This is a genomic window from Amycolatopsis sp. 505, assembly GCF_031625235.1.
Classification (GTDB): Bacteria; Actinomycetota; Actinomycetes; order Mycobacteriales; family Pseudonocardiaceae; genus Amycolatopsis.
This window is the reverse complement of record NZ_JACKQP010000010.1, coordinates 227,342-285,012: the sequence shown is the minus strand read 5'-3', so window position 1 is coordinate 285,012 and position 57,671 is coordinate 227,342. Positions and strand designations below refer to the sequence as shown.

The 57,671-nt window shown below is 72.1% G+C and carries 49 protein-coding genes and 1 pseudogene (2 of these 50 running past the window's edge); 20 read left to right on the top strand and 30 right to left on the bottom strand.

Annotated elements, in window-relative coordinates; genetic code table 11:
- The 4 genes from H5965_RS34695 to H5965_RS34680 all read left to right on the top strand — a co-directional run.
- On the top strand, window positions 1–1,229 hold the 3' portion of the coding sequence (locus H5965_RS34695) for a PTS transporter subunit EIIC (RefSeq protein ID WP_310974997.1). 4 nt of this gene lie to the left of the window's left edge; only the last 1,229 of its 1,233 coding nucleotides appear in the window; its start codon lies off the left edge, out of view; the stop codon is at window positions 1,227–1,229.
- 35 nt (window positions 1,230–1,264) lie between these two features.
- Entirely contained in the window at window positions 1,265–1,531 is a 267-nt protein-coding gene (locus tag H5965_RS34690) for an HPr family phosphocarrier protein (RefSeq protein WP_285994310.1), read from the top strand.
- Between the two features lie 72 nt (window positions 1,532–1,603).
- Entirely contained in the window at window positions 1,604–2,419 is an 816-nt protein-coding gene (locus tag H5965_RS34685; protein ID WP_310974996.1) for a serine hydrolase domain-containing protein, read from the top strand.
- Window positions 2,416–3,888, top strand: coding sequence for an alpha/beta hydrolase (locus H5965_RS34680; protein ID WP_310974995.1), 1,473 nt, complete (start codon window positions 2,416–2,418; stop codon window positions 3,886–3,888). The genes H5965_RS34685 and H5965_RS34680 overlap by 4 nt, the downstream gene beginning before the upstream one ends.
- Before the next feature lie 157 nt (window positions 3,889–4,045).
- On the opposite strand, the gene H5965_RS34675 is transcribed toward H5965_RS34680, so the two are convergent.
- Both H5965_RS34675 and H5965_RS34670 read right to left on the bottom strand, forming a co-directional pair.
- Complete coding sequence (locus tag H5965_RS34675; protein ID WP_310974994.1) at window positions 4,046–4,978, bottom strand: D-2-hydroxyacid dehydrogenase family protein; 933 nt, start codon at window positions 4,976–4,978, stop codon at window positions 4,046–4,048.
- A gap of 25 nt (window positions 4,979–5,003) precedes the next feature.
- Window positions 5,004–5,543 (bottom strand): helix-turn-helix domain-containing protein, encoded by a 540-nt coding sequence (locus H5965_RS34670; protein ID WP_310974993.1) that lies wholly within the window; start codon window positions 5,541–5,543, stop codon window positions 5,004–5,006.
- 60 nt (window positions 5,544–5,603) lie between these two features.
- Between H5965_RS34670 and H5965_RS34665 the strand changes: the two genes are divergently transcribed.
- Window positions 5,604–6,857: a serine aminopeptidase domain-containing protein gene (locus H5965_RS34665; RefSeq protein ID WP_310974992.1), complete on the top strand. Its 1,254-nt coding sequence runs from the start codon at window positions 5,604–5,606 to the stop codon at window positions 6,855–6,857.
- On the opposite strand, the pseudogene H5965_RS34660 reads toward H5965_RS34665, so the two are convergent.
- Window positions 6,854–7,487 (bottom strand): annotated as a pseudogene (locus H5965_RS34660) (endonuclease/exonuclease/phosphatase family protein). The gene H5965_RS34665 and the pseudogene H5965_RS34660 overlap by 4 nt on opposite strands.
- A gap of 109 nt (window positions 7,488–7,596) precedes the next feature.
- Here H5965_RS34660 and H5965_RS34655 point away from each other — a divergent pair.
- The 3 genes from H5965_RS34655 (at window position 7,597) to H5965_RS34645 (ending at window position 11,527) form a co-directional block, all read left to right on the top strand.
- Window positions 7,597–8,010 carry a hypothetical protein gene (locus H5965_RS34655; RefSeq protein ID WP_310974991.1) on the top strand — a complete coding sequence of 138 codons (414 nt, stop codon included), beginning with the start codon at window positions 7,597–7,599 and terminating at the stop codon, window positions 8,008–8,010.
- A gap of 25 nt (window positions 8,011–8,035) precedes the next feature.
- Window positions 8,036–8,695 carry a TetR family transcriptional regulator gene (locus H5965_RS34650; RefSeq protein WP_310974990.1) on the top strand — a complete coding sequence of 220 codons (660 nt, stop codon included), beginning with the start codon at window positions 8,036–8,038 and terminating at the stop codon, window positions 8,693–8,695.
- Window positions 8,696–8,806: 111 nt separating this feature from the next.
- Window positions 8,807–11,527: an NACHT domain-containing protein gene (locus H5965_RS34645; RefSeq protein WP_310974989.1), complete on the top strand. Its 2,721-nt coding sequence runs from the start codon at window positions 8,807–8,809 to the stop codon at window positions 11,525–11,527.
- Window positions 11,528–11,545: 18 nt separating this feature from the next.
- Here H5965_RS34645 and H5965_RS34640 read toward each other — a convergent pair whose 3' ends face one another.
- The 7 genes from H5965_RS34640 to H5965_RS34610 form a co-directional block, all read right to left on the bottom strand.
- A complete protein-coding gene (locus H5965_RS34640; protein ID WP_310974988.1) occupies window positions 11,546–12,790 on the bottom strand; it encodes a GrpB family protein in 1,245 nt (414 codons plus the stop codon).
- A 61-nt stretch (window positions 12,791–12,851) separates the two neighbouring features.
- A complete protein-coding gene (locus tag H5965_RS34635; protein ID WP_310975233.1) occupies window positions 12,852–13,679 on the bottom strand; it encodes a shikimate dehydrogenase in 828 nt (275 codons plus the stop codon).
- Window positions 13,680–13,695: 16 nt separating this feature from the next.
- Complete coding sequence (gene mltG, locus H5965_RS34630; RefSeq protein ID WP_310974987.1) at window positions 13,696–16,152, bottom strand: endolytic transglycosylase MltG; 2,457 nt, start codon at window positions 16,150–16,152, stop codon at window positions 13,696–13,698.
- Window positions 16,149–16,610, bottom strand: coding sequence for a Holliday junction resolvase RuvX (gene ruvX, locus H5965_RS34625; protein ID WP_310974986.1), 462 nt, complete (start codon window positions 16,608–16,610; stop codon window positions 16,149–16,151). The genes mltG and ruvX overlap by 4 nt, the downstream gene beginning before the upstream one ends.
- Window positions 16,611–16,641: 31 nt before the next feature.
- On the bottom strand, window positions 16,642–19,302 hold the full coding sequence (gene alaS / locus H5965_RS34620) for an alanine--tRNA ligase (RefSeq protein ID WP_310974985.1): 2,661 nt from the start codon (window positions 19,300–19,302) through the stop codon (window positions 16,642–16,644).
- A 77-nt stretch (window positions 19,303–19,379) separates the two neighbouring features.
- The gene (locus H5965_RS34615; RefSeq protein WP_310974984.1) at window positions 19,380–19,682 is read right to left on the bottom strand and encodes a hypothetical protein; all 303 of its coding nucleotides are present in this window, start codon (window positions 19,680–19,682) and stop codon (window positions 19,380–19,382) included.
- Complete coding sequence (locus tag H5965_RS34610; RefSeq protein ID WP_093951788.1) at window positions 19,679–20,065, bottom strand: DUF948 domain-containing protein; 387 nt, start codon at window positions 20,063–20,065, stop codon at window positions 19,679–19,681. The genes H5965_RS34615 and H5965_RS34610 overlap by 4 nt, the downstream gene beginning before the upstream one ends.
- 129 nt (window positions 20,066–20,194) lie before the next feature.
- Between H5965_RS34610 and H5965_RS34605 the strand changes: the two genes are divergently transcribed.
- Window positions 20,195–21,076: a hypothetical protein gene (locus H5965_RS34605; RefSeq protein ID WP_310974983.1), complete on the top strand. Its 882-nt coding sequence runs from the start codon at window positions 20,195–20,197 to the stop codon at window positions 21,074–21,076.
- On the opposite strand, the gene H5965_RS34600 is transcribed toward H5965_RS34605, so the two are convergent.
- From H5965_RS34600 to H5965_RS34590, 3 genes are all read right to left on the bottom strand, one after another.
- Window positions 21,073–21,918, bottom strand: coding sequence for an NAD(P)-dependent oxidoreductase (locus tag H5965_RS34600; protein ID WP_310974982.1), 846 nt, complete (start codon window positions 21,916–21,918; stop codon window positions 21,073–21,075). The genes H5965_RS34605 and H5965_RS34600 overlap by 4 nt on opposite strands.
- A gap of 37 nt (window positions 21,919–21,955) precedes the next feature.
- Window positions 21,956–22,333, bottom strand: coding sequence for a VOC family protein (locus H5965_RS34595; RefSeq protein ID WP_310974981.1), 378 nt, complete (start codon window positions 22,331–22,333; stop codon window positions 21,956–21,958).
- A gap of 661 nt (window positions 22,334–22,994) precedes the next feature.
- Window positions 22,995–24,371, bottom strand: a complete 1,377-nt coding sequence (locus H5965_RS34590) for a replication-associated recombination protein A (RefSeq protein WP_310974980.1) — start codon at window positions 24,369–24,371, stop codon at window positions 22,995–22,997.
- Window positions 24,372–24,512: 141 nt separating this feature from the next.
- Between H5965_RS34590 and H5965_RS34585 the strand changes: the two genes are divergently transcribed.
- From H5965_RS34585 to H5965_RS34575, 3 genes are all read left to right on the top strand, one after another.
- Window positions 24,513–25,208 carry a TetR/AcrR family transcriptional regulator gene (locus H5965_RS34585; protein WP_310974979.1) on the top strand — a complete coding sequence of 232 codons (696 nt, stop codon included), beginning with the start codon at window positions 24,513–24,515 and terminating at the stop codon, window positions 25,206–25,208.
- Between the two features lie 32 nt (window positions 25,209–25,240).
- Complete coding sequence (locus H5965_RS34580) at window positions 25,241–26,449, top strand: cytochrome P450 (protein ID WP_310974978.1); 1,209 nt, start codon at window positions 25,241–25,243, stop codon at window positions 26,447–26,449.
- A 61-nt stretch (window positions 26,450–26,510) separates the two neighbouring features.
- Window positions 26,511–27,239 (top strand): metallophosphoesterase family protein, encoded by a 729-nt coding sequence (locus tag H5965_RS34575; protein WP_310974977.1) that lies wholly within the window; start codon window positions 26,511–26,513, stop codon window positions 27,237–27,239.
- Here the strand turns inward: H5965_RS34575 and H5965_RS34570 are convergent.
- The 6 genes from H5965_RS34570 to H5965_RS34545 form a co-directional block, all read right to left on the bottom strand.
- Window positions 27,211–28,059, bottom strand: coding sequence for an SGNH/GDSL hydrolase family protein (locus H5965_RS34570; RefSeq protein WP_310974976.1), 849 nt, complete (start codon window positions 28,057–28,059; stop codon window positions 27,211–27,213). The genes H5965_RS34575 and H5965_RS34570 overlap by 29 nt on opposite strands.
- A 513-nt stretch (window positions 28,060–28,572) precedes the next feature.
- On the bottom strand, window positions 28,573–29,754 hold the full coding sequence (locus H5965_RS34565) for a phosphotransferase (protein ID WP_310974975.1): 1,182 nt from the start codon (window positions 29,752–29,754) through the stop codon (window positions 28,573–28,575).
- 79 nt (window positions 29,755–29,833) lie between these two features.
- The gene (locus tag H5965_RS34560) at window positions 29,834–30,781 is read right to left on the bottom strand and encodes a DUF389 domain-containing protein (protein ID WP_310974974.1); all 948 of its coding nucleotides are present in this window, start codon (window positions 30,779–30,781) and stop codon (window positions 29,834–29,836) included.
- Window positions 30,781–32,556, bottom strand: a complete 1,776-nt coding sequence (aspS, locus tag H5965_RS34555; RefSeq protein WP_310974973.1) for an aspartate--tRNA ligase — start codon at window positions 32,554–32,556, stop codon at window positions 30,781–30,783. The genes H5965_RS34560 and aspS overlap by 1 nt, the downstream gene beginning before the upstream one ends.
- Before the next feature lie 95 nt (window positions 32,557–32,651).
- The gene (gene merB / locus H5965_RS34550) at window positions 32,652–33,254 is read right to left on the bottom strand and encodes an organomercurial lyase (RefSeq protein WP_310974972.1); all 603 of its coding nucleotides are present in this window, start codon (window positions 33,252–33,254) and stop codon (window positions 32,652–32,654) included.
- A gap of 146 nt (window positions 33,255–33,400) precedes the next feature.
- Window positions 33,401–35,290, bottom strand: coding sequence for an intein-containing Rv2578c family radical SAM protein (locus H5965_RS34545; RefSeq protein WP_310974971.1), 1,890 nt, complete (start codon window positions 35,288–35,290; stop codon window positions 33,401–33,403).
- Window positions 35,291–35,490: 200 nt separating this feature from the next.
- Here H5965_RS34545 and H5965_RS34540 point away from each other — a divergent pair, with 200 nt between their 5' ends.
- Window positions 35,491–35,814 (top strand): hypothetical protein, encoded by a 324-nt coding sequence (locus H5965_RS34540; protein ID WP_310974970.1) that lies wholly within the window; start codon window positions 35,491–35,493, stop codon window positions 35,812–35,814.
- A 3-nt stretch (window positions 35,815–35,817) separates the two neighbouring features.
- Here the strand turns inward: H5965_RS34540 and sthA are convergent, their stop codons facing one another.
- The gene (sthA, locus tag H5965_RS34535) at window positions 35,818–37,230 is read right to left on the bottom strand and encodes a Si-specific NAD(P)(+) transhydrogenase (protein WP_310974969.1); all 1,413 of its coding nucleotides are present in this window, start codon (window positions 37,228–37,230) and stop codon (window positions 35,818–35,820) included.
- Between the two features lie 297 nt (window positions 37,231–37,527).
- Here sthA and H5965_RS34530 point away from each other — a divergent pair, with 297 nt between their 5' ends.
- Both H5965_RS34530 and H5965_RS34525 read left to right on the top strand, forming a co-directional pair.
- A complete protein-coding gene (locus H5965_RS34530) occupies window positions 37,528–40,512 on the top strand; it encodes an AAA family ATPase (RefSeq protein WP_310974968.1) in 2,985 nt (994 codons plus the stop codon).
- A gap of 81 nt (window positions 40,513–40,593) precedes the next feature.
- Window positions 40,594–41,982 carry an FAD-binding oxidoreductase gene (locus H5965_RS34525; RefSeq protein WP_310974967.1) on the top strand — a complete coding sequence of 463 codons (1,389 nt, stop codon included), beginning with the start codon at window positions 40,594–40,596 and terminating at the stop codon, window positions 41,980–41,982.
- An 87-nt stretch (window positions 41,983–42,069) separates the two neighbouring features.
- Here the strand turns inward: H5965_RS34525 and H5965_RS34520 are convergent, their stop codons facing one another.
- From H5965_RS34520 to H5965_RS34505, 4 genes are read right to left on the bottom strand one after another with little or no spacing between them, the layout of a single operon-like run.
- Window positions 42,070–43,374 (bottom strand): glutamine synthetase, encoded by a 1,305-nt coding sequence (locus H5965_RS34520; protein ID WP_310974966.1) that lies wholly within the window; start codon window positions 43,372–43,374, stop codon window positions 42,070–42,072.
- Window positions 43,371–45,101 carry an IucA/IucC family protein gene (locus H5965_RS34515; protein WP_310974965.1) on the bottom strand — a complete coding sequence of 577 codons (1,731 nt, stop codon included), beginning with the start codon at window positions 45,099–45,101 and terminating at the stop codon, window positions 43,371–43,373. The genes H5965_RS34520 and H5965_RS34515 overlap by 4 nt, the downstream gene beginning before the upstream one ends.
- The gene (locus H5965_RS34510) at window positions 45,098–46,375 is read right to left on the bottom strand and encodes a SidA/IucD/PvdA family monooxygenase (RefSeq protein ID WP_310974964.1); all 1,278 of its coding nucleotides are present in this window, start codon (window positions 46,373–46,375) and stop codon (window positions 45,098–45,100) included. The genes H5965_RS34515 and H5965_RS34510 overlap by 4 nt, the downstream gene beginning before the upstream one ends.
- Window positions 46,372–47,955: an aminotransferase class I/II-fold pyridoxal phosphate-dependent enzyme gene (locus tag H5965_RS34505; RefSeq protein WP_310974963.1), complete on the bottom strand. Its 1,584-nt coding sequence runs from the start codon at window positions 47,953–47,955 to the stop codon at window positions 46,372–46,374. Before H5965_RS34505 ends, H5965_RS34510 begins: the two co-directional genes overlap by 4 nt.
- A 146-nt stretch (window positions 47,956–48,101) precedes the next feature.
- Between H5965_RS34505 and H5965_RS34500 the strand changes: the two genes are divergently transcribed.
- Window positions 48,102–48,509: a CrcB family protein gene (locus H5965_RS34500; RefSeq protein WP_310974962.1), complete on the top strand. Its 408-nt coding sequence runs from the start codon at window positions 48,102–48,104 to the stop codon at window positions 48,507–48,509.
- Window positions 48,506–48,880, top strand: coding sequence for a fluoride efflux transporter CrcB (gene crcB, locus H5965_RS34495; protein WP_310974961.1), 375 nt, complete (start codon window positions 48,506–48,508; stop codon window positions 48,878–48,880). Before H5965_RS34500 ends, crcB begins: the two co-directional genes overlap by 4 nt.
- Window positions 48,881–49,136: 256 nt before the next feature.
- On the opposite strand, the gene H5965_RS34490 is transcribed toward crcB, so the two are convergent.
- The 5 genes from H5965_RS34490 to H5965_RS34470 are packed head-to-tail and all read right to left on the bottom strand — an operon-like array spanning window position 49,137 to window position 53,854.
- The gene (locus tag H5965_RS34490) at window positions 49,137–50,087 is read right to left on the bottom strand and encodes an LLM class F420-dependent oxidoreductase (RefSeq protein WP_310974960.1); all 951 of its coding nucleotides are present in this window, start codon (window positions 50,085–50,087) and stop codon (window positions 49,137–49,139) included.
- The gene (locus H5965_RS34485) at window positions 50,084–52,183 is read right to left on the bottom strand and encodes a prolyl oligopeptidase family serine peptidase (RefSeq protein ID WP_310974959.1); all 2,100 of its coding nucleotides are present in this window, start codon (window positions 52,181–52,183) and stop codon (window positions 50,084–50,086) included. Before H5965_RS34485 ends, H5965_RS34490 begins: the two co-directional genes overlap by 4 nt.
- A complete protein-coding gene (locus tag H5965_RS34480; RefSeq protein WP_310974958.1) occupies window positions 52,180–53,043 on the bottom strand; it encodes a PPK2 family polyphosphate kinase in 864 nt (287 codons plus the stop codon). The genes H5965_RS34485 and H5965_RS34480 overlap by 4 nt, the downstream gene beginning before the upstream one ends.
- A 17-nt stretch (window positions 53,044–53,060) precedes the next feature.
- The gene (locus tag H5965_RS34475) at window positions 53,061–53,528 is read right to left on the bottom strand and encodes an SRPBCC family protein (protein WP_310974957.1); all 468 of its coding nucleotides are present in this window, start codon (window positions 53,526–53,528) and stop codon (window positions 53,061–53,063) included.
- Entirely contained in the window at window positions 53,525–53,854 is a 330-nt protein-coding gene (locus H5965_RS34470) for a metalloregulator ArsR/SmtB family transcription factor (protein WP_310974956.1), read from the bottom strand. The genes H5965_RS34475 and H5965_RS34470 overlap by 4 nt, the downstream gene beginning before the upstream one ends.
- Window positions 53,855–53,998: 144 nt before the next feature.
- On the opposite strand from H5965_RS34470, the gene rocD reads away from it, so the two are divergent.
- The 3 genes from rocD (at window position 53,999) to H5965_RS34455 (ending at window position 57,259) form a co-directional block, all read left to right on the top strand.
- Complete coding sequence (rocD, locus tag H5965_RS34465; RefSeq protein WP_310974955.1) at window positions 53,999–55,231, top strand: ornithine--oxo-acid transaminase; 1,233 nt, start codon at window positions 53,999–54,001, stop codon at window positions 55,229–55,231.
- A 258-nt stretch (window positions 55,232–55,489) separates the two neighbouring features.
- Complete coding sequence (locus tag H5965_RS34460; protein WP_310974954.1) at window positions 55,490–56,848, top strand: DUF2252 domain-containing protein; 1,359 nt, start codon at window positions 55,490–55,492, stop codon at window positions 56,846–56,848.
- Between the two features lie 42 nt (window positions 56,849–56,890).
- Window positions 56,891–57,259 (top strand): hypothetical protein, encoded by a 369-nt coding sequence (locus H5965_RS34455; RefSeq protein ID WP_310974953.1) that lies wholly within the window; start codon window positions 56,891–56,893, stop codon window positions 57,257–57,259.
- 9 nt (window positions 57,260–57,268) lie between these two features.
- Here H5965_RS34455 and H5965_RS34450 read toward each other — a convergent pair whose 3' ends face one another.
- Window positions 57,269–57,671 carry the end of an FAD-dependent oxidoreductase gene (locus tag H5965_RS34450; protein WP_310974952.1) on the bottom strand. The gene runs 476 nt beyond the window's last position, so only the last 403 of its 879 coding nucleotides appear in the window; its start codon lies off the right edge, out of view; the stop codon is at window positions 57,269–57,271.

Below are 57,671 nucleotides of genomic sequence, written 5' to 3'. Positions count from 1 at the left end.
GCACCACCACCGCGGAGGGGGCGAAGAAGGGCGGCGGAGGTCTCGCCGGCCTGCAGCGCTTCGGCCGCAGCCTCATGCTCCCCATCGCCACGCTCCCTGCGGCGGGCATCCTGCTCCGGTTCGGTCAGGACGACCTGCTCGGCAAGGACGGCCTCGGCTGGGACAAGGTAGCCGCCGTCATCGGCTCGGCGGGCAACGCGCTCTTCGACTTCCTGCCCCTGCTCTTCGCGATCGGCATCGCGGTCGGCTTCGCCCGCAAGGGTGACGGTTCGACGGCCGTGGCGGCGGCGGTCGGCTGGGTCGTCTTCAACCGGGTGATCCAGGCCATCGCGCCGGTCAGCAGCCAGGTGGGCTACAAGCCCGCGTGGGACAGCTCGCCGCTGCACTGGCCGTACAGCGTCCTGACCGGCATCGTGTCCGGTATCGTCGCGGCCCTGCTGTGGCAGCGGTACCACCGGATCAAGCTGCCCGCGTGGCTGGCGTTCTTCGGTGGGCGGCGGTTCGTCCCGATCATCACCGCCTTCACCATGATCATCCTGGGTGTCATCTTCGGCATCGTCTTCAAGTGGGTCGACGCGGGCATCCAGAACCTCGGTGAGGCGATCGTCGGCCAGCCGGTCGTCGGTGGCGGCATCTACGGCTTCTTCAACCGCCTGCTCATCCCGGTCGGTCTGCACCAGCTGCTGAACGTCCCGATGTGGTTCATCTTCAACGGTGGCGACCTGACCAACTTCTTCAACCACGTGCAGGGCTCGGGCATCTTCATGACCGGGTTCTTCCCGATCTTCATGTTCGCCCTGCCGGCCGCGGCGCTCGCGATCTGGCAGACCGCCCGCCCCGCGCAGAAGAAGATCGTCGGCGGTGTGATGATCGCGGCCGCGCTGACCTCGTTCATCACCGGTGTCACCGAGCCGATCGAGTTCTCGTTCATGTTCGTGGCGTGGCCGCTGTACATCTTCCACGCGATCATGACCGGCGTTTCGCTGGCGCTGGTGAACGCCCTGGACATCCACCTCGGCTTCTCCTTCTCCGCGGGCGGGATCGACTTCCTGCTCAACTCAAGCCTGGACACCGCGCACAAGGCGTGGCTGCTCATCCCGATCGGGCTGGTCTTCGGGGTGATCTACTACTTCGTGTTCCGGATCGTCATCACGAAGTGGAACCTGCGCACCCCGGGCCGCGAGGACGACTCGATCGAGGCGGACCTCGACCGGACGGCCGCGAAGTAACATCACCACCGATGTAACCGAAAGCGAGGACGAACATGCCGGAGAAACGCGTCGCCGTGGCCAGCAAGGTGGGCCTGCACGCCCGGCCGGCCGCGCTGGTGGCGAAGGCGGCCGCGGCGCAGCCCGTCGCGGTGCAGATCGCCAAGGCCGGCGGAGACCCGGTGGCCGCCGGCAGCGTGCTCAACCTGATGACGCTGGCCGCCGGGTACGGCGACGAGGTCGTCATCAGCGCCGAGGGCGAGGGCGCCGAGGAGGCCGTGGAAGCGGTCGCCCAGCTCGTCGCCACCGATCTCGACGCCTGACGAACACCCGCGAAGGCCCCCGCACCGGTCCCCGACACCGGTGCGGGGGCCTTCGTTTCGTAGGGTGGGCGCATGGAGAGCGTGCGCCTGATCGACGAGTGGCCGGTGGACAACGCCGCGACGGCCGTGGTGACGGCGGACGGGAGCGTCGCCGGCCGCCACGGTGACACCGCGCGCAAGTTCCGGCTCGCCTCGGTTTCCAAGCCGCTGACCGCCTATACCGCGCTGATCGCGGTCGAGGAAGGCGTCGTCGAGCTCGGCACGCCGGCCGGGCCCGAGGGCTCGACCGTGCGGCACCTGCTGGCCCACACCTCCGGGCTCGCCTTCGACGCGCACAAGGCGATGGCCGCCCCGGGCACGCGGCGGCTCTACTCCAACGCCGGGTTCGAGCAGCTCGCCGACGCGCTGGCCGAGCACTCCGGCATCCCCTTCGCGCAGTACCAAGCCGAAGCGCTGTTCACCCCGCTCGGCATGACCTCGACGGCACTCGAAGGCTCGCCCGCCGCCGACGTCGTGTCCACTGTGGACGACCTGGCCGCGTTCGCCGCCGAGCTGCAGGCCCCGAAGCTGCTGGACCCGGCCACCGTCGCCGAGGCGACGGACGTCGTGTTCCCCGGACTTTCCGGCGTGTTGCCCGGTTTCGGGCACCAGAAGCCCAACGACTGGGGCCTCGGCTTCGAAATCCGCGACCACAAGAGCCCGCACTGGACCGGGGCGAACAGCTCGCCGCGGACGTTCGGGCACTTCGGCCAGTCGGGCACGTTCCTCTGGGTCGACCCGGACGCGGGCGCGGCCTGCGTCGCCCTCACCGACCGCGCGTTCGGCCCCTGGGCCGCCGAAGCCTGGCCGCGCTACACCGACGCCGTGCTGGCGGAACTGGGCGCGTGAAGCGGGTCTTCCTCGCGGTCCTTCTGCTGCTCGCCGCCTGCAGCGCGCCCCAGGCCGCGCCCGCACCCGCCCCCTCCGCGGAAGCACCCGAGCCTCCCCCGGTGCTCGGCACGAACGGCGCCGCGGTCCCGGCGCTGCACTGGACGTCCTGCCACGGGCCGTTCCAGTGCGCGGCCGCGGCCGTGCCGCTGAGCTACCGCGAGCCCCGTGGCGCCACGATCTCGCTGTCGGTGGTCCGGCTGCCGGCGGGCGACCCGGGACGGCGGCTCGGCTCGCTGTTCTTCAACTTCGGCGGCCCGGGCACGGACGGCGTCGGCGAGCTGACCCGGTTCGCCGCCCGCTACCCGCCGGAGCTGCGGGCCCGGTTCGACCTGGTGAGCTTCGACCCGCGCGGGATCGGCGGGTCGGCGCCGATCGGCTGTGCGAGTCCGGACCAGCCGGCCGGGTCCCCGATCAGGCAGCCGGACGCGTTCTTCGCCGCGAGCGCGGCCACCGGCAAGGCCTGCGCGGCCTCGGGCGACCTGCTGAGCCACCTCTCCACGGCGAACGTCGCGCGGGACATGGAGCTGCTGCGCCAGGCCATCGGGGACGCCTCGCTGAACTTCTACGGGTACTCCTACGGCACCTACCTGGGCGGCACGTACGCGAACCTGTTCGGGGACAAGGTCCGCGCGATGACCCTCGACGGCACGCTCGACCTCGTCGCGAACGCCACCGGCCGGCCGGGCCAGGCGAAGCAGCCGGTGGACGTGCGGGCCGACGTCGCCGGCGCGCAGCAGCAGGAACTGGACCGGTTCTTCGCGGCGTGCGCGGCGGCCGGGCCGAAGTGCGCCTTCTCCGCGGGCGATCCGAAGCGGAAGTTCGCCGGGATCTTCGCCCACGCCTCCCGCGGCCCGGGCGTCGGCTCCCTGATGAAGACCGTCACCAGCGCGCTCTACCAGTCCGGCCGGTGGAAGCGGCTCGCCCAGACCCTGGCCGCGATGCCGGCGGATCCGGGTCCCGCGGCGCCGGTGCTCGACCCGTACGTGCCGACGCACTCCCCCGGCTTCCTGGCCGTCCAGTGCGTCGACAGCGACAACCCGCAGTCGCCCGCGGACTACGCCGCGCTGGCCACGACGGAAAGCGCGCGGCAGCCGTACTTCGGGCTGAGCGCGGTGTATTCGATGGCCCAGTGCGTCGGCTGGCCGGCCCACGACGAAGACCGGTACACCGGACCGTGGAACCGGCCGCGGAAGAACCCGATCCTGGTGCTGAACAACCGGTTCGACCCGGCGACCCCGCTGCACAACGCGGAGGCGACGGCGGCGGAACTGGGCGACGGCCGCGTGCTCGTCGTCGACGGCTACGGCCACACGTCCCTGGACGCCCCGAGCACGTGCGCCTCGGCGGCCGTCGTGCGCTACCTGACGGAGCTGGCCGCCCCGGCGCCGGGGACGACCTGCGCACCGGACGCGGTTCCCTTTCCCTGAGGGAAATTCGCCGACCGGACGTGATGCCCAACGGCCCGGCCGGGACAGGGTCCAAAGACCCTGCCGCGGACCGGGCGCGGGTGGTGTCATCGAAGGGTGCAGGCCCGCCGCAGGGCCGGTGCGGGGACCTCGGGCCCCGGCGGGCCGCACACCTTCTTCACTCCATGACGCGGATCGGCGCACCCGCTTGGTAGGCCGCGATGTCCTCGACCGCGTCGCCGTAGAAGATCTCGTAGACCTCCCGGGTGACGAAGCCGATGTGCGGGGTCAGGACCGCGTTGTCGAGTGTCCTCAGTGGATGGTCGGCGGGGAACGGCTCGGTGTCGTAGACGTCCAGCGCGGCCGCGCGGATCTCCTTGCGGCGCAACGCGTCCACCAGCGCCGCCTCGTCGACGATCGGGCCGCGCGAGGTGTTCACCAGCAGCGCCGTCGGCTTCATCGCGGCGAATTCGGCCGCCCCGACCAGGCCGCGGGTGCGCTCGCCGAGCACCAGGTGGATGGACAGCACGTCCGACCGCGCGAACAGCTCGTCCTTGGTCACCGCGGTGACGCCGTGCGGGTCCGCCTTCTCCTGGGTCAGGTTCTGGCTCCAGGCGATGGTCTCCATCCCGAAGACCTGCCCGATCTTCGCCGCGCCCGCGCCCAGCCTGCCCAGGCCGAGCAGGCCGAGCGTCTTGCCGTGCAGCATGGTGCCGACGGACGTCTGCCAGCCGCCCTCGCGCATCGAGCGGAACTCCTGCGGCAGGTTCCGCGACGCGGCCAGGATCAGCGCCCAGGTGTGCTCGGCGGTCGGCTCCCCGATGTAGCCGGTGGCGGACACGACGACACCGTTTCGGCGCGCGGCGGCCACGTCGATGGCCGCGTTCCGCTTGCCCGTGCTGACCAGCAGCTTCAGGTCGGGCAGCGCGTCGAGCACCTCGGCCGGGAACCGGGTGCGTTCGCGCATCGCGACCACCGCTTCGAAGCCCTGCAGCTGCTTGACGACGTCGGTCAGGGGTTCGGTGAAGACCGTGATGTCGGCCTTGAGCGAGTCCCAGTCGCCGAAGGTGAGGGCGACGTTCTGGTAGTCGTCGAGAATCGCGATCCGCATGACCTCACCGTAGTAGGTGGGCGCGTCAGCCGGTGGCGGGCGGCTCGCCGGGGAAGAGGATCGGGCTGAGCAGGTACCGCGTGCGGTCGGGGGTGGCCGGGTTGGCCAGCCGCGGGAGGATCGCGGCCCGCAGTTCGGCGACCATGGCGATGAGCTCGTCCTCGCTCAGCCAGATCGCGTGCTGCTGGTAGCCGACGGGGTCGGCGGACGGGTCGGTGCCGTCGCGGTCGAGGTAGGCGTTGAACTCGGCGACCAAGGTCGCGACCGCTACCGCGAACCCGCGCCGGTGGTCCTCGGCTGTCATCGACGCGGCCGTGCCACGGTCGATCGACGCCCGGTCCCGGCGCAGCCGGTAGTGCCGCTCGACCGCGCCGCGGACCCGGCGTTCGCCGGCCACCTCCAGGACGCCGCCGGCGGCGAGCTGGTCGACGTGCCGGTAGAGCATGGCTTTCGAGACGTCCGGCAGGAGGGCGCCGAGCTGGGCGGTGGTGAGCGTCCGCTCGCCACGCAGCGCGTGCACGATCCGCAGCCGCACCGGGTGCCCCAGGAGTTCCAAGGTGTCCACCCCCCAATGTTCTCATGACGTGATACCGTTCGCAAAACACGAGAACGATGGGGGCGGATGATGAGCACGGATCCGGCGGTGGTCGCCCGGACGGTCGTCGACCTGACGGCGGCGGGACGATTTGCGGAGGTCGAGCAGCGGTTCGCGCCGCGGCTGCGGGCGGCGGCGTCGGCCGGGACGCTCCGGGTCGGCTGGGAAACCGAGCTCGCCAAGACCGGGCCGGTCCGGGCGATCGGCACCCCGCTGAGCGAGCCGCCCGCGGCGGGGCTGGTCCGGGTGAGCGTCCCGGTGACCTGCGAGCGCGGGGGCCTCACGGTGGTGATGTCGGTCGACGACGCCGGCCTGCTGCACGGCCTGCGGCTCGCGCCGCCGACCGGCCCGTCCTGGGTGCCTCCGGCCTACGCCGAGGCGGACCGGTTCACCGAGCACGAGGTCACCGTCGGCACCGGCCCGCTCGCGGTGCCGGGCACGCTCACTGTTCCCCGGGGACGTGGCCCGTGGCCGGCGGTGGTGCTGCTCGCCTCGGGACCTGCCGACCGCGACCTGACGACCGGACCCAACAAGCCGTTCAAGGACCTGGCGTGGGGGCTGGCCTCCCGCGGCGTCGCGGTGGCCCGGTTCGACAAGGTGACCCACGTCCACCCGGAGACCGGTTCCGCACCCGGCTTCACGATGGCCGACGAGTACGTGCCCCACGCGCTCGCCGCCGTCCGCCTGCTGCAGGAGCAGGAGGCAGTGGCCCCGGCGCGGGTGTTCGTCCTGGGACTCAGCGGCGGGGGCAAGGCGGTGCCCCGGGTCGCGGCCGCCGAGCCGTCGATCGCCGGCCTGATCAGCCTGGCCGGCGACACGCTGCCGCTGCCCCGGGCGGCCGTCCGGGTCGCCCGCTACCTGGCCGAAGTGGCCCCGGGCCCGGCCACCTCGGCGGCGGCCGAGTCGGTCGCGCGGCAGGCGGCGCTCGTCGAAAGCCCCGAGCTGTCACCCTCGACGCCGGCCGCGGACCTGCTGTTCGGCTGGCCGGCCTCGTACTGGCTGGACCTGCGCGGCTACGACCCGGTGGCGACCGCCGCCGCCCTGGACAGGCCGGTGCTCATCCTGCAGGGCGGCCGCGACTACCAGGTGACCGCGGCCGGCGACCTCGTGCGCTGGCAGGAGGGCCTGGCCGACCGGCCGGACGTCACGATCCGCGTCCACGAGGCCGCCGACCACCTGTTCTTCCGCGGCGAGGGACCCTCCACACCGGCCGGTTACGAGGCACCGCAGCACGTCGACCCGGCCGTGGTCACCGACATCGCGGCCTGGATTTCGGCGCGCTAGCGAACGACCACGTCCACCCGGACCAGGTGGTGGTCGGAGGCGTCGGTCAGCCGCGACAGCGGGTCGGACGGGACCGGCCAGAACACCTCGGCGCACCCGGGCACCAGCCCCTTCGACGGCAGCACGTAGTCGGTCCGCAGGTTGCCCGGCGCGACGTCGTTGAAGTCGCCGGTGTCGAAGAACGGGTCGCTCTTCTGGCCGGTGTTCGCGCCGCCCTGGGCCTGCGCCGCGAGCACCGCGCCCCGGCTGCCCGGGTGGGTCTCGATGACGCGCCGCGCGTGCAGCCCATACTGGCCCTCGAAGGTGCCGGAGCCCTGGGCGTCGTTGCCGCCGCCGACCGTGCCGCTGCGGTCGAGGTCGAAGCCGGTGGGCACGCCCGTGCTGGCCGATCGCCAGGTAGTTCTTCCGGAAGAGGTCGGCCGCGTTGCCGGGGACGTAGTCGAACTCGTTGATCAGCTGGACGTCCGCACGGTTGCGCTGGATCACCTCGGCGACTTCCTGCGCCTGGGCGTTGCCCGGCGTCGAGAGGTCGGCGACGAGCTGCCCGGCGGCCGCGCGGTTCAGCGAAGCGTTGAAGGTGGCGAAGCGGACGTCGGCCCCGAAGCTCGCGGAAGCGGTGCCGGAAATCAGCCGTCCGGGTGAGCAGCAGGTGAACGGGCGACGTGACTCAGCCCTCTTGAACACGTTCAAAAGCAGCGCTACCGTCTCCCTTGAACACGTTCAAAAATGGAGGGAAACCATGGACCCGATAGTCCTCGCCTACGCGCTCTACCTGCTGATCAGCATCCCGCTGACGGTGCTCGTCGCCCGGACGCTGAGCAAGCACGGCCGCACCTTCCTCACCGAGGTCTTCGCCGACAGCCCCGGCCTGGCCCATGCCGTCAACCAGCTGCTGGTCGTCGGCTTCTACCTGATCAGCCTCGGCTTCGTGACGCTCTTCCTGACCAGCAACAGCTTCGTGGTCAGCGCCCGCGACGTGTTCGAGATGCTGTCGGTCAAGATCGGCACCGTCGCGCTCGTCCTCGGCGTCATGCACCTGTTCAACGTCCTGGTGTTCAACGGCATCCGGCGCCGCCACCTGGCCCCGAAGCCCGCGCCGGTACCGCTCCCCTACCCCGGCGTGCCGCAGGTCCCGCCCTTCCCGGCTCCCTGACGGCGGCGGCGCTAACGTGCAGCGCGTGGCCAAGAGCGAGGAAACGCGGTCCCTGATCGTCACGACCGCGATGCGGCTGTTCACCGAGAACGGCTACGACCGCACGACGATGCGCGCGATCGCCGCCGAGGCGGGGGTTTCCGTCGGGAACGCCTACTACTACTTCTCGTCCAAGGAACAGCTGATCCAGGGCTTCTACGACGAGATGGCCACGCAGCACCTGACGGCGGCCAGGGCGCTGCTGACCGGCCGCCCCGGCTTCGCCGACCGGCTCAAGGCCGTGCTGTTGTGCTGGCTCGACATCGCCGAGCCCTACCACCGCTTCGGCACGCAGTTCTTCGTCAACGCGGCCGACCCGGAGTCGCCGCTGAGCCCGTTCAGCGACGACTCCTCGGCCGCCCGGGAAGCGTCGATCGGCCTGATGCGCGAGGTCGTCGACGGCTCCGACGTCAAGCTCGACCCGGAGCTGCGGGACCAGCTGCCGGAGCTGCTCTGGCTGTTCCAGATGGGCGTGGTGCTGTTCTGGGTCCACGACCGCTCGGCCGGCACGAAACGCAGCCGGCTGCTGGTCGAGCGCAGCGTCCCGCTGCTGGCCCGGCTGGCCGCGCTCTCCCGGCTGCGGGTGTTCCGCCCGGTCAGCCGGGAGATCGTCGACCTGATCCACGACCTCGCTAAGCGGGACTGACTGCGCGTAACACTTCGAGGGCCGACAGCGACCTCCACGTGATCCGTCCCAGCACTGCGGGACAGCTCTCACTCAGAGACGGAGACCGAGGTGCCGCCGAGTCTTGCGCAGGTGATCCCCTACGCGTCGGGACTGATCGTCACAGTGGCCGGCCTCGTCTACCAACGACGCAAATACTTGAAGTCCCTCACCCGCGATCTCGGTCTCGAAACCTTCCCGCAGTATGTTCTCCGGGGAGTCGGCTCACGGATCACCCGGCACCTGCGCCCACGGATCGCCGCACGGCTCAGCCTGCGCGACTTCGCCCTGAACCGGCTTGCCGCGAGCCAGAACCGCCTGCCCGTACCCGCCGCGATACCTGTCGAACTCGTCCTGGACGACATGTTCGTTCCGCTGACCGCCACCGCGTCCGATCGAAGCAGGATGTCGGCGACGAAGATCGTGCAGGGCGAATACCGCCGGATCCTGCTCGTGGGAGACCCAGGTTCGGGGAAATCGACGCTCGTGAAGAGGATCTACCGTGACATCTGCCGACGGGCCATCACGGTCGGCGATGTCAGGACTTCGCACATCCCCGTTTTCATCGAGCTGAAGAGCCTCGGTTCGACTGGCAAAACCGCCTCGACGGGCAGTCTGATCACCCTGGTCGAAACGGAGGTCACCTCGGTCAACACCTACGCGAGCAAGGACCTGTTCGACTCGTTCGTGGACGCGGGCCGGATCACGGTCCTCCTCGACGGCTTGGATGAGATCAACACGAGCGAATTCGCCTCCCTATCCGCCGAAATCACGAACCTCTGCGATCACCTCGCCAAGAAACATCTCGCCAACCGCGTGATCGTGACCACCCGGCGTCAGCTTTACGTGAATCTTCCCGCCGACTTCACCGAAGCCTTCGATGCACACTTGACCTTGGAACCCTTCACCGCCGACGACATGTACGAGTTCCTGCGCAAGTGGCCCTACCGCAGCGAGCCGGATCAGAACCTCGCCCGGATCTTCGGCAACCTGTCGGCCCAACCGAACATCCGCAGCATGTGCGAGACACCCTTGATCCTCGCCATGTACGTTGCCACGGACCAGGTCACCGGCGGCGGCGACAGCCTGCCCGAAACGCGGCCGGACTTCTACCGAGCGGTGGTCGACGAACTCCTCGTGCGACGACGAAGCCGGCAGCTCGGCCTGACCACCGGCCTCAACGTCCTGCGCCGGACTCGCCAGCACCTGCTGGGCAAGGTCGCACTCGAGCACCTGCTGGACGGGAACCAGTCCCGGAACGCACTCGACTGGGGCAAGGCCATCTCGATATTCCAGGAGGAAGAGGGCCTCTCGGAGCTGGAGGCCGGAGAACGCATCCGCGAACTTTCCCGCGACACAGGCTTGTTCACCGAAGAGAGACCCGAGGAGACCCTCCGGTTCGGGCACCTGACCTTCTGCGAGTTCCTGGCCGCGGACGCGGTCGATCGCGGAGACGGCCGGACCTGGCGGCGCATCACCCGGGCGATCGAGCAGACCGGCGACGAAGAACGCGGCCACCGGTTCGGCGAACGGCTCGCAGAGGTGATCGTCTTTTCACTCGCTCTCCAGAAGAACGACCGAGTCCGGCAGGAGCGGCTGCTGTGGGCGAGCCGCTCCGGTTCGATCGAACTGGGCCTGCGAGCCGTGATCGACAGCCAGCCCTACGACGACGAAACCGTGATGTCGGAACTCGACCGCATCGCGGACCTTGTCAGCGCCCAGGAGAATCGGGATGACAATTGGTTCCACCTCTTCCGCCTGGTCGCCATCGCCCTCCGGGATCGCGAACTGGCCGAGAGTTCGATAACCGGGCACCGCCCCAGCTATCTCAAGCCTTTCTTCGTGAAGGCAACCGCCGACGCGAAGGTCGGATTCGATCCGCTCTTCCTGTCCTACATGCGGCTCGACCCGGGAGCGGCCGTGGAACTGGCCCGATCCATCGGCATCGAGATGGCCGCAGACCGACCGGATCTCCTGGTCAAGGTGCTCGACGAGCCCGCCGTGCTCGCCCACGCGATCGCCAGGTTCCAGGAGACCAAGGAGGACATGCGGAGGTGGGCACCCATCCTGGCGATCGGCGCCTGCTATCACCCGAGCGTGCGCACGCGGCTGCAGTCGATCAGCCCCAACCTCGCATCAGCGCACGACTGGATTCCGCCCGACAGGGGCCGGAGGACCTGCTGGTACCAGGACTTCGGACTCGAAGACTCCATCCTCGGGGTCGTTCTGGAGGCCGGCTGCAGATGGCCAGGAACGTCAGCCACCTTGAAATTTCTTCAGTCCGTCCGTCCTCGCCGGAATCGCGCGATAGATTTTGCAAAAAAGGCAACGTCACTGACCACGCTTGTCGCACTGATGACAATATCCATCGCTGATTACTTCGCAATAAAAACTGTTTACCCCTCATACGGGCTAACTATTTCGTTGTCCATCCTCCTTGCAACCACAGTCAGCTTTGCCAGTATTTTCAATCTCTTTTGGCGCCGGTTCTTGGTCTTCAAAGTACGACAATTCGGACACCTCTCCGGAAAGAGCCACCTCAGTACACCTCGTCTCTCCTTTTTTTCGACGATCGAGTTGATTTATCGACATCCACATTCGAGCACGTACAGTCTAATCAATCCACCGCCAGCGGAAATGATCCACGGTTCTCGGGTCAATTTATTGCATCATCTCACGAACCCAGCACTCCTGACCCTGAGCCCGAGCAGTCGATTTTTTATTGCCGACATCCTCCTTTCCACACTGGCACGACGCGAGATTGACGCCGATACAATCGAGCTGCCCGACGGCGAAACGCAAATCATCGAGTAAAGCTGATTCACGACCTCGCTAAGAGGGACTGACCGCCCGGAAGTACAGGAACCGCGGCGTGGTCCGCAGGTTTGCCGCCCACCGCGGATCGGCGGCCTCGGCCTCCGGGACCGGCATCGGCTCCACCAGGCGGTCCACCGCGAAGCCCGCGTCGCGGACCGCCTGGAACGTCCAGCTCAGCGGGCGCCGGTGGAAGCGCACGACGTTGCCGGGCGGGAACTCGTCCTCCAGCAGCTCCAGCTCGAAGTAGTTCTCCTTGCCGAACCACCGCCAGTCCTCGCCCGGGTGGTGCACCGAGAACACCAGCACACCCCCGGGCGAGAGCACCCGGCGGAACTCGGCCAGCGCCGGCCCCCAATCCGCCAGGTAGTGCAGCACGAGCGATGCGGTGATGACGTCGATCGAGGCGTCCGGCAGGTCCAGGGGCCGGGTGATGTCCGCGACCTCGAACCGGGCGGTGCCGCCGAACTTCCGGCGCGCGACGGCGATCATGCCCGCGCTGGCGTCGATGCCGAGGACGTCGGCGCCGCGCTCGGCCAGGAGCGCGCTGAGGTGCCCGGCCGCGCAGCCGACGTCCAGCACGCGCCGCCCGGCGACGTCCCCGGCGAGGTCGAGGATCGCCGGCCGGTCGTAGAAGGCGTTGGTGACGGACTTCTCCGCGTGCTCGGCGTAGGCCTCGCTGTGGCCGTCGTACTGCGCGGCCCGCGCGCGGCCGAGGATTTCCTCGACCACCTCCGTCTTGGCGTCGGCGTAGTTCTGGATGTACTTCCACGTCTTCGCCGCGAGTTCGCGCTTCTTCGCCGCGTACAGTTCCAGCTCCTCCGGGTGCGCGCGCAGGCGGTCGCGGAAGAGGCGGTAGCGCGGCGTCTGGCCGTTGCCCGGCGAGTAGACGTGCAGGTTGATGTTCGTGTCCGGACCCTTGAACATCCGGTGCTTCTCCCAGTCGGGCTCCCGGATCGTCAGCCGGTACCCAGCCGCCTCCAGGTCCGGGACGTAGGTGTCTTCGTCGTCGGAGTCCGGCACCTCCAGGAGGATGTCGACGATCGGTTTGGCGCACAGGCCGGGCACCGACGTCGAGCCGACGTGCTCCAGCACCAGCACCCGCTCCCCCAGCACGCCCCGGATCCGCTCGGCTTCACGCTCGAACAGCCGTGGCCATTCCGGGTCGTAGTCGGCGAGGGTGACGGTCGAGTTCAGCTTCGGCGCTTCGCCGACCCACGCGCTCTGGACCTCTTCGTCGCTCAATGCTTCTTGGCCGGTCATTCCGGTTGACCCCCTTCGACAAGGCAGTCCGCCAGATTATCGGCGTGCGCAACCGGTTTTCTCAGTCGATCGGCAGCGGCAGCAGGTTCCCGGTCGCTTCGCGCAGCGCGTCCCGCATCGCCGCCCGCGGGGCCGGGCGGCCGGTGAAGTGCTCGGCCTGGCCGAACGCCTGGTGCAGCAGCATGTCCAACCCGGTCGCGAGCCGTCCCCCGCGCGCCGCGACGGCTTCGGCGAGCGGTGTCGGCCACGGGTGGTAGATGACGTCGAGGACGTGCTCGACCGCGGCGAGGTCGGCGACGTGCGCGGCGACCGCGTCCGGCGGGACGGTGTTCACCAGCACCGCCGCGGACCCGAGTGCCGCGAAGTCCGTGTCGGCCCAGCGCAGGACGTCGACGTCGAGCGCGGCCCGCTTCGCCGCGTCGAGGGTTTCGCCGGCCCGCGCCGGTTCGCGCACGACCAGCCGCACCTGCCGGACGCCGAGGGCGGCGAGCCCGACGACGGCCGCCGCCGCCGTCCCGCCCGCGCCGAGCACGACCGCGGTGTCCGCGGGCGACGGCCGGTAGCCGCCGGCCGCGCGCAGGGCGCCGGTGACGCCCTCGACGTCGGTGCAGTCCGCGAGCCAGCCCGTCGCGGTGCGGACCAGCGTGTTGGCCGCGCCGACGGCGGCCGCGCGCGGCGTCACCTCGTCCGCGTGATCCAGCGCCGTGCGCTTGCCCGGCATGGTGACCGAGAACCCGGCCCACTCCGGGCCGAGGCGCTCGACCAGGCCCGGGAGTTCCTCGGCGCTGGTCTCGATGCGCTCGTAGGTCCAGCCGGTCAGGCCGAGCGCGGCGAACGCGGCGCCGTGCAGCACCGGGGACAACGAGTGCGCCACCGGCTTCCCGAGCACGGCGGCCTTGCGGGGCTCAGATGACACCGCGTTGCCTGGCCAGCTCACGGTTGCGGTTCTGGTCGTCGTTGGTGACACCGAAGCACGAGAGGCCGTTCTTCTCGCACTTCACGAAGTACACCCACTCCCCCTCCGGCGGCTTCACCGCGGCCTTGATGGCGTCCGCGCTGGGCACCGAAATCGGCGTCGGCGGCAGCCCGAGGTTCTTGTACGTGTTGTACGCACCGGCCTTGACGCGGTCGCCTTCGTTGGTCAGCAGCGTCGGCCGGTCGAGCACGTAGTTGACCGTGGAGTCCATCTGCAGCCGCATGGGGATCTTCAGCCGGTTGTAGATGACCCGCGACAGCTTGCCGAAGTCGGCCTTCACGGCCTCGCGTTCGATGATCGAGGCGATGATCAGCGTCTGGTACGGCGTCATGCCCGGGCCGGTCGACTGCGGGCTCAGCTGGGCGTTCTGGATCGCCTCGGCCGAGCTGTGCACCAGCTGCGTGAGGATCTCCTGCGCGCTGGACCCGGGCTTGACGTCGTAGACGCCGGGCGCGATCAGGCCCTCCAGCCGGCGGTCCTTGCGGTCGGCCTTGTTCGCCGGCTCGATCGCCCAGTCCGGCACGCCGAGCTGCTTGAGGTCCGCGGCGTCGACGGCCTTGCGCAGGTCGTCCGCCGAGACGCAGGTGCTCTTGCCGTTGAGCTGCGCGCAGGACGCCTTCGCCATCAGGCTGTACACGCCGGGCGTGACCTTGCCGTCGGGCTGGGTGATGTCGTCGAACTGCGTGTACGGCCGGATTTCCAGCTGGCCGACGCGGGAGGCCGCGTCGGTGATCCGGTCGACCGCGCTGGCCCCGGACATGTGCGACTTCATCACGTAGAAGCCGTGCTGGAGCCGGGCGAGCTTCGGGTTGCCCTCGCCCGCCTTGACGAACGCCTTGGTGCTGGCGACGATCCCCGCCGTGGTGAGCTTCGCGCCGATCGCCGACGTCGTGTCGCCGTCGTCGACCTGGAACACCACGTCGTCGGTGCCCGCGCCGTCGAAGTCGTCGTAGCCGAAGAACCGGTTGAAGCCGTACCAGGCGCCGCCCGCGAGCAGGGCGATCACCGCGATCGCGGCGACCCACCCGAGGGCGCGTTTGCCCTTCTTCTTGCGCGGCTTCTCCGGCTCTTCGTCGTAGTCGTCGTAATCGTCGTCGTACTCTTCGTAGTCCTCGTAGTCGTCGTAGCCGTCTTCGGCGAGTTCTTCCTGCGGCGGTTCGGCCGGGGCCTGCGCCGGGATCACCTCGGTGACCGGCTCATCGCGCCCGGGCGGGACCGGCGGACGGCGGCGCGGCTCGGCGCCGGGCTCGGGCATGCCTGCGGAGCGGTCACCCGGCTGGACGGGCCGCCGGACCGGCGGTTCGGCATCGGGGTCGAGCGCCGCACGGCGCCGCCGGGAGTCGGCGGCCTCGGGCCCACGCCGGCCGGGCGGCGCTTCCATCGGCTCGGCGGCCGGGCCGCGACGGCCCGGGGAGCGCTCGGCCGCATCGGGATCGGTGCGGCGGCGGCGCGAGGGTGCCGGTTCGATGCGCTCGGGCACGGCACGCCGCCGGCCTTCGGCCTCGTCGGGGTCCGGCGCGCCACGCCGCCGGGAGGCTCTGGCCTCGGCGTCGTCCGGGTCGGGGGCCCCGCGTCGCCGCGACGCTCCGGCCTCGTCCGGAGCGCCGCGCCACTGAGGCGCGCTGCTCTCGACGTCCTCGAAATCCGGAGCGCCACGCCGCCGGGACACCCCGGTCTCGTCCGGAGCGCCACGCCACTGAGGCGCGCTGCTCTCGGCGTCGTCGAAATCCGGAGTTCCGCGCCGCCGGGGCACCCCGGCCTCGTCCGGAGCCGGAGCCCCGCGTCGCTGGGGCGGCCGGCTCTCGAAGTCGTCGGGGTCCGGCGCGCCACGCCGCCGGGGCGCCCTGCCCTCGGCGTCTTCCGGGGCTCCGCGTCGCCGGCGGGAGGACCGGCCGGCGCTCTCGTCGGGGTCCGGCGCGATCCGCCGCGGAGCCGGCCTGCCGTCGAGGTCGTCCGGCTCCGGCGCGGCGCGGCGCCGGGGCGGCCTGCCCTCGGCGTCGTCCGGGGCCACGCGACGGCGGCGCGGGGCCGGCTGGTCGATCTCGGAGCCCGAGTCGAGGCCGTGGCGGGCGCGCGCGGCCCGGGCCGGGGCCGCGCGGCGCTCCTGCGGGTCGAACTCCGCGTCGGCCGACGGCAGCGTGCCCGGCGGTTCCAGGCGGCGGCCGGGTTGCGGCGCGCCGCGGCGCGGGTCGTAGCCCGGCGGCTCTTCCCGGCGGGCCCGGCGGGAAGGCTGTGGCAGGTCGTACTCGCCGCTGCGGCGCGGCGGCAGCTCGTGCTGGCCGCTGGGGGTGCGGCGCGGTGCGGGCCGGGACGGCGGCGGGGTGGCCGCGTCCGGCTCGCGCAGTCGCCGGCGCCCGCGTGGGGGCTCAGGTGGCTGCTCGTTCATCGGTCTCCCTCCCGGGCGCGGTGCGCAGCGGCGGCGTCGATCCAGGCCTGCAGGATCTCGACGGCGGCGGCCTGGTCGACCACCGCGCGCTGCTTGCGGCCTTTGACCCCGCGCTGGGAGAGGATGCGGGATGCGGTGACCGTGGTCAGCCGCTCGTCGCCCAGCCGGACCGGCACGGGCGCTATCCGCCCGGCCAGGCGTTCAGAATACGCGATGGCCAGCTCGGCCGCCGGGCCCTGGCGGTTGGCGAGCGTTCTCGGCAGGCCCACGATCACCTCGACCACCTCGTGCTCGGTGACGAGGGCGGCGAGCTGGTCCAGATCACGGTCGTCGGTCGCATCGCGGGAGAGGGTAACCAATGGCGACGCCAGCATCGGGGCCGGATCGCTCAGCGCGACCCCGACCCGGACGGATCCGACATCCACGCCGAGCCGGCGGCCCCGGCCCGGATCGCCCACGCCGGGACGGTCCGGGCCGCGGTTTCCGCGGTTAACCAATGCCGGCAATCGCCGCGCGCAGGGCCGTGACCGCCTCTTCCGCGCCGGCCGGGTTCGTGCCACCGCCCTGGGCCATGTCGGGCTTGCCGCCGCCCCGGCCGCCGATCTTCTCGGCGAACGACGGCACCAGCTTGCCCGCGGCGATGCCCTTGTCCTGGGCCGCCTTGGTCGTCGCGACGACGAAGCTCAGCTTCTCCCCGGCCGGCGAGAACAGCGCCACCACGCCGGGCCGCGTGCCGAGCCGGCCGCGGATGTCCGAGGCCAGCGCGCGCAGGCCGTTGCCGTCGACGTCCGGAACGACCTCGGCCACGACGGTCACGCCGCCGATCTCCTGGGCCTTGTCGACCAGCGCCCCCGCCGAACCCAGCACCTGCTGGGTCTTGAGCTGCGCGATCTCCTTCTCGGCGTTCTTCAGCCGGGTCAGGACGTCGTCGATGCGGCCCGGCAGCTGGTCCGAGGGCACCTTGAAGGTGTTCGCCAGCTGCGAGACCAGCAGCTGCTCCTTGCGGACGTACCTGAGCGCGTCCGTGCCGACGAGCGCCTCGACGCGGTGCACGCCCGAGCCGATGGAGGCGTCGGAGACCAGCTTGACCAGGCCGAGCTGGCCGATCCGCTCGACGTGCGTGCCACCGCAGAGCTCGCGGGAGTAGTCGCCCATGTCGACCACGCGGACGTCGTTGCCGTACTTCTCGCCGAACAGCGCGACCGCGCCCAGCTCGAGGGCCTTGTCCTTGGTCGTGGTGTAGCTCTGCACCTCGACGTTGGTCTGGAGGTAGTCGTTGACCTCCTCCTCGACCTCGGTCAGCACGTCCGACGACACCGAACCCGGCGTGGTGAAGTCGAACCGCATGCGGCCCGGCGAGTTCAGCGAGCCCGCCTGCGCCGCGCGCTTGCCGTACGCGCCGCGGACGGCCGCGTGCACCAGGTGCGTCGCCGAGTGCGAACGCTCGATGGAGAGCCGGCGGTGCGCGTCGACCGAGCCGGTGAGCTTGGTGTCCAGCCCGACCTCGCCGTCGACGACCTCGACGCGGTGCACGTACAGGCCGGGCACGATCTTCTGGACGTCCAGGACCTTCAATTCGACGCCGTCGCCCAGCAGCACGCCGGTGTCGGCGACCTGGCCACCGCTTTCGGCGTAGAACGGCGTCCGGTCGAGGACCAGCTCCGCCTTCTTGCCCGCCGAGACGCTGCGCACCGGCTGCCCGTCTTCGAGCAGCGCGACGACCTTGGCCTCGGCCTGCAGGTCGGTGTAGCCGAGGAACTCGGTCTCGCCGTGCTGCTCCAGGACCTTCCGGTACTCGGAGAGGTCGCCGTGGCCGGTCTTGCGGGCCGCCGCGTCCGCCTTCGCGCGCTTGCGCTGCTCGTCCATGAGCGTGCGGAAGCCCTCTTCGTCGACGGTCAGGCCCTGCTCGGCCGCCATTTCGAGGGTGAGGTCGATCGGGAAGCCGTAGGTGTCGTGCAGCTGGAACGCCTTGTCGCCGGCGAGCACGTCGCCGCCGCCGCGCTTGGTCTCCTCGGCCGCGAGGTCGAAGATGCGCGAACCGCTGGTCAGGGTCGAGAGGAACGCCTCCTCCTCGATCCGGACGACCTCGTTGATCCGGTCGAAGCCGCTGACGAGCTCGGGGTAGGTCGGGCCCATGGTGTCGCGGACGACCGCCGCGAACGCCTGCAGCACCGGCTCGTGCACGCCGAGCAGGCGCGAGGAGCGGATGATCCGGCGCAGCAGGCGGCGCAGCACGTAGCCGCGGCCGTCGTTGCCCGGGGTGACGCCGTCGCCGATCAGCATGACGCCGGTGCGGGCGTGGTCGGCGATGACGCGGAAGCGGACGTCGTCGGCGTGGTTGCTGCCGTAGCGGCGGCCCGAGAACTCCTCCGCGCGGCCGATGACCGGGCGCACGAGGTCGGTCTCGTAGACGTTCTCGACGCCCTGCAGGATCGTCGCGACGCGCTCGACGCCCATGCCGGTGTCGATGTTCTTCTTCGGCAGCTCGCCGATCGGCGGGTGGCCGAGCTTGGGGCTCAGGTCGCCGCGGACGTCCTGCATGAAGACGAGGTTCCAGATCTCGATGTAGCGATCCTCGTCGGCGACCGGGCCGCCCTCGCGGCCGTACGCCGGGCCGCGGTCGTAGTAGATCTCCGAGCACGGGCCACCGGGACCGGGCACGCCCATGTCCCAGTAGTTGTCCTTGCCGTCGCGGGCCTGGATGCGCTCGCCGGGCAGGCCGGTGAGCTTGCGCCACAGGCCGGCCGCTTCGGAGTCGTCGTTGTAAACGGTCGCCCAGATGCGGTCGGGGTCGAGGCCGAAGCCGCCTTCGCTCTGGGGCTTGGTGATCAGCTCCCAGGCCGCCTCGATGGCGCCTTCCTTGAAGTAGTCGCCGAAGGAGAAGTTGCCGGCCATCTGGAAGAAGGTGTTGTGCCGGGTGGTCTTGCCGACCTCGTCGATGTCCGGCGTGCGCACGCACTTCTGCACGGAGGTCGCGCGCGGGTACGGCGGCGGCGCCTCACCGAGGAAGTACGGCTTGAACTGCACCATGCCGGCGTTGACGAACAGCAGGTTCGGGTCGTCGAGGATCAGCGGCGCGCTGGGCACGCGCGTGTGGCCGCGGCCTTCGAAATGGCGCAGGAAACGGTCGGTGATTTCGTGTGTGTCCACGGGTCAGTCCTTGTGGCTGTGGTTCGGAACGGGGTGGGCGGCGTGGCTGCGGCGAAGGGGTTCCGGGCAGGCCCGGATCAGCCCTCCGCCCGGCGAGCTCGCCGGACCGGGCGCCGGGCGGCGGCGTGCCGTCCCTCGGCGCGGGGCGCTGACACGCCCGTCCGTTCCTCGACCATGTCGTGCAGCTCCTGTTCCCGCTCGTTCATGCCCGCACGCACCTCGGCGCCGAACGAACCCACGGCGCCGGCCAGCTCGCGCACGGCGTCCCCCAGGTTCGATGCTAACCCGGCCGGAGTGGCCTGACGAGCGGTTTCGGCGGCCTTGCGGGACAGCGCGACGCCGGCGACCACGCCGACGCCGAGCCAGAACAGCCGCTTCATTTCCCGGCCTTCCTGGCGGCCTTCAGGGCGCTCTTCTTCTTGCGCGCCCTGATCGCCTTGGACAGGCCGTAGGACAGCGCCGCGGTCTTGACCAGCGGGCCGCCGAGGGTCGCGGTGAAGACGGAGGTGAGAGCGGAGACGTTGCCGGTGACCGCCTGCGCGTTCGCGGTGATCCCGTCGACCCGCTCGAGCTGGGTGTTGACGTGCGTGATCGTCTCGTTCGCGCCGATCAGCAGCGGATCGGTGTTGCTGTTGGTGCGCTCGATCGCCTCGGTGGCCGCGTCCAGCGTCTTGCCGAGCTTGATCAGCGGGATCGCCAGCAGGACGACCAGCACCACGAATGCTCCTGCGGCGATCAACGCGGCGATCTGCCCTGCCGACACGGGCCCTCCTCGGTTCAGGGGTCGGGATGCCGACTGAGGTTACCGCCTGGCCGGGTCCCCGACCGTGTCACCCCGCCGGGCCCGGAAAACGCCTCGCCACCGGCCGCGGCCGCGCGGTACACCTGGGCGGTGGACCACGACAGCGGACCCGGCCGGCGGGTCCTCGCCGGGCCGGGCGGAACCGCGGCCGACCTGCTGGCCGGGCTGCCCGGCGCCGACCTGACCACGGTGCAGCTGGAGATCGCGCGCCGGCGTGCGGCCCGGCTGGCCGGGCCCGACGTGCTGCGCCGGCACCGGACCGACCGGTTCACGGGGCCGAGCCCGCTGCCGTTCGGCCGGCTGCGCCGGGTCGAAGACGTCGTGCTCGGCGCCGCTACGGGCTTCGACCTGGTGACCCTCTCGCCGCTCGTCCCGCTCGGCACCCACTCGGCGGTGGCCGGGGTGGCCCAGCACCGGGTGGTGCCGACCGGCCGCGGCACCGAGGTCGCCGCCGACCCCACCACCGGCCTGGCCCTGGAGGCGGCGGTCCGGCGCTCGTCGGAAGACATCGTCCGCCTGGCCACGGTGCAGCGCGTGGTGCGAGCCCAGCAGGTCCCGGCCGGGCTGTTCGCCCACTTCTCGCTGTTCGGCGCCGTGACGGCCGGCCGGGACACCGGCGACCTGGCCTTCGAGCGGCAACACCTGGCCGAGCACGCCCGGCTGCTGGCCGGGGCCTGCCGGGCGCTGGGCGCGTCCGCCGTCGAGCTGGGCGTGACCGTGCTCGACCCCCGGTTTGAGGGGTTGCTCGGCGCGGTACCGGACGTGCCGGTCCGGCCGTTCCCGGAGCGCGAAGGCGGCCGAGGCGGCTACTACGAAGGCCTCTGCTTCAAGGTGTACGCGTCCTTCGGCGGCGAGCTCGCCGAAGTGGGTGACGGCGGCTTCACGCCGTGGACGCAGAAGCTGCTGGGCAACGCGAAGGAACGCCTCCTGACCAGCGCCCTGGGCGTGGATCGGCTGGCAACGCTCCTCTAACGCTCCTTCACCACCGCGCGGTACAGCGCCGCCATGTCGTCGTCGCCGTGGCCGGCCTCGACCGCCGCCTCCAGGTGGGCCAGGACCGCCTTCGCTCCCGCCAGGTCTACCTCGTCCCCGGCGGCTTCCACGACCAGGCGGGCGTCCTTCGCCGCCAGGCCCGCCGGGAACGACGCCGGGTACTCGCCCGCCAGCATCGCGCCGCCCTTCACGTGCGCGTAGCCGACGTCGAGGCCGCCGCCCTTGATGGTCTCCAGGAACAGCTGCGGGTCCAGGCCCAGCGCGCCGGCCAGGCCGAGGCTCTCCGCCGTCGCGTTGGTCAGCGCGAGCACCCACGCGTTCACCACCAGCTTCAGCCGGCTGCCGCGGCCGGCGGGGCCCAGCCACTGCGTCTTGATGGCGACCGCGTCGAACACCGGCGTCGCCTTGGGCCGGGCCTCCTCCGGCCCGGACGCCAGTACCTGCAGCTGGGCCTGCTCCGCCGGCTGCCGGGTGCCGAGCACCGGCGCGTCGACGAACACGACGCCCGCCTTCTCCGCCATCGCGGCGAGCCGGTCGGTCCAGTCGAGGCCGACGGTGCTCATCTGCAGCCACAACGTCCCCGAAGCGGGTGACGCGGCTTCGAACGCTTCGGCCACGGCAGGGCCGTCGGCGAGCATCGTGACGAGGATGTCCGCGCCGTCGGCCGCGGCGGAGGCCGACTCGGCCACCGTGGCGACGTCGGACAGGGGTTCGGCCTTCTCCCGGGTCCGGTTCCAGACGCGGACGTCGAGGCCCGCCTTGGCGATGTTGGCCGCCATCGGGGCGCCCATGATCCCGGTTCCGAGAAACGCGATTGTCATGCCGCCATCGTCCCGGAGCCGGGACGCGGCCGCGCGCTCAGTAGTCGCCGAGCAGGCAGAAGGGGTGGCCCGCCGGGTCGGCGTAGACGCGCCAGCCCCGGCCGCCGAGATCGGGGTCGAGCAGCCGGCCGCCGTGCGCGAGGACGACGTGGTGCGACTCGCGGAAGTCGTCGACCTCGAAGTCGAGGTGGAACTGCTGCGGGAAGGAGGGATCGGGCCAGCTCGGCGGCCGGTGGTCCGGCGCGCGCTGGAAGCCGAGGACCATCCCGTTCACGTGCAGGGTCGACCAGTCCTCGTCCACGCGCCACCGCGGGTCGGGGAGGTCCACGTCGCCACCGAGCAGGGCCTGGTAGAAGCGAGCGAGCACCAGCGGCTCCGGACAGTCCAGGACGATGCACTGCAGCGTCGCGGGCACGGGCACGCCTCCTGCCGTCGTGGGGCCCTCCCCGGTCGGGGCCGCCCGGAGGGGAAGAGTTTACGAACCCCGATGATCTTGCCCACCGCGGCCCACGATCGGGGGAACGACCGGTTCGTTCGTCCGGCAAGACGGGAGGTCGGCGGCCAGACGACAACCAGCACCGGAGGGCGACGGCCGGCGAGCAGGCGAGGCGGCCGGCGGCGGTGAGCGGCCAGGGCGACGGGCGGCGGCCGGCCAAGCAGCGGGCAGGCGGCGGCCGGACTGCGGCAGCGGGAGCGATGGCGGGCAGGCGGCGGGCGGCGGCTCGGCCGGAGCCGGCATCGACTTTCCCGGCACGGCCCGCGGATCGCCCGGCCGGCGACCGGTCGGCACCGCCGGGGAGCCTGCTCACCCCACGGCACTGCCCAGGTGCCTTCGCCGCAACGCGCCCAACGGCGCCCCGGCCGCCGCCGCCCCTCCTCCGCGCGAATCGCCCCCACGGCCCGCAAACTGCCCGACCGCCAACCGAGACCGGCCGGGCACCGCCCCCCACTCCCCGCGAATCGCCCGCACGGCCAGCGAACTGCCCGCACGGCTCGCAATCGCCCGGCCCGGGCGCCGACCCAGCACGGCCCGCGGCGTCGCCCGGCCGCCGACGAGGCGCGGCCGGCGCCGCCGCTCACTCCCCGCGGATCGTCCGCCGGAGCTTGGGCACCCGCTCGGCCAGGGTCCGCTCGGCTCCCCGCTGCGTCGGCTCGTAGTAATCCCGCCCCACCAGCTCGTCCGGGGGATACTGCTGCGCCAGCACGCCCTCCGGCACGTTGTGCGGGTACCGGTACCCCTGCGCGTTCCCCAGCTTCTTCGCCCCCGCGTAGTGCCCGTCCCGCAGATGCGGCGGCACCGTGCCCGCCAAGCCGCCGCGGACGTCCGCCAACGCCGCGTCGATGCCCTTGATCACCGCGTTGGACTTCGGGGCCGTCGCCAGGTGGACCGTCGCCTGGGCGAGGGCCAGCCTGCCCTCCGGCATGCCGATGAACTGCACCGCGTGCGCCGCCGCCACCGCCGACTGCAACGCCGTCGGGTCCGCCATGCCGATGTCTTCGCTCGCGTGCACCACCAGCCGGCGGGCCAAGAACCTCGGGTCCTCCCCCGCCTCGATCATCCGGGCCAGGTAGTGCAGCGCGGCGTCCACATCGGACCCGCGGATCGACTTGATGAACGCGCTGATCACGTCGTAGTGCTGGTCGCCGTCGCGGTCGTAGCGGACCGCCGCTTTGTCCACTGTGGACTCGACGATGGCCAGGTCGATCGTCTTCGCCTCGGTGGCCGACGCCGCGTCCGCCGCCGCCTCCAGGGCCGTGAGCGCGCGGCGGGCGTCCCCGCCCGCGAGCCGGACCAGGTGCGCTCGCGCGTCTTCGGTCAGCGTCAGCTCGCCACCGAGGCCGCGCTCGTCGGACAACGCCCGCTCGATCAGCGAGGCGATGTCCGCGTCGGTCAGCGGGCGCAGCTGCAGCACCAGCGACCGCGACAGCAGCGGCGACACCACCGAGAACGACGGGTTCTCGGTGGTCGCCGCGACCAGCAGGACCGTGCGATCCTCGACCGCGCCGAGCAGTGCGTCCTGCTGGGTCTTGGAGAACCGGTGCACCTCGTCGATGAACAGCACCGTGTTCTCGGCGTTGTACTGCCGGCGCCGCCGCGCCTCCTCGATGACGCCGCGCACCTCCTTCACGCCCGCCGAAAGCGCGGACATCGCGACGAACCGGCGGCCGGTCGCGATCGAGACGAGGTTGGCCAGCGTCGTCTTGCCCGTGCCCGGCGGGCCGTAGAGCAGCACCGACGCCGGCGCGGCGCCCTCCACCAGCCGCCGCAGCGGGGCGCCTTCGCGCAGCAGGTGCTGCTGGCCGACGACCTCGTCGAGCGAGCGCGGCCGCATCCGCACGGCCAGCGGCGAGCTGGCCGGGTCCGCCTGCGGTTCGGCGCCCGCGTTCGACCCCGTGCGCTCCGGCGGAGGCGCAATGTCGGCGTTCACCGTAAAAAGCTCGTCCTGTGCCACACCGATGACGTTAACCGACCCCACCGACAGAACCGCTTGCCCCGGCGTCCACCGGAGCGCTACCGTCGTGATGACTGGTTGACCGAAAGTGCGATTCCGGTCAACAAGTCAAATGCTCAACGAAACCACAGGTGGAGACGCATGAGCCATCCCAACCGCGAGCGTGCCGACCGGATCCTGGACGCGGCGGGCGAGCTGCTGCTGCGCATGGGCTACCGCAAGGTGGCGATCGACGACGTCGCGCGCGCGGTCGGCATCGGCAAGGGCACCGTCTACCTGCACTGGCGGAGCAAGGAGCTGCTGTTCCAGGCGCTGATGATGCGGGAGTCGGCCGACCTGACCGACGAGCTGCTGGCCATGATCAAGGCCGACCCGGCGATGATCCTGCCCCACCGGATGATCCCGGCGTCGTTCCTGATCACCCACCGCCGCCCGCTGGTGATGGCGATGCTGCGCGGCAACGCGGAGATGTTCGGCTCGCTCGGCGACCTCGCCCTGAAGAAGCAGCAGGACGAGGTGAGCGTGCACTTCGAGACCACGATGCTGCGGCACGGCCTGATCCGCGCGGACGTCCCGCACATGAGCTACGCGCTGCACGCGGCGACGCTCGGCTTCTACGTCGGCGACACGCTCTCGGACGAGTTCGAGGGCATCCCCGTCGAAGAGAAGGCGGACGTCCTCGCGCACCTGATCCGCACCGCGTTCGAACCGCCCGGGGAACCCGATCCCGCGGCGGTCGCGGAGGTGGCGGCGGAACTGAGTTCGACGCTCGAGGAGCTCGTCTCGGGCTTCCGAAACGGGATCTACGCACACGATCCCACCAGGGCCTCCGGCTGATTCGTGAGGCCACACCGGGGAAAGGGGCGGAAATGACCAGCACGATGGCCGACACCTGGGGACTCCACGAGGCCCAGTTCTGGCTGCGGGGGAAACAACCGGAGCAGCGGATCGAGTTCGCCGCGGAACTCGGGATGTGGAACGTCTACGGGCACCCGGAGATCGAGGCGATCCTCCGCGACCCGGCGACGTTCTCGTCCGACACCACGCGGCTGGTCCCGAAGGAGCTGATGCCGGACCCCGACTACGACCTGTCGACGGGCAGCATCCTGCAGCTCGACCCGCCGTTGCACAACAAGATGCGCAAGCTCGTCAGCCGCGCGTTCACGCCGAAGGTGGTGGCGGACCTCGAGCCGCGGATCGCCGCGATCACCCACGAACTGCTGGACGCGATCCCGGCCGGCGACCGGCTGGAGCTGGTCGAGCACCTGGCCTACCCGCTGCCGGTGATCGTGATCGCCGAACTGCTGGGCGTCCCGGCCGGCGACCGGACCCTGTTCAAGGGCTGGGTCGACAAGATGTTCGAGTCCGCCAACCAGGTTTCGCTGGTGAAGAAGGACGAAAACCAGGACGCGGCCATCCGGTCGTCCATGGAAGGCCAGAAGGCGCTCGCCGACTACCTCGGCGTGCACGTCGACGAGCGGCGCAAGCAGCCGCGGGAAGACCTGCTGACGAAGCTGGTCGAGGCCGAGCTGGACGGCGAGCGGCTGTCCCGCTCCGACGTCGTCAACTTCGCGAACATCCTGCTGCTGGCCGGCCACATCACCACCACGATGCTGCTCGGCAACGCGGTGCTGTGCCTGGACACGCACCGGGAGTGGGACGAGCGGGTGCGCGCGGACCGCTCGCTCGTGCCGCCGATGATCGAAGAGTCGCTGCGGTACCTCACCCCGTTCGCGGCGGTCGCCCGCGTGACCATGCGGGAGGTCGAGGTCGGCGGCGTCACCGTGCCGGCCGACCAGATGCTGCTCTGCTGGGTGGCGGCGGCCAACCGCGACGAGCGGGTGTTCCGCAACCCGGACACGTTCGACCCGCTGCGCGCGGAGAACCCGCACCTGGCGTTCGGCCGCGGGATCCACTTCTGCATCGGCGCGCCGCTGGCGCGGCTGGAGGGCCGGGTGGCGCTCAACATCCTGTTCGACCACTACCCGGTGCTGCGCACGATCCCGGGTGAGCCGCCGAAGTTCCAGGTCAACCCCAACATGACCGGCGTGCGCGAGCTGCCGCTGTCGACGGTCTAGGCCGGTTGCGCCCTGGGCGAAATCGCTCGCCCGGGGCGCGTGGCTGTCCGATGGTGGACCGATGAACGTGGCGGTGCTGGCGGACATCCACGGGGTCCTCCCGGCGCTGGATGCGGTCCTGGCGGAGCCGGACGTCCAGGCGGCGGAGAAGGTCGTGCTGCTCGGCGACCTGCTCGCCGGGCCGATGCCGGTCGAAACCCTCCAGCGCCTGCAGGAGCTCGGCGACCGCGCGGTGTGGGTCCGCGGCAACGCCGACCGCGAGCTGGCCGAATCGGCGCGCACCGGCGGCACGTTCGTCCCGGACCCGATCTTCCCGTGGGCGGCGAAGCAGCTGCGTCCGGCCGACCTGCCGCTGCTGGACGCGCTGCCGCTGACGGTGACGCTGGACGGCGTGCTGTTCTGCCACGCCACCCCGCGCAAGGACACCGAGATCGTGCTCGTCGACTCGGCTCCGGAGAGGTGGGCGGAGGTCCTGGACGGCGTGACCGCGCCGACGATCGTCTGCGGGCACACGCACATGCCGTACGTGCGGCTCGTGGACCGCCGGCTGGTGGTCAACCCCGGCAGCGTCGGAATGCCGTACGGGGCAAGGGGCGCGCACTGGGCGTTGCTCGGCGACGGCGTCCAGCTGCGGCGGACGGAGTACGACGCCGAGGCGGCGTGCCGCTACCTGGCGGAGCACTGCGCGTACCCGGACATCGAGGAGTGGGCGGACTACTTCGTCCGCGATCCGGCGTCGGACGTCGAAGCGCTGCGGGTGTTCAGCGGGCGCGGAACGAGTTCCACATGATGACGGCGGCGTAGGGCAGGAACTCGCGGCCGCGGCGCCAGAGCCACGGGATGCCCTTCAGCACCAGCCAGCCCACGTGCCCGGTGGTGCTCGGTTCGGCGCCGCCGCTGCAGGTGAGGCTGACCGGTTCCGGGACGGCGAACCCGGCGTCGGCGAGGAGGCCGGTGAAGCCGTCGGCGAGCATGCGGTGGCCCAGTTCGGAGGGGTGCAGCCGGTCGACGCTCCAGGAGGCGAGGTCGTAGGCGCCGGGCAGGCGGGCGAGATCGAGACAGGCAACGCCTTCCCGGGCGACGACCTCGTCGATGGCGGCGTTGAGTTCGGCGACCCGGGCGCTGAGGGCGCGCTTGAGCGCCTGCGGGAGGCGGAAGACCTTGCTGTGGTCGTGGAAGCGGACGGGGAGGACGGTGGTCCCGGTCGCGCGGAGGCGCCGGATGACTTCGGTGAGATCGGCGGCGATGCGCGCGGCATCGAAGTCCGGCCGGAGGGTGTCGTTCATGCCGGCGACGAGCAGGGCGACATCCGGCCGCTGGGCAACGGCGGCGGGCACCTGCTGGGTGAGAACGCACCGCATCCGAGCCCCGGCGAAGGAGGGGTTGAGGTAGCCGCTCTCGTCGACCCCGAGCGCGGCGGCGACGAGCGGGCCGACCCCGCGCCAGCCACCCCGGCGGGGAAGGGGATCACCGAGCCCCACGGCGGTGGAGTCGCCGAGAACAGCGAGGCGCCGAGCGCGTTTGAGCGGCGCGACGGCGGCCAGCGGGCGCCGGGGCGGTTCGGGCAGCGGGGTGACATCGACGCTCATCACGGTCACGGTCACGACCATCGGCCATGGAGGCTCACACCCGGTGAGGTGGAGGTAACGCGGTCGCGACACCGGGCCTAATTCTTGACGCGCACCTCACAGCGGCCGGATATGTCCTGTTCGAGGGCTCGGCTCGGCTTCGGCTCGGCGCGGCGCGGCTCGGCGCGGCTCGGCGCGGCGCGGCTCGGCGCGGCTCGGCTCGGCTCGGCTCGGCTCGGCTCGGCTCGGCTCGGCTCGGCTCGGCTCGGCTCGGCTCGGCTCGGCTCGGCTCGGCTCGGCTCGGAAAAGCATCGCCAGCCGCACGAGCCCCCCTCCGGCCACACCCCCCTGCCGACCCGATACGCAGCCGCCTCAGCGGCCGGCAGGTGGTGTCAAGGCACGCTTTCCAGCCTTGACACCACCTGCCGGCCGTTGAACAATCCGGCGTTCGGGCCGGCGGGAACCAGACCGGCCGTGGAACAATCCCGCCTTCGGGCCGGCGGGAACCAGACCGGCCGTTGCACAATCGCGCGTTCGGGCCGGCGGGAACCAGAGTCACCGGAAAGCCGGATAAAAAGCCAAATCGGCGTGCGGCCCCAACCGGGCAGCCAAAGCCGCAGCGACCCGCGCAGCGAACTCCGAAACCGCCGTCATCCGGACATACCCGGCATGCTTTGCCAAATCCCGCCACCAGGTCACAAAAGCCGCCTCCCGGCTGACCGGGGCAGCGTGCCGGGACAGGTTCAACGCTCCCAGCTCCTCCCCCGTGATCAGCCAGACCCGCAGCAGCTCGCTCGACGTCAAATGCCCGGCAAGCACCTCGTCATCGGCAAACGCCGGCCAGACCCCGACCACCTCGGCCCGCCAGGCCGCGATCATCGCCTCGCTCATCCCCGCCGGCAGCGCCAGCGCGTCCGGCCAGCCGGCGAACGGCAACCGCAGGTGAGCCGCATCGACCAGGGCTGATCGGACGCAGCCGTTCTCGAAGTCCAGGAACCGGACGCCCTGCCCGGTGACCAGGTTGTTGTCCGGACTCAGCTCGACCGGGCTGAACGCCCGGAACCCCGCCGCGCGCGACTGCTCCACCGCCGCCATCACCTGTGCGAGCACCTCGTCCGGCACCGGGATCCCGAGGCGCTTCTGGATCAGCGAAGGCACTTGCGCGCACAACGCGTCGACCCCGTCGGAATCACCCTTCGCCGGCCCGCCCAGGCGCCGCAGCAACGCGTTGAAGTCCGCCTCGCGGCCGGCCGTGCTCGCGTGCAGGCGGCCGAGGGAGCGGGCCCAGGACAGCAGCGCCCGCTCGGCCGCGCGGGAGTCGCGGGCGTAGAGCTTGTCCTCCAGCGTCGGCGTGCGGCCCAGGTCCTCCAGCACGAGCACGCGGTCGCGGCCGTCGTGGGCCACCAGTTCCGGGCACATCCGCTCGTCCGGGGCCAGCGCCGTGAACAGCTGGTAGCTGACCGCCTCCTGGGCGAACGGGTCGGCGCCGGACTCCGGCCGGTCCGGGTAGTGCTTGATGACGAACGTGCGCGGGAGCGCGAACGACGACACCACGCGCGCGCGGACCACCGTGGCCGGCCCGCTCCCCGCGAGGTCCTCGGGCCCGACCAACGTGATCGCGCTGCCGAACCGGCGTGAGAGAACGGACTCGCCCGCCGCGACCGCCGCGGCGATGGCAAGCTGCTCGGCTCCTGCCCCGACTCCAGCGTCGCCGGTGGAGGAGGTGTCGACTGTCATTGTCACCGACCCTACTCGTGACTGAGCAACCATGACTACTGACATCCGGACAAAAAGGGGCATCCCGCTTGAAGACGGGTCACCCGCGTGAAAGCGGACGCGTTCCCACCCGTGAACGTTGCCCATTCCGGCGCACGATCAACACAATGGCCGCAGCTGCAACGATTCCGAGAAGGTTGACCAGCAGCTGCCCGACGGACTGGACGCACCGGCTCCACTCCCCCGCCACGGCCGCGACGACCGCGTACCCCGCGGCCGGCACCGTGGTCACGGAGATGAACACGCCCACCAGCGCGGCCGACTTCGCCGACGTCATCGCCAGCATCCCGGCGGCGCCGGCGAGCATCGCGACGACCAGGGACGGCACGCCGACGGAGAAGACGAAGTCGACCTCGTGGTTCTTGTCCAGCCGGAACGCGTCCGCGCCGAAGACGTCGGTCGCGCGCACGAGCAGCGCGCCGCCGAGCGTCACCACCATCGCCAGCGGGAAGCCCGCCCCCAGCGCGGCACCCGCCCGGCGGACGAGGTCCCAGCGGCGCAGCACCAGCCCGACCGCGAACGCGGCCAGCGGCCCGAACTCCGGGCCGACCACCATCGCGCCGACGATCGTCACCGCCGAGTTCGTCAGTACGCCGACCGCGGCGAGCAGGCAGGCGATGGTGAGGAAGGCCAGGAACGTCACGTTCAGCCGGGATTCCTCACCGGTGCGCGCGACCAGTTCCTCCCACACGACGGCGTCCGCGGCTTCGCCGGGCGCGGCTTCTTCCGCCCGGTCGGCGGCGTCGGACAGCGCGGTGTCGAGCGCTTCGAGCGTGATCCCGCCGGTGTGGTCGAGACCGAGGCCGCACAGCGCGTCGATGATCTCGTCCGCCGCCTCGCGGGCGATGTCCGCCTCGACCAGGTCACCCTCGGGTTCCACGGCGGCGCCGCGGTGCACGACGAGGTGCGCGGTGCCGGCGTGGGCCCGCAGGATGTCGAGCGCCGAAGCGGTCTTCTCCTGCGGGCACACGGCCCTGAGGTGCAGCACTAGTTCTGCGGGGCGGCGGCCGGTTTCGCGTCGATCCCGGCTTCCTTGCGCTGCTGCGCGGTGATCGGCGCGGGCGCCGCGGTCAGCGGGTCGTACCCGCCGCCGGTCTTCGGGAACGCGATCACGTCACGCAGCGAGTCGGCCTTCGCCAGCAGCATGACGATGCGGTCCCAGCCGAACGCGATGCCGCCGTGCGGCGGGGGGCCGAACTGGAAGGCGTCGAGCAGGAAGCCGAACTTCTCCTGCGCCTCCTCCTCGCCGAGGCCCATCAGGTTGAAGACGCGCTTCTGGACGTCGCCGCGGTGGATACGGATCGAGCCGCCGCCGATCTCGTTGCCGTTGCAGACGATGTCGTAGGCGTAGGCGAGGGCGTTGCCCGGGTCCTGCTCGAACTTGTCGATCCACTCCGGGGTCGGCGAGGTGAACGCGTGGTGCACCGCGGTCCACTTGCCGGAGCCGACGGCCACGTCGTCGCCGATGTCCTCGACCGGCGCGAACAACGGCGCGTCGACGACCCAGACGAACGACCAGGCGTTTTCGTCGATCAGGCCGAGCCGCTTGCCGATCTCGTCGCGCGCGGCGCCGAGCAGCGGCTGGGTCGACGAAGCCTTGCCCGCGGAGAAGAAGATGCAGTCGCCGGGCTTGGCGCCCGCGGCGGCGGCGACGTTCTCCCGCTCGTGCTCGGACAGGTTCTTCGCGACCGGGCCGCCGAGCGTGCCGTCCTCGTTCACGAGGATGTACGCGAGGCCCTTGGCGCCGCGCTGCTTCGCCCATTCCTGCCACGCGTCGAGCTGGCGCCGCGGCTGGTCGGCGCCGCCGGCCATCACGACCGCGCCGACGTACGGGGCCTGGAACACGCGGAACGGCGTGTCGGCGAAGAACTCCGTCATGTCGGTGATCTCGAGGTCGAAGCGCAGGTCCGGCTTGTCCGAGCCGTACTTGGCCATCGCCTCGTGGTAGGTGATGCGCGGGATCGGCCGCGGGATCTCGTGCCCGATCAGTTTCCACAGCGCGGAGACGATGTCCTCGCCGAGCGCGATGACGTCGTCCTGCTCGACGAAGCTCATCTCGATGTCGAGCTGGGTGAACTCGGGCTGGCGGTCGGCGCGGAAGTCTTCGTCGCGGTAGCAGCGGGCGATCTGGTAGTACCGCTCCATGCCGCCGACCATGAGCAGCTGCTTGAACAGCTGCGGCGACTGCGGCAGCGCGTACCAGGAGCCGGGCTTGAGCCGCGCGGGCACCAGGAAGTCGCGCGCGCCTTCGGGTGTCGAGCGGGTCATCGTCGGGGTCTCGATCTCGACGAAGTCCTGGGCGTGCAGCACCTCGCGCGCGGCGCGGCTGACCTCGCTGCGCAGCCGCATGGCCGCGGCCGGGCCGCTGCGGCGCAGGTCGAGGTAGCGGTGCTTGAGCCGGACCTCTTCGCCGACGTCGACCCGGTCGTCGATCGGGAACGGCAGCGGCGCGGCCTCGGAGAGCACCTCGAGCCGGGTCGCGAGGACCTCGATCTCGCCGGTGGGGATCTCGGCGTTGGCGTTGCCCTCGGGGCGCTTCGCGACCTCGCCGACGATCTTCACGCAGAACTCCGAGCGCAGCGCGTGCGCGCGCTCGGCCATCTCGCCTTCGCGGAAGACGACCTGGGCGACCCCGCTGGCATCGCGGAGGTCGATGAAGATGACGCCGCCGTGATCGCGCCGCCGGGCCACCCATCCGGTGAGGGTGACGGTCTGTCCGGCCTGTCCGGCACGCAGGGTGCCGGCGTTGTGAGTGCGGAGCACTGCGACTGCTCTCCTTCGACATGGGTGGTTCGCCTGTTGAGAAGGCTAACGAACCACCCAGCGTACGACGTCGGCAGGCTCGGGAGACCAGGTGGTCAGAGGACGTACTTGGGCCGGGTCTCCAGCGCCGCGACCAGACGGTGGGCCTGGGACAGGTAGGCGGCGACCTGGTAGATGCGCCCGCCCGGGTGCGCCACCAGCCAGCCGGCGGCCGCGGTGGCGGAGGCGAAGAACGGCTGTCCCGCGCAGGCGACCGCGTCGACGCCCTCGAGCCCGAAGCCGAGGTCGACCGCCGCGACCACCGCGGCCGGCGGATCGACCAGGAGGATCCCGTGCGGCATCAGCTCGATGCGGATGCGCGTGCCGGTGACCGGGCAGATCGCCGCCGCGTGGACGCGCTCGCCGGTCGCGATGGCGAGCAGGAACATGTCGACCGTGCCGTCCGGGCCCGCGCCGAGGGTGCCCTCGGCCGGCTCGAGGCGGTGGTGGGCGCCGCGGGGGGCCGGGCCGGTCGAGACGAGGTCGCGGTGCAGGGTGAACCCGATCAGCTCGACCAGGCGGCGGGCCTCGGCCGGGGCGACGCCGACGGTCGCGGCGAGCCTGTCGACGCCCACCGGGTGCCGGCCGGCCCGGGTCAGCTTCAGGGCGGCCCAGGCGAGCCGGGCGGCCGCGACACGGTCGGTCTGCGAGGTCGTCATCGTCCGGCTCCTTTCGGGATCGATCCCTTCGACGTTAGGCGCCGGTGAGGCGGGGCGACAACGACACGATCGGACATTTTGCCGCAAACCGAAGACACCGCCCCCGAACGGCCCAGTGCGTCACCCAGTCGGTCCGAAAAGGACCATCAGAGCAGCCGCAGCTGCTCCGCGGGAGCGGCCTCCGCCGCCGGCAGCTCGGGACCCCGCGCGTCGAAGCCGGACTTGCGGTCCAGGCCGTGCCGCCGCAGCAGCGGCCCGACCCGCGCCGCGAGGCCTTCCCGGTAGGCCTTCCGCACGTAACTCCCCCGCGCGTAGAGCTCGCGGTACCGCGGCACCAGCTCCGGGTGCGTGCCCGCCAGCCAGCGACCGAACCACTCGCGCGCGCCGGGCCGCAGGTGCAGCGCGAACGCCGTCACGCTCGTCGCGCCCACGTCGGCGAGCTGGGCGAACAGGGCGTCCAGTGCCTCTTCGGAGTCGGTCAGCCACGGGAGCACCGGCGCCACCAGCACCGAGCACGGCAGCCCGGCCTCGCGGGCCTTGCGGACCAGCTCCAGCCGCGCCCGCGGGCTCGGCGTGCCGGGTTCGAGGCGGTGCTGCAGCTCCTCGTCGAGCAGGGCGATCGACACCGCGAGCCCGACCGGCACGTCGCGGGCGACGTCGCGCAGCAGCGGCAGGTCGCGGGCCAGGACCGTGCCCTTGGTGAGCACCGACAGCGGCGTGCCGGAGCGCGCCAGGGCCGTGATGATGCCGGGCATCAGCCGGTAGCGGCCCTCGGCGCGCTGGTAGGGGTCGGTGTTGGTGCCCATCGCGACGTGCTCGCGCCGCCACGACGGCTTCTTCAGCTGCGCGGTGAGCACCTGCGGGGCGTTGATCTTGACGACCACCTGCGTGTCGAAGTCGCGGCCGGCGTCGAAGTCGAGGTAGGTGTGGGTGTTCCGGGCGAAGCAGTTGTGGGACACCATGCCGTCGGCCACGAAGTCGCCGGTGCCGGTGGTGATGTCGAACAGCGGCAGCTGCAGCCCGAGCGGTTCGATCGCCTCCACGCGGCGCCGGCTCGCGCCGATCACCGCGCCTTCGAGGGACCGTTTCCACGTCACGGCCGGGTTGCCGACGTGGAAGAACCGGAGCACCTCGCCGACCCCGCCGAGCAGCCGGATTTCCTGCCGCGTCGGGAACTTCGGCACCTCGTCCAGCTGGTGGGCGAACCCGAACCGGTCGAGCGCGGCGACGAAGGCGTCGGCGATCTCGGGCTCGTCGTGCGCCACCGCGAGCACGCCGCGGCCGTAGTCGCCCGCGATGTCGAAGACGCCGGCGAGGAATCCGCGCTGCCAGTGGGCGTCCGGATCCGGCGGCACCTTGAGAAAACCGACCGACGCACCGAAGTCCGGCAGGTAGCGCAGCGCGCGGGCGGCGGCGTCCGGCTCGGCGGCGAAACCGCCGGAGCGCAGCATCCCGCAGAGGTAGCCGGCCCGGTAGCCGAGCGTCTCGTCCGGCGTCGGCGCGAACCGGCCGACGCCGATCAGCTCGGTGCCGGGCTCCAGGTGCGGCCGCTGCGCGGCGCCGAACTTGCTGCCGGTGACGTGCTTCCAGCCCTTGCTGGTGAGGAACCGGTGATCACCGCCGGCCACGAGCTGGGTGCCGTCGTCGAGCGTCACCCGGTAGGCGGCGCGCAAGGTGGTCCAGTGGGCTTCGACGCGGGTCGGCACCAGCCGCCGGGAGGCACCGTGGCCGCGGGTGCCGTAGATCTCGTCGCCGACTTTCAGGTCGGACAACGCCTTCGTCCGGCCGTCGGCCATCAGGATCCGGGTGCCGCCTTCGAGGCAGTAGGTGCAGGCGTGCGAGCAGCCGCGGTAGGGGTTGACGGTCCATCCGAACGGCACCCCGGACCCGGCGGGCACCTTGTTCAGCACCGACCGGGCGTGCACCTCGTGAAAGGTGACGCCGTCGAATTCCGGTGACCGCACCGATCGCACCAGGCCCTCGAGCCCGGGCAGTGCCGGTTCACCCTCCCCTGTCCGCTGTCGATCCCATCGCACGGCGCCAGTCGAACATATGTTCTAGACGGGTGTCAAACCGGTTCGGGACAAGCGGATCACGTGGTGCCGGTGGTGTTCGTGGGGCGGATGGGACGGCGCTGGGCCGACCGGGTGGTGTTCCGGACGGCCACCCAACCGGGCACGCCCGGCCGGCGTGGACGCCGTGCGAACCCATCCGCGACACCGGAAGGCAGGATCCGATGATCTCTCGAACCGCGAAGACCGTGCTCGCCGCGACAGTGGCGGCCGCCGGGTTGTCCGTTGCCCTCGCGTCACCCGCGGCCGCGGCGCCCGCCTACTGCACCGCTTCGAAGTCCGGCAACGGGGCGACCGCCTACTGCTACGCCTCCGCTTCCGGCACCCAGTTCCGGGCCATGGCCTACTGCCGCTACCTGACGCCCAGCGGCAGCTTCGACTACTCCTACTTCTACGGCGCGTGGCGGACCCAGGGCGACCCCCTCTGGTCCACCGCGGCCTGCGGTGCCGGGTGGAGCTACGTCAGCCCCAACGCCCAGGTGCGGTGAGACTCAGGACGAAAAGCGCTCCAAGGCCCGGATCTTGTTGGTCGCGTCCAGCGCCGCCACCTTGTACGCCTCCGACAGCGTCGGGTAGTTGAACACCGCGTCCACCAGGTAGTCGACCGTGCCGCCGCAGCCCATCACCGCCTGTCCGATGTGGACCAGGTCGGTCGCGCCCGTGCCGAACACGTGGACCCCCAGGAGCTTGCGGTCCGTCGTGGACACCAGCAGCTTCAGCATCCCGTAGCTGTCGCCGGTGATCTGGCCGCGCGCCAGCTCGCGGTAGCGGGCGATGCCGACCTCGTACGGCACCGACGACGACGTCAGCTGGGCCTCGGTCGAGCCGACGTACGAGATCTCCGGGATCGTGTAGATGCCGATCGGCTGCAGCGCCCCCAGCTCGTGCGCCGGCTCGCCGAACGCGTGGTACGCCGCGAGCCGGCCCTGGTCCATCGACGTCGCCGCCAGGGCCGGGAAGCCGATCACGTCGCCCACCGCGTAGATGTGCGGGACCGCCGTGCGGTAGTTCTCGTCGACCACCAGGCGGCCGCGCTCGTCCGCGCTCAGGCCCGCCGCCTCCAGGTTGAGCTCGCCGGTCATGCCCTGGCGGCCCGCCGAGTACATCACGCCGTCGGCCGGGATGCGCTTGCCGCTGACCAGCGTCGTGATCGTCGCGTGGTCGGAGACCGCCACGTCCGCGACCTTCTCGCCGAAGCGGAAGGTGACGCCGAGGTCGCGCAGCTGGAACTTGAGGGACTCGACGATCTCCGGGTCGCAGAAGTCGAGCATGTGGTCGCGCTGTTCCACCACGGTGACCCGGGAGCCGAGCGCGGCGAACATCGACGCGTATTCGATCCCGATCACCCCGGCGCCCACCACGACCAGCGACGACGGGATCTGCTCCAGCCGGAGGATCTCGTCGGAGTCGAGCACGCGGGCGGCGTCGAAGTCGACCTGCTTCGGCCGCGCGGGCCGGGTGCCGGTGGCGATCACGACGTGGTCGGCCGACAGCGTCCGCCGGTCGCCGCGGTGGCGGCCTTCGACCAGGACGGTGTGCGGGTCGGCGAAGGAGCCGGTGCCGTCGAGGAGGTCGATGTGGTTGCGCAGCAGCTGCGCGCGCACGACCTGGACCTCACGCCCGACGACGTGCTGGGTGCGCGCGAGCAGGTCGGCGATGGTGATGTCCTGCTTGACGCGGTAGCTGGCGCCGTAGAGCTCGCGCTGGTTCATGCCGGTCAGGTAGAGGACGGCTTCGCGCAGCGTCTTGGACGGGATCGTGCCGGTGTTGACGCACACCCCGCCGACCATGTCGTGCCGGTCGACGACCGCCACCTTCTTGCCGAGCTTCGCCGCGGCGATCGCGGCCTTCTGCCCGCCGGGGCCCGAACCGATGACGATGAGGTCGTACTCGTGCTCGCTCACGACGTCGAGCCTGCGCACCCGGCGCGCCGGGCGCAACCCCCAGCCGGTGAAGATCGGCGCGCGAGCCGATCGCGGTGTCGGCGCGCGCCGGTGCTGCCCGTACTCGCCGACGACGAGACCAGCACCGGACGGACACCGCCTCGCCGCCACGAGACCCGCGCGCGCCCCGGCCTCGGAGCCGGCGTGCAGCGGCGCTGCCCGGTACCCGCCGATGACGAGACCGCCACCCAACCGACCCCGCCTCGCCGCCACACACATGATCCGCACGCGAACCGGCCTCGGGGTTAGCGTGTCCCGGTGCTGCGCGTCTCGCTGCTCGGCGAGCAAGTCATCGCCGACGATGCTTCCGGCGCCGTGCTGACCCGGTCGCCGCGGTCGGTTGCGCTCGTCGGGCACCTTGTCGTGCACGCCGGCCAGGCGCAGCCGCGGCGGCTGCTCGCCGGGCTGTTCTGGCCCGACTCCACCGACGCGCAGGCGCTGACCAACCTCCGCCGGGAGCTGCACCAGCTGCGGCGCGTACTGGGCGACCCGCCCTCGCTGAGCGTCACCGGGCAGGACCTGTGCTGGCAGGACACCCCGTCGAGCCGGGTGGACGTGCGGGAGTTCGCCGTCGCGCACCGGGCCGCGCTGGCCGCCGGGGATCCCGGCTCCGCCGCGAGGCATGCCCGGGCCGGTCTCGAGGCCTACCGCGGCGAGCTGCTGCCCGGCCTGGCCGACGACTGGGTCCTGGCCGCCCGCGCCGAGCTCGAACGCCAGTGCGTCGAGCTGTGCGACCTGCTCTGCCGGACGCCGTCGGGCGATCCCGCCGCCGCGCTCGCCGCGGCCCGCCGCCGGATCGCGCTGCGCCCGCTCGAGGAGACGGGCTACCGGACGCTGATGGCGCTGCAGGCCGCGGCCGGTGACCGGGCGGGCGCGGTGAGCACCTACCACCGGTGCGCGTCGGTGCTCGAACGCGAACTCGGCGTCGTCCCCGCCGAGGCGACCCGCGCGGCCCTGCGGCGGCTGCTGGCCCGGCCGGACCCCGAACCCCGGCGGACGGCCGCGCCCGGGCTCGTCGGCCGCGCCGCGGAGCTGGCCCGCCTCGGCGAGCTCTGGCGGGCGGCCGCGTCAGGCCGCGCCGGGTTCGTCCTCGTGCGCGGTGACGCCGGAGTGGGCAAGACCCGGCTGGTCACCGAGCTGGCCGGAGCAGCCCGGGCCGAGGGCGCGATCGTGGCCGCCGGCCGGTGCTTCGCCGCGCCGGGCCGGCTCGCGCTGGCGCCGGTGGCCGACTGGCTGCGCACGCCGGCCGTGCAGCGGGCGGCGGCGTCGCTGGACCCGGTGTGGCGCGCCGAAGTCGACCGGCTGCTGCCGGCCACGCGGACGGCCGGCGGCGGGCACCCGACCGTCGACGCGTGGCAGCGCCTGCGGTTCTTCGAAGGGCTGGCCCGGGCGCTCACCGCGAGCGGGCGGCCGGTGCTGCTGGTGCTCGACAACGCGCAGTGGTGCGACGAGGAGACCGGCGCGTTCGTCACCTTCTGCCTCGGCCTGCTGCCGGACGCGCCGCTGCTGGTCGCCGCGACCCTGCGCGACGGCGATCCCGGCCCCGGCGTCGCGGCCTGGACGGCCCAGCTGCGCGACGACGGCAGGCTGACCGAGCTGCCGCTGCGCCCGTTCGACGCCGACGGCACGGCCCGCCTCGGCGAGGCGGTCGCCGGGCGCCCACTGTCCACTTCGGACCGCGAACTGCTGCACGCGGCGACCGGCGGCTACCCGCTCTACGTCGTCGAAGCTCTGCGGGCCGACGATTCCCCGCCCGCCGAGGGGTTGGCCGCGGTGTTGCGGACGCGGCTGGAGCAGCCGGGCCCGGCCGCCCGTGAGATCGCCGGGCTCGCCGCCGCGGCGGGCCGGGACGTCACCCTCGAACTGCTCACCGAGGCGAGCGACCTCGACGCGGACACCGTCGTGGACGCCGTCGACGAGCTGTGGCGGCGCCGGATCGTGCGCGAGTTCGGCGGCGCCTACGACTTCACCCACGACCTGCTGCGCGAGACGGCCTACCAGCAGGTCAGCCCGCCGCGGCGGTGGCTGCTGCACCGGCGGCTGGCCCAGGGCCTGGAGCTGCTGCACGCCGGGGACACCGACGCCGTGGCGGCGCAGCTGGCCGAGCAGTACGCCCGCGGCGGCCGCCCGGACCGCGCCGTCGCGCACTACCGCCGGGCGGCGGCCGTCGCCGCGGGGACGTTCGCCCACGCCGAAGCGATCCGGCTGCTGCGGGAGGCACTGGCGCTCGTGACGGCCCGGCCGGCGAGCGGCAACCGCGACCGGGACGAACTGGCCGTCCTCGAAGCGCTCGCCGGGCCGCTCAACGCCCACCAGGGCTACTCGTCGCCCGAGCTGCAGCGCACGCTGGAGCGGTCGCTCGCGCTGGCGGAGTCGCTCGGCGACGCGGAGGCCGCGCTCACCGCGCTGCTGGAACTGTGGTCGTCGCGCTTCGTCCAGGGCCGGACGGTCCAGGCCCACGAGGCGGCCGAACGCGCGCTGGGCCTGCTCGCCCCCGGGACGAGCGCCGAGCAGGGCGGTTCGGCGCACTTCATCGTCGCGGGCTCGGCGCTGAGCCTCGGCCACGACCCGGCGGGGGCGCTGCGGCACTTCGAGCTGGGCGCCGAGCGAACGCGCGGCGCGTCCTCGTGGCCGATCGGCACCCGCCCGGACGTCCACGGCCCGGCCTGGGCGGCGCACGCTCACTGGCTGCTCGGGCACGAGGAAGAGGCCGTGGCGTGCGGCGCCGAGGCGATCGCGCTCGCCCGCCGGATCGACCACCCGTACAGCCTGGCCATCGCCTTGGCGTACGCGGGGATGACGCACCAGATGCGCCGCGACCGGCAGGCACTCGGGGTGGTCGTCACGGAGCTGCGGGCCCTGTGCGAACGGTACGGCTTCGCGTACTACCGGGAGTGGGCGCTGCTGCTGGGCGGCTGGGCCCGCGGCGGCCCGGCCGGCCTGGCCGCGGCGCAGCAGGGCGTCGCGAACCTCAAGGCCGAGGGATCGTTCGCTCGGATGCCGTACTGGTTGTCGCTGGTCGCCGAGCTGTCCCCACCGGAGGCGGCCCGGGCCACGCTGGACGCGGCACTGGCGGCCGGCGAGGCCCGCGACGACCGCTGGTGGCTGCCGGAGGTCCTGAGATTGCGGGCGGGCCACGACGCCGACCCGGTCCCCCGGCTACGGGCGGCCGTGGAGCTGGCCCGCGCCCAGGGCAGCATCGCCCTGCGGCGGCGGGCGGAGGCGGACCTGGAGCGGTCCTGACCAGGCCCGAACGACCCGAACGCTGGGCGAACGCCCGCTGCCTACGTTCCCCTCCGGAACCGAACTCCGAGAGGGGCCACCATGACCACCACCGCCCTGCCGCACGAAGAACTGGCCGCCGCCCTGCGCGGCGACCTCGTCACACCCGCCGACCCCGGTTACGACGAGGCCCGGGCCGTCTACAACGCCATGATCGACAAGCACCCGGCGGCGATCGCCTACTGCCGCGACGCGGCCGACGTCGTCGCCTGCGTCCGCTACGGCCGAGCCCGCGGCCTGGACATCGCGGTGCGCGGCGGCGGCCACAACGCGGGCGGCCTGGGTGTCGCGGACGGAGCGCTGGTCATCGACCTGTCCCGCCTGCGCAGCACCACGGTCGACCCGGTGAAGAAGACGGTCCGCGCCGACGCGGGCTGCACCTGGGGCGACGTCGACCACGCCACCGTGGCGTTCGGGATGGCAACGCCGTCGGGCATCGTCGCGTCCACCGGGGTGGCGGGCCTGACCCTCGGAGGCGGCATCGGCTACCTGGCCCGCCGCTTCGGCTTGACGGTCGACAACCTGCTGGCAGCGGACGTCGTCCTCGCCGACGGTTCGTTCGTGCACGCTTCGGAGTCCGAGCACCCGGACCTGTTCTGGGCCTTGCGAGGAGGAGGCGGCAACTTCGGCGTGGTCACGTCGTTCACGTTCCGCTGCCACGACATCGGCGAGCACGGCGTGGTGATCGGCGGGCCGGTGCTGTACGACCTGGCGGACACGCCGGAGGTGCTGCGCTGGTACCGCGAGCTGCTCCCCGCGCTGCCGGAGGAGCTCAACGGCTGGTTCGGTTTGCTGACGGTCCCGCCGGCACCCCCGTTCCCGGAGCAGCTGTGGGGCCGCAAAGCCTGCGGAATCGTCTGGTGTTACACGGGCGCGCACGACAAGGCGGACGAAGTCCTGGAGCCGGTCCGCTCGTTCGGTGAGCCGCTGCTGGTCGGCCTCCACGACCTGCCGTACACGGCACTGCAGGGAGCATTCGACGCGCTGTATCCCGCAGGCCTCCAGTGGTACTGGCGAGCGGACGTTTTCCACGAGATCTCCGACGAGGCCATCGAAATCCACCTGAAGAACGGCGAGAAACTGCCGACAATGCATTCATCGATGCACCTGTACCCGATCGACGGAGCGGCCGGCAGGGTGGCCCCGGACGCAACGGCCTTCCCCCACCGCGGGGGCGGCTGGTCGGGAGTGATCGTGGGCGTGGACCCCGCACCGGGGAAGGCAGAGGAAATCGCGGAGTGGACCCGCACCTATTGGGACGAACTCCACCCGACATCGGCGGGAGGAGCGTACATCAACTTCATGATGGAGGAGGGCCAGGACCGAGTGAAGGCGTCATACCAGGGCAACTACGAAAGACTGGCGGCGGTGAAGAGGAAGTACGACCCGGAGAACGTCTTCCACATCAACCAGAACATCCGCCCAGCCTGACAACGCACCCGGCCACCAACGGCACCCAGACCCCCCGCAACCCCGATCCGAAGCCAGAACACAATGGCAGCTTCGGGGTGGCGGAGGTCAGGACCGCAAAGCACCTCGAGACCGCTGCCAGTCGGTCACCACACCCAACCCGGCATCGATCTCCTCACCCAGCAAAGCCCCCAGCAGCGCAGCAACATCCGCCCCGAGCAATTCCCCCACCCGATCAAGCAAGGACAAAGCCTCCCAAGGCGAACCAGCCAAAGACCCGGCGACAACTCCAGGCTCCGGCGGCACCAGACCCTCTTCCAACCCGAACCGCCCAGCAGCCAGAAGAGCAGCAACCACCAGATGAGGCTGAGCATCGGCCCCGGCAAACCGAAACTCCAGCCGAGGCCCGGAAGCCGGCCCGGCCACCCGAACCGAAGCGGTCCGATCGTCATACCCCCACCGGACCTCCCGCGGCGAGAACGGACCAGTCCGCAACCGGACATAGGAGTTCCAAGTAGGCGCCCAAACAGCGGTCAACGCCCGAGCATCCCGAAGCACCCCGGCCAGAAAACCACCCAGCAGATCGGGCTCCGACCCGTCCACGGCGGACAAAGACAGATGAACGTGCCCGGAGTTCCCCTGCCCAGGCGCAGGAGCGGCCAGATAATCGGCAGTGACCCCGTGCCGAGCAGCGACCCGGCGCACGATCAGCTGCTGCAGAAGGACATCATCACAGGCGGCAAGAGCGTCCCGGTGCCGCAGCACGATCTCGTACTGCCCGGGGTGACACTCGGCCCGCGCCGACTCGACGCCCAGCCCGGCATCGTCCAATGCGGCCCGCAGATCACGCAACAGCGGCGCAAGCCGTTCGGTCCCGCCCACCGCATAGTCGGTCCCGTGCGAGGTGAGCGGCCCGGAAGCATCCCGGAAAACGACCTCGTGCTCGATGCCCACCGAAGGCACCAGCCCCAGCCCCTCCAGCGCGGTGAGCTGAGCACGGAGCACCTCCCGCGGCGCCAGCTCCGCAGCACCCCCGGACGGCCACTCGGCATCCCCGACGACGGCCCAGGTCCGATCCCCCAGCGGGATCGCCGAAGCCGCGTCCGGCCGCACCCGCAGGTCGCCGAACCCTTCGAGGTACCCGCCGAGCACCCCGGACGCCGGCAGCGGATCCCGCGACGGCGTCCACGCGAACACATAACTGCAAACGCCGTAACCGTCTTCGAGCACCGAAGCGGCAAACGGCGCGGCGAGCTCGACAGCCGCGAACCGGGCGTGCGGATCGGGCACCAGCAGCAGCAGCCGGGCACCGTCCTCGGTGAGCAGACCCCGCAGCACGCCCTCCCCCGCCGCGGCCGCCGCACGCCGGGCCGAGAGCGACCGCGGACCGACCGGCCGCGCGAACGCCGTCACCACGCGCCGCCCGGGTCCGGGGCGTGCAGCGGGTTCGGCACCCGCCCCCAGCGGACGTCGAACTCGTCGTCCCGTTCCACCTTGTCGAAGCCCTGCCCGGCGAAGTGCTCCCGGTTGAGCGTCACCCGCTCGACGTCCGGGGCGAACAGCCGGCAGGCGTCGAACCGCGCGGCCACGTCCGGGTTCTCGTCCCGGTAGCGGCCGACGATTTCCCGCACGGGCGCCCAGAACGCGGCCCGCGGCAGGCCGAGCTCGTCGAGCAGGATCTCGGCCCAGAACCGGAACTGACCGGAGAACACCGAGCTGAACAGCGACTGCGCCAGCAGGTGCGCGGGCCAGCGCAGCATGTCCGCGGCCGCCTCGGCCGGCAGCGAATCGTAGCTCCCGAGCTGCTCGTCGAGCAGGTCGACGCCCTGGGCGAAGTCCTTGATCAGCACCCGCTGCGGGACCCCGGCGGCGTCGACGACCAGGACGAGGTTCTGGCCGTGCGGGCAGAACCCGACGCCGTGCCGCAGGAGCCACTGCAGCAACGGCGTGAGCAGCAAGTCGAACAGCCGCGTCAGCCACGCCGTCGCGTCCCCGCCGCCGATCAGGTGCGCGAGCACGGAGACGCCGTCGGGCCCCCGGTAAGGCAGCGCGGCGAAGGAAAGCGCCCGCTCCCCCTCGGCAAGCCGGATCGGTTCGCGCCACAGCGCGCCCAGGGTCTCGTGGAACCGGTAGGGCAGCTCCTCGAGGTGCCCGAACAGCGGGTGCTGCACCGACACGCTCGCGACCTCGCCGAGCAGCCCGAACCGGTACCGCTCCGTGAGCAGCGGGTCGGCGGCGCTGATCCGGCGCAGCCAGGTCGTCACCGACGGGCCGGCGAGCGTGGCCGCGGAGTTGAGCCCGCGGTAGACGAGCGTGTTCCGCACCGACACCGCGGTCTTGACGTCGTGCCGGCCGGGTGTGCTCACGTTGGCCAGGGTCCGGACGGTCTGGTGCGGCCGGTAGCCGTCGGCGCTCTCCCCGAGGTCGATGACGACACCGGTGGCGAGCTCGGCGGCGTAGAGCGTGCCGAGGATTTCGTCGGCCTGCCACGGGTGCACCGGCACCCAGACGTAGTCCTCGGGCGCCTTCGCGGCGAACTCGTCGCGCAGTCCGCCGAGCTCGGCGGCCAGCAGCGCGTCCCGGCTCAGCTCGTCGACGCACCGGAACTCGGCGTGGTCCGGGTGGACGGCGAACCAGCGCAGCCGGAGGTCTTCGCCCGCCTCGGGCGCGTACCGGGCCCGGTCCCGCGCGGAGAACCCGACCCGCCCCTTGTTGAGCACGAGCCGCGGGTGCCCGGTGAGGTGCCCGTCCGCGACGTCGTAGTCCATGGTGGACAGCTCGGCCGCGGTCGGCGCGCGGCGCAGGCGGGCGGCCTCGTTGGCCACCGTCGAGGTCAGCTCGGCGAGCACGTCGGCCAGCCGCAGCCCGCTCAGGCCGAGGACTTCGCGGGCGTCCACGACGAGCGTGCGCGGGTCGGTGACCGGTTCGCCGGAGCGGCGCGCGCTGCCGGGCTCGACCGTCCAGGCGTCGAACGCGCCCCGCCGGGCCCGGAACGTGTAAACCGCGTCCGGGAGCTCCAGCCGGTAGGCGTCGCCGTCGGCGACCGGCTCCAGCATGTGCTCGTAGGACAGCTCGCCGAGCATCTTGTGGGTGATCAGCGCGCCGGCCGCGCGCCAGGCGGCCGCCTCGTCCAGGGTCACTTGTCCTCCAGGCCGAACGTGGTGAACGCGGTGCGGTCGGGCAGCTCGTGCACGGTCTTGCCGCACACGGCGTTGAGGATCACGGCCGCCCGCCAGGCGCCGAGGCCGAGGTCGGGCGCGCCGGGCCCGTGGGTGTGCCGTTCGGCGTTCTGCACGAACAGCGACCCCGGCAGGTCGAGGGCGACGCGGTAGTCGGCGCCGACGTCGAGGCGGCCCTGCCGGTCACGGCGGACAGCGTCGCCGAGCCCGGCCAGCAGCGGCCCGGTGGGCGCCTCCGCGTACCCGGTGGCCGCGACGACGGCGGCGGTGCGCAGGGTGGCGTCACGGCCCTGGTGCGCGTGCCAGACGCCGAGCGCGATCTCACCGTCCACTGTGGTTGCCGAGACGACTTCGACGCCGGGTGTCAGCACGGCACCGGGCGGGCCGGTGATGCTGCGGCGGTAGAGCTCGTCGTGGATCGCGCCGATCGTTTCGGTGTCGATGCCCTTGTAGAGCTGCCATTGCGTGGGCAGCAGCCGGTCGCGGACGGCTTCGGGCAGGCCGTGGAAGTACGCGGTGTAGTCCGGCGTGAACTGCTCGAGGCCGAGCTTCGAGTACTCCATGGGCGCGAACGCGGGCGTCCGGGCGAGCCAGCGTAGTCCGTCCACAGTGGATCGGCCGCGCAACAGGTCGAGCACGACTTCGGCGCCCGACTGCCCGGAGCCGACGACCGTGACGCTTTCGGCGGCGAGGAGTTCGTCCCGGTGCGTCAGGTAATCGGCCGAGTGCACCGCCAGGACTCCGGGATCGGCGACGAGGTCGCGGAGAGGTTCGGGCACCGAAGGGATCGAACCGACGCCGAGCACGACGTTGTCCGCGAGCACCGGCTCGCGCCCGGCGATCGTGAGCTCGAAGGCGTCGCCGGCCCAGCGGATGCCGGTCACTTCGTGCCCGAAGTGGCACGACGGCAGCCGCGCGGCGGCCCAGCGGCCGTAGTCGTCGTACTCGACGCGCGGCATGTGGAACCGCTCGGCGAAGTAGAACGGCAGCAGGCGGCCGCGGTCGCGTAGGTAGTTGAGGAAGGAGAACGGGTTCGTCGGGTCGACGAGCGTGACGAGGTCGGCCAGGAAGGGCACCTGCAGCGTCGCGCCCTCGACGAGCAGGCCGGGGTGCCAGCGGAACTCCGGACGGGTGTCGAAGAAGACGGCGTCGAGGCCGTCGACTCCGGCGGCGAGGGCCGCGAGCGAGAGGTTGAACGGCCCGATCCCGACCCCGGCGAGGTGGTGGCGCCTCACGAAGCGACCGGGCTTTCCCGGCCGGCGACGAGCTCGGCACCCGCGGTGGCGACGATCCGGTCGAGCAGCGGGAGGTAGTCACCGGCGGTGGCGTGCGGGTGCAGCAGCGTCAGCTTGAGCCACAGCTGGTTCGTCCCGCCCGGCCCGGTCGGCAGCGCGGCCCGGCCGATGACGGCGGTACCGGCCTCCAGGAGTGCCCGGCGAACGCGCGCGACGAGCTCGTCACCGCCCGCCTCGTCGGCGAGGATCGGCCGCAGGACCACTGTGGACAGTTCGGGCGGACCCCAGAGCCGCAGGCCGGGGTGGTCTTCGACGCGGCGGGCGACCTCGGTGGCGAGGGCGCAGCAGCGTTCGACGAGGGCGCCGAGGCCGTCGGTGCCGAGCGCGTGCACGGTGACGGCCATCCGGAAGGCGTCCGGCCGGCGCGACGTCCGGATCGAGCGGCCGAGCAGGTCCGGCAGGCCGGCTTCGGTGTCATCGTCGGCGTTGAGGTACTCGGCGCGGACGGTGAGCGCGCCGAGATCGGCGGCCTCGCGGGCGGCGAACAGCCCGGCGGCGACCGGCTGCCAGCCGAACTTGTGCAGGTCGAGGGCCACGGAATCGGCGCGGTCCAGCCCGGCGAGCTTGGGTTTGAGCGTGTCGCTGCAGAGGGCCATGCCGCCGTAGGCCGCGTCGACGTGCAGCCGGGCGTTGTGCCGGTGGCAGATGTCGGCGATTTCGGGCAGCGGGTCGAGGGTGCCGGTGTTGGTGGTCCCGGCGGTGGCGACGACGACGCAGCCGGGCGTCAGGACCTGGTCGAGCGCCTCGGGGAGCAGCCGATCGCCGTCGCAGGGGACGACGATCGGGGCGGGCAGGCCGAGCAGCCAGGCGGCGCGGGCGACGCTGTGGTGGGCGTTGGCGCCGCAGACGCTTTGGAGGACGCCGTTTTCGCGGGCGAGGAGGAGGCCGAGGAGGTTGGATTCGGTGCCCCCGGTGGTGACGACGGCGTCGGGGTCGTCAGCCTCGGGGTAGCAGAGCCGGGCGATCCCGGTGGTGAATTCGCGCTCGAGCTCGCTGGCGACGGGGGCTTGGTCCCAGGAGTCCATGGAGGGGTTCAGGGAGCCGGCGACGACATCGGCGGCCACGGAGACAGCGAGCGGCGGGCAGTGGAGGTGGGCGGCACAGGCGGGATCGGCGGGATCGGCGGACCCGGCGGCGAGAAGCCGGCTGAGCTGTTCGAGCGCGGCTTCGGCCCCGACACCCCGGCGAGGCAGGAAGCCACCCCCGGCGGCTCGGGTGGGTGCGTCGTAGTGCGGCCGGGCGGCCGGCGAGGTCGGCTCGGTGAGGGCAGCGTCGGCCGGCAGCGCGGGCGCGGAGTGCTCGCCGGGCGCCGCGTCAGGCTCCGGCTCGCGGTCCCCCGCCGCCGGAGCCGGCTCGCCACGCTCTGCCACCAGGGCCGCCGCCACCGCCGCCGGGCCGCCGGCCGGGATCGGGCCGCCGCGTTCGGCCACCCCCGCCGCCATTGCGCGCAGGGCCAGCGGGATCAGCTCGCCGAGCCGGTCCGCGCCGCCGTGGCCTCCGGCCAGCCCGTCTGCCCGCATGTGCCCGCCTTCCTTAGGGTTGCCTTGCCTACGCTGAGCAACAGTACGGCGACCGAAGGCTGCCTGTCATCCGGCCCCGTCCAGCATGCTCGACCGGGTGGCGGCGACGCGTCGGCCATCGGGAGTAGGTTCGGCGCGAGGAGGAGGTGATCAACGTGCCCCGGTGGGACGTCCTGGCGGCGATCGGTGCCGGCGGCGCGCTCGGCAGCCTCGCCCGCTACGGCCTGTCCGTGGCGATCCCGCACGCGCGCGGCGAGTTCGCCGTCGCCACGCTGCTCACCAACATCCTCGGCTGCCTGCTCATCGGCGTCCTGATGGCCGTCCTGACCACTACCGCGCGCCCCCACCACCTCCTCCGGCCGTTCCTCGGCGTCGGGATCCTCGGCGGCTTCACGACGTTCTCGACGTTCGTGACCGACACCCTCGAAGCGGCGACGACCGGGCGGCTCGTGGGTTCCGCGCTGTACGTGGCGGCATCGGTGGTGCTCTGCTTGACGGCGGTCGCGGCCGGCCTCTCGGCCACGCGCGCGGTGTCCAAGAGGGGGACGGAGTGACGCTCGTCCTGGTGGCCCTCGGTGGCGCGGCGGGCTCGGTCCTGCGCTACCTGACCGACTGGAAGGTCCGGCAGTGGCACGCCTCGCCGTTCCCGTTCGGGACGCTGACGGTGAACGTCGTGGGTTCGTTCATCCTGGGCTTCCTGAGCGGCTGGCTCCTGCACGGCGCGGAGCCGTCCTCGGTCCGCGCCCTGGTGGCGGTGGGCTTCTGCGGCGGCCTGACGACGTTCTCGACGTTCGGGTACGAGACGGTCCGCCTGTTCCTGGAGAAGACGCGGCTGTACGCGGTGCTGAACGTGGCCGTCACCATCCTCGCGGGGCTCGCCTCCGGCGCCCTCGGCCTGCTCCTCGCCACCGGCGTCTTCGCTTAGCGGTCCGGACGCCGCATCCGCCGCTGGACGCGGCGTGGCGCCGGCCCACTTGCGCTTCACCCGGCGGCGGCTCCGCAGCAGGCGCAGCTCGGCCGCCTCGGCTCGAACGTCGTCGGGCGCACCGGTCGCCGCGCGCAGGGCGAGGCTTTCCCGCGCCCGGTTCGCCCGGCGGGCGAACGCCTTGCTGCGCGGCAGGGCGCATCCGTCCCTCCTCCGGGACCAAGGAACACCCGGCCCCGGAGGAAGGCACGCAATATCAGCGCGGCGCCAGCCCGCGCACCTGCTCGAACGGGTCCCCGCCCGTCGGCAGCAGGGCGATGATCGGCGTCGTCAGCCCGTTGTCCACATAGGCCTGGACCTGCTCGCGGCACGACTCCACGCTGCCGTGGATCACCAGTTCGTCCACCACCGCGTCCGGGATCACCTGGTTCGCCTTCTGCCGGTCCCCGGCCGCCCAGGCTTCGTGCATCGGGGCCAGCGCCTCGCCGCGGCCCAGCCACTCGTGGAACGCCGCGTACACCGGCACCGTCAGGTAGCTCGAGATCAGCATCCGGCCCAGGCCACGGGCCGCGTCGGCGTCCTCCGTGGGGCAGACGAAGATGCGGGCCGCCAGCTCGACGTCCGGGCCGACCACCGACCGCACCTGGGGGACGTCCGAAGCCGCCAGCCAGTTCGTGATCGCGCCGTCCGCCTCGCGCGCCGCCAGCTTGAGCATGCCCGGGCGGAGCGCCGCCAGCATGATCGACGGCGGTGGGTCCGCCGGGCGCTCCAAGCGGAACTTCGACACCGCGAACGTGTCGTACTTCTCGCTGACCTTCTCCCCCGCCAGCGCCGACCGCAGGAACCGCAGCGTGTCCCGGGAACGCGCGAAGGGCTCGTCGAAGGACGCCGCGTTCCAGGCCGAGACGATCACCGGGGAGGACGCGCCGATGCCGAGCACGAACCGGCCCGGGGCCAGCTCCGCGACCGTCGCCGCCTGCATCGCCAGCAGGCCGGGGCCCCGCGTGTACACCGGGACGATCGCCGTGCCCAGCCGCAGCTGCGGGGCCCACTGCGAGGCCAGCACCAGCGGCGTGAACGCGTCGGTGCCCGCCGTCTCGGCCGTCCACGCGTCGGTGTAGCCCAGGTCCGGCAGCTGCTCGACCAGTTCGCGGTGCGCCGTCAGCGGCACCCCGGTCAGCGGAATCGTCAGGCCCCAGCGGCTCATGCAGTCTCCTTCTCGACGGCGGACAGCTCGCGCAGCAGCCAATCGACCTGCGTGCGCATCAGGTTCTCCGCGACCTCTTCGGCCTGCGGTGTCATGTGGGTCGCGCCCGCCAGCGGCAGGAAGACGTGCGGGCGGCCCTTCGCCAGCAGGGCCGACGACAGCCGCAGCGCGTGCGCGACGAACACGTTGTCGTCGGCCAGGCCGTGCACGATCAGCAGCGCGCGGCTCAGCTCGCCCGCGCTCTCGATCAGTGAGTTGTGCGCGTAGCTCTCGGCCTCGTCCTGCGGCTTCCCGAGGTACCGCTCGGTGTAGTGCGTGTCGTACAGCGACCAGTCGGTCACCGGCGCGCCCGCGACCGCCGCGTGGAAGACGTCCGGCCGGCGCAGCACCGCCAGCGCCGACAGGTAGCCGCCGTAGGACCAGCCGCGGATCGCCACCCGCTCCACGTCCAGCTCGGGGAACGAAGCGGCCGCCGCCTGCAGCGCGTCGACCTGGTCCTGCAGCGTGACGTCGGCGAGGCGCCCGTGGATCTCGCGCTCCCACACCGCCCCGCGGCCCGGCGTGCCGCGGCCGTCCGCGACGAGCACCGCGAAGCCCTGGTCGGCCAGCCACTGCGACGTCAGGAACGCGTTGCGGCTCTGCAGGACGCGCTGGGCGTGCGGCCCGCCGTACGGGTCCAGCAGCACCGGCAGCTTGCCCTCGCTCGGCTCGTACCCGCGCGGCAGCAGCAGCGCCGCACGCAGGTTCCGCTCACCCAGTGTCAGCCAGGTCAGGTTCGGCACGATGTCCGGGTCCACAGTGGACGAGTTGATCGTCGCGACCGGCGCGCCGTCCCGCAGCACCGACACGCGCGGGCCGCTGTACTCCAGGCTCCACGACGACAGCACGGTGACCGCGGCGGATCCGGCGCCGACGTGCACGCCGTCCACAGTGGACAGCCGGCGCATCGACGCGCCCTCGGTGCGGAAGACGTGGATCTGCGTCGGGTCGTCCTCGGAGGCGCTGAACAGGATCTCGTCGCCGACGTCGAGCACGGCCCGCAGCTGCAGCCCGGCCGGCGTGACGGCCTCGCCGCCGACGAAGAGCCGGTGATCGCCGTCGACCATGCCCTCGACGACCAGGCGCCCGTCGGGCGTCCAGGCCGGGACGCCGCCGACGATGTCGATCCAGTGCTGGTCGGAAGCGCTGTGCACCACCGACGTCGAGCCGTCGGCGACGTCCACCGCGAGGACGTCCATCCGCCTCTGGTCGCGCGGCTGCACGGCGAGCAGCGGCGCACCGCCGGCCGACCAGTGCACCGAGGCCAGGTACTCCCAGTCGCCCGGCTCGACGTCGACGCGCGAGCCGTCCAGGCCGAGCACGGCGAGGGACACCAGCGCGTTCGTGGTGCCCGCCGCCGGGTAGGCGACGACGTTCGCCGGGTGCTGCGGGTTGGCCGGGTCGGCGATGGTCCAGCGCGGGACCGGGCCGCGGTCGGAGCGCTCGGCCAGGATGCTGCGGCCGTCCGGCGCCCACCAATAGCCGCGGGTGCGGTCCATCTCCTCGGCGGCGATGAACTCGGCGAGGCCCCAGGCGATGTCCTCGCCGTCCTCCTCGACCAGCACGCGGTCGTCGCCGGTGGCCAGCTCCAGCACGTGCAGCCGCCGGTTCTGGACGTAGGCGACGTGCGTGCCGGTGGGGTTCGGCCGCGGGTCGATGACCGAACCGTCGACGCGCAGCGTCACCTCGCCCGAAGCGAGGTCCAGGGTGTAGAGCTTCCCCGAGAGCGAGAACACCGCGACGGTGAAGGCCGCGTCGACGCCGTAGTGCACGACGCCGCCGCCGGTCTCGCGGGCCCGCTCGCGCCGCGCGCGCTCTTCGGCGGGCAGCTCCTCTTCGCCGGGCAGCAGTTCGGCGGCGTCGACGAGCTTGGTCTCGGCGCCAGTCGCCAGGTCGGCCGACCAGAGGCTGTGCCGGGGGTCGGTGCCCGACTCCGCGCGCAGGAACAGCACGCGGGAGCCGTCCGGGGCGACCCGGAACTCCTTCGGGGCGCCGAGAGTGAAGCGCTGGGTCCGGGCCTGTTTGCGGAGGAACGGGAGGTCGTCGACATCGGTCACGCCCGCACTCTTCCAGACGCCTCATGCGAGACGCCAACACCCTTCAGCTTGGCCAGCTCCGCGTCGACGTCGTAATCCGGCGCCGGGAACTCCGGCTTCAGGTCGGCGAGGGTCTCGATCAGCAGTTCGGCGACGGCCCAGTTGCGGTACCACTTGTGGTCGGCGGGCACCGCGTACCAGCCCGGCGTCTTCTCGAAGATGTCGGCGTAGGCCTTCTCGTAGGCGGCCCAGTGCGACCGCGCCTCCAGGTCGCCGGGGTTGTACTTCCAGCGCTTCTCGGGCGTGACGAGCCGGGCCTTGAGCCGCTTGAGCTGCTCCTCGGGCGAGATGTGCAGGAACACCTTGACCACCGTGGTGCCCGCCTCGGCCAGCTCCGCTTCGAACGCGTTGATCTCGGCGTACCGGCGGCGCCGTTCGGCCGCGGTGAGCAGGCCGGACACGCGCGGGACCAGGATGTCCTCGTAGTGGGAGCGGTCGAAGACGCCGATCTGGCCGGCCGCGGGCAGCTGCTTGCGGATCCGCCAGAGGTAGTGGTGCCGCCGTTCGGCCGCGGTGGGCTTCTTGAACGCCGCGTACCGGACGCCCATCGGGTTCACCAGGCCGAGCACGTGCGAAACCGTGCCGCCCTTGCCGGAGGTGTCCATGCCCTGGAGCACGAGCAGCACCCGGCGGGTGCCGCCGCCGACGCCCTCGGCGTAGAGCGCCTCCTGCAGCGCGGACAGCCGCTCACCCGCGCTGCCGAGCCGCTCGAGGGCCTTCGCCTTCTTGCCGGGCCCCACCGGGGCCGAGCCCGGGTCCGGCAGTGCGCCGTCGACGCGCAGCGCGTCCCGGACCCGGCTTCCGTCGTCCTTCTTGGCCATCCGCCGAAAGTACCCGTTCAGGCGGCGGCTTTCCCGGCGAAGAGTTCCAGGAGGGCGCCGTGCCCGCCGTCACCCGAGACGCCTTCGCGGACCTTGGGACCGGTTTCGCCGTGCCGCTCGAAGTTCCGGTGCTCCAGCTCGACGCGGGTCGACTTCGGCCCCTCCTCGATGAATCTGACCTCGATTTCGCTGGCGTACGCCGGGTCGGGGTTGATCTTCCAGTCGCCGTCGATGCGCCAGGAGAGGACCACCCGGGCGGGTGGCTCCCAGACCAGGACTTCGCCCCACTGGCACTCGGCGCCGTCGACCGTGCGCTCGTACCAGCGGCCGCCCGGCTTCGGCTCCAGGACCGCCTCGGCGAGGTCGCCCGCGCCGATGTGGTGCTGCCGCGGCCACCAGCTGTCGAAGGCCTCGGTGTAGGTCTTGAACGCGTGTTCGCGCGAGCACGCGACGGTGACGCTCCGGCGGATCGGTTCCAGGGTCATGACTGCTCCTCTTCGGGGGGTTCGGTTGCTTCCGCCAGCTCGGCGAAGGCCTTCAGCGCGTCCGACCACATCCCGTCGAGCCAGGCGCGCAGGGCGGCGATCCCGGCCGGTTCCAGCCGGTAGAGCCGCTTGGTGCCGACGGCCCGGTCGGTGACCAGGCCGGCCTCCTTGAGGACCTTCAGGTGCTGGGACACGGCCGGGCGGCTGATCGGCAGGTCCGCGGCCAGCTCGCCGACCGCCCGCGGCCCGTCCCGCAGCGCTTCGAAGATCGCGCGGCGCGACGGGTCGGCGAGGGCGGCCAGCTGGTCGCTTCCGTAAGTCGCCACGAACCGTAAGTTACGACTTACCGAAGCGGCCGTCAACCGGCACGCAGTGTTTCGGGGGTGTGAACGCAATATTGCGCAACGAACAACGGGTGAAAGCAACGATTCCCGGCTGAAGTCTGCGTCTGCTGCCTCTAACCTGAACACATGACGACGTTCGCCGGCCGGGAGACCGCCGCCCCCACCGCCGCGAGCTTCATCGAGCTCGACGAGCGGTGGAGCACGCACAATTACCACCCGCTGCCCGTCGTGATCGCCGAAGCCTCCGGCGCCTCGGTGACCGACGTCGAGGGCAAGTCCTACCTCGACTTCCTCTCCGGCTACTCGGCCCTGAACTTCGGCCACCGCCACCCGGACCTGGTCGCGGCCGCCGTCGAGCAGCTCGGGCGCGTCACGCTGACGTCGCGGGCGTTCCACCACGACCAGCTGGGGCTGTTCTGCCGCGAGCTGGCCGAGCTGACCGGCACCGAGCTGGTGCTGCCGATGAACTCCGGCGCCGAAGCCGTCGAGTCCGCGGTCAAGATCGCCCGCAAGTGGGCGCACCGGGTCAAGGGCGTGCCGGACGGCACCGCGGAGATCATCGTCGCCGGTTCGAACTTCCACGGCCGGACCACCACGATCGTCTCGTTCTCGACCGACGAAACCGCCCGCGCCGACTTCGGCCCGTTCACCCCGGGCTTCGTCACGGTGAAGTACGGCGACGCGGCCGCGCTGCGCGACGCGATCACCCCGCGCACGGCGGCGGTGCTGCTGGAGCCGGTGCAGGGCGAGGCCGGCGTCATCGTGCCGCCGGAGGGGTATTTCGCGGACGTCCGCCAGGCCTGCGACGAGCACGGCGTGCTGCTGATCGCCGACGAGATCCAGTCCGGCCTGGCCCGCACCGGCACGGTGCTGGCGCTGGACCACGAGGGCATCCGCGCCGACATCTACACCCTGGGCAAGGCCCTCGGCGGCGGCATCCTGCCGGTGTCCGCGGTGGCCGGCCGCCGTGAGGTCCTCGGCGTGCTGAAGCCGGGCGAGCACGGTTCCACGTTCGGCGGCAACCCGCTGGCCTGCGCGGTCGGCCGGGCGGTCGTGCGCCTGCTGGGCACGGGCGAGTTCCAGCAGCGGGCGACGGAACTGGGCGCCCACCTGCACACGCGGCTGGGCGAGCTGGTCGGGCAGGGCCTGTCGGAGGTGCGCGGCCGCGGCCTGTGGGCGGGCATCGACATCGCCCCGGGCGGCCCGTCGGGCCGGGCGGCCTCGGAGGCGCTGATGGCGCGGGGCGTGCTGTGCAAGGAGACGCACGAGCGCACCCTGCGGGTGGCCCCGCCGCTGGTGATCACCCGCGAGGAGCTCGACCGCGGCATCGACGCGATCGCCGAGGTCATCCGCCCCTGAAACCACCCGGACGCCGCCGGGTGAGCCTCCCGCCCCGGCGGCGTCCGGGAACACACGCACCTCGGCTGACCTGCCGGACACCGCGGCGGCCGGGGAGCGCCCGCCGCGGCCCGCCTGGTCCGCCGCGGCCCGCCCCCATGTCGCGAATGACTCATTCGGGACCTCGGACGTCCCCAATGAGTCATTCGCGACACCGCAATCGCCGCCCCACCGCGCGCGTCCGGGAGCACAACGTCCCCTTCGGACGTTGTGCCCGGTATGGGATCAGGGGAATGGGCAGAACGGCCACTGGTCGGCACCGGCAGCGTCACGCCGGCCGAGCTGTTCGAACAGGGGAAGCGGCTCCGCGAGAAGACGCCGGCCGCACTGCACGACCACGCGGCCGCGGCGAAGAACCGGCCGACACCGCGCGAGTACTTCGACGCCACCAACGCCGGGCGGCTCCCCGAGCTGACCGGGCTTCGTCGAGAACGCATGCGTGCCTCGCCGTTCACGTTCTTCCGCGGCGCCGCCGGCCTGATGGGCGCCGACCTCGCCGGGACGCCGTCGTCCGGCGTCACCGCTCAGCTCTGCGGTGACGCGCACGCCGCCAACTTCGGGCTCTACGGCACCCCCGAAGGCAAGATCGTCATGGACATCAACGACTTCGACGAGACCGTCCCCGGCCCGTGGGAATGGGACCTCAAGCGGCTCGCGGCCAGCCTCGTGCTCGCCGGCCGCGAAGGCGGCATCCGCGAATCGGGGTGCCGCGAGGCCGCCGAAGACGCCGTGAAGTCCTACCGCCGGACCATCCGCGCGCTCGCCGAGCTGTCGTTCCTCCGGAGCTGGAACGCTCTCCCGGATTCCTCGGTGCTTTCGAAAGCGCGGGCCGACGAGCTGATCGACGACTTCGCCGACGCGGCCGAGAAGGCCCGCAAGAACGACAGCGCGAAGGTCGCCGCGAAGTGGACCGAGCGCGTCGACGACCACGAGACCGGCCTGGCCCGCCACCGGTTCGTCGCGGACCCGCCGGTGCTGACCCACGTCGACGCCGGGACCGCCGAAGCCGTCGCCGCCGGGCTAGTGTCCTATGTGGACACACTGCGGGAGTCGCGGCGCACGCTGATCGCGCGGTACCGGCTCGCCGACGTCGCCTTCCGGGTCGTCGGCACCGGCAGCGTCGGCCTCCGCAGCTACGTCGCCCTGCTGCACGGCAACGACGACGAAGACCTGGTGCTGCAGGTGAAACAGGCCCAGCGCCCGGCCCTCGCGCCGTACCTCGACCTGCCCCCGGCCGCGCACGAGGGACAGCGCATCGTCGACGGCGCCCGGCTGGTGCAGGCGGAGACCGACATCCTGCTGGGCTGGACCACGATCGACGGCGTCCCGTTCATCGTCCGCCAGTTCCGGAACCTCAAGGGCGACATCGACCCGTCGGAACTCGAGAAGGACCACCTCGACGACTACGGCAGGCTGGCCGGCGCCCTATTGGCCCGCGCCCACACGCGGTCGCTGCACCCGAAACTGCTCGCGGGGTACTTCGCCGACGAGTCGGAATTGGACGAGGCGATGGGCGCATACGCCGTGCGGTATGCCGACCGGACGGAGGCCGACCACGCCGCCTTCTCGCGCTACTGACGGACAGGTTGCCGGTCAACGCTGGAGATCCACTTCACCGCCGTGTTGCGGGCCCTCGCCGAGCGGATCGGTCGGCACCCGCGCTTCCTCGGCCGCGACCCGGCGCCGTGGGACAACGGCACCCACTTCACCCGCCCCGGCCTCGCCGACACCGGCAACGTGGTGGCGATCCACCCGTGGACGTCGTTCTCCGGCACGCTCGCGACCGACCCGCTCGGCGCGGTCGCGACGCACAACGCGGAACGGCTGATCCAGGTGGCCCAGGCGTACGCGACGGACCCGGCCCGCCGCGTCCGGATCCAGGAGGACGGCGCCGCGCCGTCGATCCACTTCAGCGACGCGACCCGCCCCCGGTACGGCGAGTGGCTGTCCCGGTCGATCCGCAACGCGGCCGCCAGTGCCCACACATAACCGAACTCCTCAGCCTGTGACCAGCGCGACGACGTCCGCCGCGCAGCCCCACGCCAGGGTGATGCCCGCTCCCCCGTGCCCGTAGCAGTGCACCACGTCGCCGGCCCGCTCCAGCCGCACCTCGGGCCGGAACGGGCGGAGCCCCACCCGCGACCGCAGCACGGCGGCGTCCGCCAGGCGCGGCTCCAGCTCCCGGCAGCGGCGCAGGATGTCCGCCGTCACGGCCGGGTTCGGGTCGGTGTCCGCGCGGCCCGGCTCCTCCGTTCCGCCGCACACCACGTGGGTGCCGTGCGGGATCACGTACGTCACGCCCGGGCCGGTCTCGTCGACCACGAACTCCGGCAGGCCCGGGTCGGTCACGTGCACGACCTGGCCGCCGACCGGGACCATCGTGCGGTCGCCCGCCAACGCG

Coding starts and splice junctions, on each gene's coding strand:
- H5965_RS34690 (WP_285994310.1), top strand. CDS start 1,265: ATGCCGGAGAAACGCGTCGCCGTGGCCAGCAAGGTGGGCCTGCACGCC.
- H5965_RS34685 (WP_310974996.1), top strand. CDS start 1,604: ATGGAGAGCGTGCGCCTGATCGACGAGTGGCCGGTGGACAACGCCGCG.
- H5965_RS34675 (WP_310974994.1), bottom strand. CDS start 4,978: ATGCGGATCGCGATTCTCGACGACTACCAGAACGTCGCCCTCACCTTC.
- H5965_RS34665 (WP_310974992.1), top strand. CDS start 5,604: ATGAGCACGGATCCGGCGGTGGTCGCCCGGACGGTCGTCGACCTGACG.
- H5965_RS34655 (WP_310974991.1), top strand. CDS start 7,597: ATGGACCCGATAGTCCTCGCCTACGCGCTCTACCTGCTGATCAGCATC.
- H5965_RS34640 (WP_310974988.1), bottom strand. CDS start 12,790: ATGACCGGCCAAGAAGCATTGAGCGACGAAGAGGTCCAGAGCGCGTGG.
- mltG (WP_310974987.1), bottom strand. CDS start 16,152: ATGAACGAGCAGCCACCTGAGCCCCCACGCGGGCGCCGGCGACTGCGC.
- H5965_RS34615 (WP_310974984.1), bottom strand. CDS start 19,682: ATGAAGCGGCTGTTCTGGCTCGGCGTCGGCGTGGTCGCCGGCGTCGCG.
- H5965_RS34600 (WP_310974982.1), bottom strand. CDS start 21,918: ATGACAATCGCGTTTCTCGGAACCGGGATCATGGGCGCCCCGATGGCG.
- H5965_RS34585 (WP_310974979.1), top strand. CDS start 24,513: ATGAGCCATCCCAACCGCGAGCGTGCCGACCGGATCCTGGACGCGGCG.
- H5965_RS34580 (WP_310974978.1), top strand. CDS start 25,241: ATGACCAGCACGATGGCCGACACCTGGGGACTCCACGAGGCCCAGTTC.
- H5965_RS34575 (WP_310974977.1), top strand. CDS start 26,511: ATGAACGTGGCGGTGCTGGCGGACATCCACGGGGTCCTCCCGGCGCTG.
- H5965_RS34570 (WP_310974976.1), bottom strand. CDS start 28,059: ATGGTCGTGACCGTGACCGTGATGAGCGTCGATGTCACCCCGCTGCCC.
- H5965_RS34565 (WP_310974975.1), bottom strand. CDS start 29,754: ATGACAGTCGACACCTCCTCCACCGGCGACGCTGGAGTCGGGGCAGGA.
- merB (WP_310974972.1), bottom strand. CDS start 33,254: ATGACGACCTCGCAGACCGACCGTGTCGCGGCCGCCCGGCTCGCCTGG.
- H5965_RS34540 (WP_310974970.1), top strand. CDS start 35,491: ATGATCTCTCGAACCGCGAAGACCGTGCTCGCCGCGACAGTGGCGGCC.
- H5965_RS34525 (WP_310974967.1), top strand. CDS start 40,594: ATGACCACCACCGCCCTGCCGCACGAAGAACTGGCCGCCGCCCTGCGC.
- H5965_RS34505 (WP_310974963.1), bottom strand. CDS start 47,955: ATGCGGGCAGACGGGCTGGCCGGAGGCCACGGCGGCGCGGACCGGCTC.
- H5965_RS34490 (WP_310974960.1), bottom strand. CDS start 50,087: ATGAGCCGCTGGGGCCTGACGATTCCGCTGACCGGGGTGCCGCTGACG.
- H5965_RS34480 (WP_310974958.1), bottom strand. CDS start 53,043: ATGGCCAAGAAGGACGACGGAAGCCGGGTCCGGGACGCGCTGCGCGTC.
- H5965_RS34475 (WP_310974957.1), bottom strand. CDS start 53,528: ATGACCCTGGAACCGATCCGCCGGAGCGTCACCGTCGCGTGCTCGCGC.
- rocD (WP_310974955.1), top strand. CDS start 53,999: ATGACGACGTTCGCCGGCCGGGAGACCGCCGCCCCCACCGCCGCGAGC.
- H5965_RS34460 (WP_310974954.1), top strand. CDS start 55,490: ATGGGATCAGGGGAATGGGCAGAACGGCCACTGGTCGGCACCGGCAGC.